The 57,671-nt window shown below is 40.6% G+C and carries 63 protein-coding genes and 1 other annotated feature (2 of these 64 cut by a window edge); of the genes, 47 read left to right on the top strand and 16 right to left on the bottom strand.

What is annotated here, in order from left to right; all coding sequences use genetic code 11:
- From E2R51_RS05585 to E2R51_RS05560, 6 genes are all read left to right on the top strand, one after another.
- Positions 1-190 carry the final stretch of a YkyA family protein gene (locus E2R51_RS05585; protein WP_165967146.1) on the top strand. The gene continues 461 nt to the left of window position 1, outside the view, so the window shows 190 of its 651 coding nt (coding positions 462-651); the start codon falls outside the window, past its left edge; its stop codon occupies positions 188-190.
- A gap of 386 nt (positions 191-576) precedes the next feature.
- Positions 577-1,689 (top strand): pyruvate dehydrogenase (acetyl-transferring) E1 component subunit alpha, encoded by a 1,113-nt coding sequence (gene pdhA / locus E2R51_RS05580; RefSeq protein ID WP_133376022.1) that lies wholly within the window; start codon positions 577-579, stop codon positions 1,687-1,689.
- 3 nt (positions 1,690-1,692) lie between these two features.
- Positions 1,693-2,670 (top strand): alpha-ketoacid dehydrogenase subunit beta, encoded by a 978-nt coding sequence (locus E2R51_RS05575; protein ID WP_133376021.1) that lies wholly within the window; start codon positions 1,693-1,695, stop codon positions 2,668-2,670.
- Positions 2,671-2,754: 84 nt separating this feature from the next.
- The gene (locus E2R51_RS05570; protein WP_133376020.1) at positions 2,755-4,107 is read left to right on the top strand and encodes a dihydrolipoamide acetyltransferase family protein; all 1,353 of its coding nucleotides are present in this window, start codon (positions 2,755-2,757) and stop codon (positions 4,105-4,107) included.
- A gap of 4 nt (positions 4,108-4,111) precedes the next feature.
- Entirely contained in the window at positions 4,112-5,521 is a 1,410-nt protein-coding gene (gene lpdA / locus E2R51_RS05565) for a dihydrolipoyl dehydrogenase (protein WP_133376019.1), read from the top strand.
- Positions 5,522-5,789: 268 nt separating this feature from the next.
- Complete coding sequence (locus tag E2R51_RS05560; RefSeq protein WP_133376018.1) at positions 5,790-6,626, top strand: polysaccharide deacetylase family protein; 837 nt, start codon at positions 5,790-5,792, stop codon at positions 6,624-6,626.
- A gap of 153 nt (positions 6,627-6,779) precedes the next feature.
- Here E2R51_RS05560 and E2R51_RS05555 read toward each other — a convergent pair whose 3' ends face one another.
- Entirely contained in the window at positions 6,780-8,297 is a 1,518-nt protein-coding gene (locus E2R51_RS05555) for an aminotransferase class I/II-fold pyridoxal phosphate-dependent enzyme (RefSeq protein WP_133376017.1), read from the bottom strand.
- Positions 8,298-8,475: 178 nt separating this feature from the next.
- On the opposite strand from E2R51_RS05555, the gene E2R51_RS05550 reads away from it, so the two are divergent.
- A complete protein-coding gene (locus E2R51_RS05550) occupies positions 8,476-8,748 on the top strand; it encodes a UPF0223 family protein (protein WP_133376016.1) in 273 nt (90 codons plus the stop codon).
- 28 nt (positions 8,749-8,776) lie between these two features.
- On the opposite strand, the gene E2R51_RS05545 is transcribed toward E2R51_RS05550, so the two are convergent.
- On the bottom strand, positions 8,777-9,412 hold the full coding sequence (locus tag E2R51_RS05545) for a YktB family protein (protein ID WP_306462112.1): 636 nt from the start codon (positions 9,410-9,412) through the stop codon (positions 8,777-8,779).
- Between the two features lie 267 nt (positions 9,413-9,679).
- On the opposite strand from E2R51_RS05545, the gene E2R51_RS05540 reads away from it, so the two are divergent.
- Positions 9,680-9,877: a hypothetical protein gene (locus E2R51_RS05540; protein ID WP_133376014.1), complete on the top strand. Its 198-nt coding sequence runs from the start codon at positions 9,680-9,682 to the stop codon at positions 9,875-9,877.
- Between the two features lie 155 nt (positions 9,878-10,032).
- A complete protein-coding gene (locus E2R51_RS05535; RefSeq protein WP_133376013.1) occupies positions 10,033-10,842 on the top strand; it encodes an inositol monophosphatase family protein in 810 nt (269 codons plus the stop codon).
- Positions 10,843-10,856: 14 nt separating this feature from the next.
- Here E2R51_RS05535 and E2R51_RS05530 read toward each other — a convergent pair whose 3' ends face one another.
- Positions 10,857-11,057, bottom strand: coding sequence for a YlaF family protein (locus E2R51_RS05530; RefSeq protein ID WP_133376012.1), 201 nt, complete (start codon positions 11,055-11,057; stop codon positions 10,857-10,859).
- Between the two features lie 110 nt (positions 11,058-11,167).
- Here E2R51_RS05530 and typA point away from each other — a divergent pair, with 110 nt between their 5' ends.
- From typA to E2R51_RS05475, 11 genes are all read left to right on the top strand, one after another.
- The gene (typA, locus tag E2R51_RS05525) at positions 11,168-13,009 is read left to right on the top strand and encodes a translational GTPase TypA (protein WP_133376011.1); all 1,842 of its coding nucleotides are present in this window, start codon (positions 11,168-11,170) and stop codon (positions 13,007-13,009) included.
- 23 nt (positions 13,010-13,032) lie between these two features.
- Entirely contained in the window at positions 13,033-13,344 is a 312-nt protein-coding gene (locus E2R51_RS05520) for a YlaH-like family protein (RefSeq protein WP_133376010.1), read from the top strand.
- A 264-nt stretch (positions 13,345-13,608) separates the two neighbouring features.
- Positions 13,609-14,508 carry a branched-chain-amino-acid transaminase gene (gene ilvE / locus E2R51_RS05515; RefSeq protein ID WP_133376009.1) on the top strand — a complete coding sequence of 300 codons (900 nt, stop codon included), beginning with the start codon at positions 13,609-13,611 and terminating at the stop codon, positions 14,506-14,508.
- A gap of 36 nt (positions 14,509-14,544) precedes the next feature.
- Positions 14,545-14,785, top strand: a binding site (T-box leader).
- A gap of 100 nt (positions 14,786-14,885) precedes the next feature.
- Positions 14,886-16,631, top strand: a complete 1,746-nt coding sequence (ilvB, locus tag E2R51_RS05510) for a biosynthetic-type acetolactate synthase large subunit (RefSeq protein ID WP_133376008.1) — start codon at positions 14,886-14,888, stop codon at positions 16,629-16,631.
- A complete protein-coding gene (ilvN, locus tag E2R51_RS05505; protein ID WP_133376007.1) occupies positions 16,628-17,140 on the top strand; it encodes an acetolactate synthase small subunit in 513 nt (170 codons plus the stop codon). The genes ilvB and ilvN overlap by 4 nt, the downstream gene beginning before the upstream one ends.
- Positions 17,141-17,170: 30 nt before the next feature.
- On the top strand, positions 17,171-18,202 hold the full coding sequence (ilvC, locus tag E2R51_RS05500) for a ketol-acid reductoisomerase (RefSeq protein WP_133376006.1): 1,032 nt from the start codon (positions 17,171-17,173) through the stop codon (positions 18,200-18,202).
- Entirely contained in the window at positions 18,189-19,730 is a 1,542-nt protein-coding gene (locus tag E2R51_RS05495; RefSeq protein WP_133376005.1) for a 2-isopropylmalate synthase, read from the top strand. The genes ilvC and E2R51_RS05495 overlap by 14 nt, the downstream gene beginning before the upstream one ends.
- Positions 19,731-19,752: 22 nt before the next feature.
- Positions 19,753-20,853, top strand: coding sequence for a 3-isopropylmalate dehydrogenase (leuB, locus tag E2R51_RS05490; protein ID WP_133376004.1), 1,101 nt, complete (start codon positions 19,753-19,755; stop codon positions 20,851-20,853).
- A 17-nt stretch (positions 20,854-20,870) separates the two neighbouring features.
- The gene (gene leuC / locus E2R51_RS05485) at positions 20,871-22,280 is read left to right on the top strand and encodes a 3-isopropylmalate dehydratase large subunit (protein WP_133376003.1); all 1,410 of its coding nucleotides are present in this window, start codon (positions 20,871-20,873) and stop codon (positions 22,278-22,280) included.
- 14 nt (positions 22,281-22,294) lie between these two features.
- Complete coding sequence (leuD, locus tag E2R51_RS05480) at positions 22,295-22,879, top strand: 3-isopropylmalate dehydratase small subunit (protein ID WP_133376002.1); 585 nt, start codon at positions 22,295-22,297, stop codon at positions 22,877-22,879.
- A gap of 86 nt (positions 22,880-22,965) precedes the next feature.
- Complete coding sequence (locus E2R51_RS05475; protein WP_133376001.1) at positions 22,966-23,916, top strand: threonine ammonia-lyase; 951 nt, start codon at positions 22,966-22,968, stop codon at positions 23,914-23,916.
- A gap of 38 nt (positions 23,917-23,954) precedes the next feature.
- On the opposite strand, the gene E2R51_RS05470 is transcribed toward E2R51_RS05475, so the two are convergent.
- Complete coding sequence (locus tag E2R51_RS05470; protein ID WP_133376000.1) at positions 23,955-24,389, bottom strand: hypothetical protein; 435 nt, start codon at positions 24,387-24,389, stop codon at positions 23,955-23,957.
- The gene (locus E2R51_RS05465; protein WP_133375999.1) at positions 24,389-24,592 is read right to left on the bottom strand and encodes a YlaI family protein; all 204 of its coding nucleotides are present in this window, start codon (positions 24,590-24,592) and stop codon (positions 24,389-24,391) included. Before E2R51_RS05465 ends, E2R51_RS05470 begins: the two co-directional genes overlap by 1 nt.
- 174 nt (positions 24,593-24,766) lie before the next feature.
- On the opposite strand from E2R51_RS05465, the gene E2R51_RS05460 reads away from it, so the two are divergent.
- Positions 24,767-25,222 (top strand): pyridoxamine 5'-phosphate oxidase family protein, encoded by a 456-nt coding sequence (locus tag E2R51_RS05460; RefSeq protein ID WP_133375998.1) that lies wholly within the window; start codon positions 24,767-24,769, stop codon positions 25,220-25,222.
- A gap of 97 nt (positions 25,223-25,319) precedes the next feature.
- Here the strand turns inward: E2R51_RS05460 and E2R51_RS05455 are convergent, their stop codons facing one another.
- Positions 25,320-25,817 (bottom strand): peptidyl-prolyl cis-trans isomerase, encoded by a 498-nt coding sequence (locus E2R51_RS05455; RefSeq protein ID WP_133375997.1) that lies wholly within the window; start codon positions 25,815-25,817, stop codon positions 25,320-25,322.
- Between the two features lie 257 nt (positions 25,818-26,074).
- On the opposite strand from E2R51_RS05455, the gene E2R51_RS05450 reads away from it, so the two are divergent.
- The 3 genes from E2R51_RS05450 (at position 26,075) to pyc (ending at position 31,213) form a co-directional block, all read left to right on the top strand.
- Complete coding sequence (locus E2R51_RS05450; RefSeq protein WP_041057226.1) at positions 26,075-26,356, top strand: Fpa/YlaN family protein; 282 nt, start codon at positions 26,075-26,077, stop codon at positions 26,354-26,356.
- A 113-nt stretch (positions 26,357-26,469) separates the two neighbouring features.
- On the top strand, positions 26,470-27,726 hold the full coding sequence (locus E2R51_RS05445; RefSeq protein WP_240732962.1) for an FtsW/RodA/SpoVE family cell cycle protein: 1,257 nt from the start codon (positions 26,470-26,472) through the stop codon (positions 27,724-27,726).
- A 46-nt stretch (positions 27,727-27,772) separates the two neighbouring features.
- Positions 27,773-31,213, top strand: a complete 3,441-nt coding sequence (pyc, locus tag E2R51_RS05440) for a pyruvate carboxylase (RefSeq protein WP_133375996.1) — start codon at positions 27,773-27,775, stop codon at positions 31,211-31,213.
- A gap of 23 nt (positions 31,214-31,236) precedes the next feature.
- Here pyc and E2R51_RS05435 read toward each other — a convergent pair whose 3' ends face one another.
- Positions 31,237-32,115: a COX15/CtaA family protein gene (locus tag E2R51_RS05435; RefSeq protein WP_133376341.1), complete on the bottom strand. Its 879-nt coding sequence runs from the start codon at positions 32,113-32,115 to the stop codon at positions 31,237-31,239.
- 470 nt (positions 32,116-32,585) lie between these two features.
- On the opposite strand from E2R51_RS05435, the gene cyoE reads away from it, so the two are divergent.
- The 7 genes from cyoE (at position 32,586) to E2R51_RS05400 (ending at position 39,317) form a co-directional block, all read left to right on the top strand.
- Positions 32,586-33,500 (top strand): heme o synthase, encoded by a 915-nt coding sequence (gene cyoE / locus E2R51_RS05430; protein WP_133375995.1) that lies wholly within the window; start codon positions 32,586-32,588, stop codon positions 33,498-33,500.
- Between the two features lie 89 nt (positions 33,501-33,589).
- Positions 33,590-34,699 carry a cytochrome c oxidase subunit II gene (gene coxB / locus E2R51_RS05425; RefSeq protein ID WP_133375994.1) on the top strand — a complete coding sequence of 370 codons (1,110 nt, stop codon included), beginning with the start codon at positions 33,590-33,592 and terminating at the stop codon, positions 34,697-34,699.
- Positions 34,700-34,729: 30 nt separating this feature from the next.
- Entirely contained in the window at positions 34,730-36,619 is a 1,890-nt protein-coding gene (gene ctaD, locus E2R51_RS05420; RefSeq protein ID WP_133375993.1) for a cytochrome c oxidase subunit I, read from the top strand.
- Complete coding sequence (locus tag E2R51_RS05415) at positions 36,619-37,248, top strand: cytochrome (ubi)quinol oxidase subunit III (protein ID WP_133375992.1); 630 nt, start codon at positions 36,619-36,621, stop codon at positions 37,246-37,248. Before ctaD ends, E2R51_RS05415 begins: the two co-directional genes overlap by 1 nt.
- Positions 37,249-37,252: 4 nt before the next feature.
- Positions 37,253-37,585, top strand: a complete 333-nt coding sequence (gene ctaF / locus E2R51_RS05410; protein WP_133375991.1) for a cytochrome c oxidase subunit IVB — start codon at positions 37,253-37,255, stop codon at positions 37,583-37,585.
- Between the two features lie 333 nt (positions 37,586-37,918).
- Positions 37,919-38,827: a cytochrome c oxidase assembly factor CtaG gene (gene ctaG, locus E2R51_RS05405; RefSeq protein WP_133375990.1), complete on the top strand. Its 909-nt coding sequence runs from the start codon at positions 37,919-37,921 to the stop codon at positions 38,825-38,827.
- 28 nt (positions 38,828-38,855) lie between these two features.
- Positions 38,856-39,317: a DUF420 domain-containing protein gene (locus E2R51_RS05400; RefSeq protein WP_133375989.1), complete on the top strand. Its 462-nt coding sequence runs from the start codon at positions 38,856-38,858 to the stop codon at positions 39,315-39,317.
- 58 nt (positions 39,318-39,375) lie between these two features.
- Here E2R51_RS05400 and ytvI read toward each other — a convergent pair whose 3' ends face one another.
- Both ytvI and E2R51_RS05390 read right to left on the bottom strand, forming a co-directional pair.
- Positions 39,376-40,434 carry a sporulation integral membrane protein YtvI gene (gene ytvI / locus E2R51_RS05395; protein ID WP_133375988.1) on the bottom strand — a complete coding sequence of 353 codons (1,059 nt, stop codon included), beginning with the start codon at positions 40,432-40,434 and terminating at the stop codon, positions 39,376-39,378.
- Positions 40,435-40,526: 92 nt separating this feature from the next.
- A complete protein-coding gene (locus E2R51_RS05390) occupies positions 40,527-40,886 on the bottom strand; it encodes a YugN family protein (protein ID WP_133375987.1) in 360 nt (119 codons plus the stop codon).
- Positions 40,887-41,093: 207 nt separating this feature from the next.
- Between E2R51_RS05390 and E2R51_RS05385 the strand changes: the two genes are divergently transcribed.
- On the top strand, positions 41,094-42,185 hold the full coding sequence (locus E2R51_RS05385) for a CAP domain-containing protein (protein WP_165967145.1): 1,092 nt from the start codon (positions 41,094-41,096) through the stop codon (positions 42,183-42,185).
- A gap of 21 nt (positions 42,186-42,206) precedes the next feature.
- Here E2R51_RS05385 and E2R51_RS05380 read toward each other — a convergent pair whose 3' ends face one another.
- Positions 42,207-42,692 carry a PaaI family thioesterase gene (locus E2R51_RS05380; protein WP_133375985.1) on the bottom strand — a complete coding sequence of 162 codons (486 nt, stop codon included), beginning with the start codon at positions 42,690-42,692 and terminating at the stop codon, positions 42,207-42,209.
- Between the two features lie 121 nt (positions 42,693-42,813).
- On the opposite strand from E2R51_RS05380, the gene ylbD reads away from it, so the two are divergent.
- A complete protein-coding gene (ylbD, locus tag E2R51_RS05375; protein WP_133375984.1) occupies positions 42,814-43,185 on the top strand; it encodes a spore coat protein YlbD in 372 nt (123 codons plus the stop codon).
- Positions 43,186-43,245: 60 nt separating this feature from the next.
- The gene (locus tag E2R51_RS05370) at positions 43,246-43,692 is read left to right on the top strand and encodes a YlbF/YmcA family competence regulator (RefSeq protein WP_133375983.1); all 447 of its coding nucleotides are present in this window, start codon (positions 43,246-43,248) and stop codon (positions 43,690-43,692) included.
- Between the two features lie 90 nt (positions 43,693-43,782).
- On the opposite strand, the gene E2R51_RS05365 is transcribed toward E2R51_RS05370, so the two are convergent.
- Both E2R51_RS05365 and E2R51_RS05360 read right to left on the bottom strand, forming a co-directional pair.
- Complete coding sequence (locus E2R51_RS05365) at positions 43,783-44,685, bottom strand: glycerophosphodiester phosphodiesterase family protein (protein WP_133376340.1); 903 nt, start codon at positions 44,683-44,685, stop codon at positions 43,783-43,785.
- 83 nt (positions 44,686-44,768) lie between these two features.
- A complete protein-coding gene (locus E2R51_RS05360) occupies positions 44,769-45,086 on the bottom strand; it encodes a hypothetical protein (RefSeq protein ID WP_133375982.1) in 318 nt (105 codons plus the stop codon).
- 88 nt (positions 45,087-45,174) lie between these two features.
- Here E2R51_RS05360 and E2R51_RS05355 point away from each other — a divergent pair, with 88 nt between their 5' ends.
- Positions 45,175-45,450: a YlbG family protein gene (locus tag E2R51_RS05355; protein WP_133375981.1), complete on the top strand. Its 276-nt coding sequence runs from the start codon at positions 45,175-45,177 to the stop codon at positions 45,448-45,450.
- Positions 45,451-45,564: 114 nt separating this feature from the next.
- On the opposite strand, the gene E2R51_RS05350 is transcribed toward E2R51_RS05355, so the two are convergent.
- Entirely contained in the window at positions 45,565-45,954 is a 390-nt protein-coding gene (locus E2R51_RS05350) for a DUF7147 family protein (RefSeq protein ID WP_133375980.1), read from the bottom strand.
- Between the two features lie 104 nt (positions 45,955-46,058).
- Here E2R51_RS05350 and E2R51_RS05345 point away from each other — a divergent pair, with 104 nt between their 5' ends.
- The 3 genes from E2R51_RS05345 (at position 46,059) to coaD (ending at position 47,600) form a co-directional block, all read left to right on the top strand.
- Positions 46,059-46,379: a hypothetical protein gene (locus E2R51_RS05345; protein ID WP_133375979.1), complete on the top strand. Its 321-nt coding sequence runs from the start codon at positions 46,059-46,061 to the stop codon at positions 46,377-46,379.
- Positions 46,380-46,541: 162 nt separating this feature from the next.
- Positions 46,542-47,111 (top strand): 16S rRNA (guanine(966)-N(2))-methyltransferase RsmD, encoded by a 570-nt coding sequence (rsmD, locus tag E2R51_RS05340; RefSeq protein ID WP_133375978.1) that lies wholly within the window; start codon positions 46,542-46,544, stop codon positions 47,109-47,111.
- 3 nt (positions 47,112-47,114) lie between these two features.
- Positions 47,115-47,600, top strand: coding sequence for a pantetheine-phosphate adenylyltransferase (gene coaD, locus E2R51_RS05335; protein ID WP_133375977.1), 486 nt, complete (start codon positions 47,115-47,117; stop codon positions 47,598-47,600).
- A 26-nt stretch (positions 47,601-47,626) separates the two neighbouring features.
- Here coaD and ylbJ read toward each other — a convergent pair whose 3' ends face one another.
- Positions 47,627-48,805: a sporulation integral membrane protein YlbJ gene (gene ylbJ, locus E2R51_RS05330; protein WP_133375976.1), complete on the bottom strand. Its 1,179-nt coding sequence runs from the start codon at positions 48,803-48,805 to the stop codon at positions 47,627-47,629.
- A gap of 149 nt (positions 48,806-48,954) precedes the next feature.
- Here ylbJ and E2R51_RS05325 point away from each other — a divergent pair, with 149 nt between their 5' ends.
- Positions 48,955-49,755 carry a patatin-like phospholipase family protein gene (locus tag E2R51_RS05325; protein WP_133375975.1) on the top strand — a complete coding sequence of 267 codons (801 nt, stop codon included), beginning with the start codon at positions 48,955-48,957 and terminating at the stop codon, positions 49,753-49,755.
- On the top strand, positions 49,745-50,794 hold the full coding sequence (locus tag E2R51_RS05320; protein ID WP_133375974.1) for a SepM family pheromone-processing serine protease: 1,050 nt from the start codon (positions 49,745-49,747) through the stop codon (positions 50,792-50,794). Before E2R51_RS05325 ends, E2R51_RS05320 begins: the two co-directional genes overlap by 11 nt.
- Before the next feature lie 73 nt (positions 50,795-50,867).
- Here E2R51_RS05320 and E2R51_RS05315 read toward each other — a convergent pair whose 3' ends face one another.
- Positions 50,868-52,076: a nucleotidyltransferase gene (locus tag E2R51_RS05315; RefSeq protein ID WP_133375973.1), complete on the bottom strand. Its 1,209-nt coding sequence runs from the start codon at positions 52,074-52,076 to the stop codon at positions 50,868-50,870.
- Positions 52,077-52,306: 230 nt separating this feature from the next.
- On the opposite strand from E2R51_RS05315, the gene E2R51_RS05310 reads away from it, so the two are divergent.
- The 4 genes from E2R51_RS05310 (at position 52,307) to E2R51_RS05295 (ending at position 54,762) form a co-directional block, all read left to right on the top strand.
- Positions 52,307-52,858, top strand: a complete 552-nt coding sequence (locus tag E2R51_RS05310) for a YceD family protein (protein ID WP_133375972.1) — start codon at positions 52,307-52,309, stop codon at positions 52,856-52,858.
- Between the two features lie 59 nt (positions 52,859-52,917).
- Complete coding sequence (rpmF, locus tag E2R51_RS05305) at positions 52,918-53,091, top strand: 50S ribosomal protein L32 (RefSeq protein ID WP_133375971.1); 174 nt, start codon at positions 52,918-52,920, stop codon at positions 53,089-53,091.
- 191 nt (positions 53,092-53,282) lie between these two features.
- A complete protein-coding gene (locus E2R51_RS05300) occupies positions 53,283-54,056 on the top strand; it encodes an enoyl-CoA hydratase/isomerase family protein (protein WP_240732961.1) in 774 nt (257 codons plus the stop codon).
- Between the two features lie 82 nt (positions 54,057-54,138).
- Entirely contained in the window at positions 54,139-54,762 is a 624-nt protein-coding gene (locus E2R51_RS05295) for an RsfA family transcriptional regulator (protein WP_133375970.1), read from the top strand.
- 48 nt (positions 54,763-54,810) lie between these two features.
- Here E2R51_RS05295 and E2R51_RS05290 read toward each other — a convergent pair whose 3' ends face one another.
- A complete protein-coding gene (locus tag E2R51_RS05290) occupies positions 54,811-55,284 on the bottom strand; it encodes an N-acetyltransferase (RefSeq protein WP_133375969.1) in 474 nt (157 codons plus the stop codon).
- A gap of 225 nt (positions 55,285-55,509) precedes the next feature.
- Here E2R51_RS05290 and E2R51_RS05285 point away from each other — a divergent pair, with 225 nt between their 5' ends.
- The 3 genes from E2R51_RS05285 to E2R51_RS05275 all read left to right on the top strand — a co-directional run.
- Entirely contained in the window at positions 55,510-56,856 is a 1,347-nt protein-coding gene (locus E2R51_RS05285) for an acetyl-CoA carboxylase biotin carboxylase subunit (RefSeq protein WP_133375968.1), read from the top strand.
- A 2-nt stretch (positions 56,857-56,858) separates the two neighbouring features.
- Complete coding sequence (locus E2R51_RS05280) at positions 56,859-57,071, top strand: biotin/lipoyl-binding carrier protein (protein ID WP_133375967.1); 213 nt, start codon at positions 56,859-56,861, stop codon at positions 57,069-57,071.
- 101 nt (positions 57,072-57,172) lie between these two features.
- On the top strand, positions 57,173-57,671 hold the start of the coding sequence (locus tag E2R51_RS05275; protein WP_133375966.1) for an acyl-CoA carboxylase subunit beta. 1,043 nt of this gene lie beyond the right edge of the window; the window shows 499 of its 1,542 coding nt (coding positions 1-499); it begins with the start codon at positions 57,173-57,175; its stop codon lies beyond the right edge, outside the window.

The following is a 57,671-nucleotide window of genomic DNA, read 5'->3' as shown; positions in this document are numbered from 1 at the left end:
CCGAGAGCTGTATACGATGCTAAAGGATAAAGAATTGAAACTTGAAGATCTGGAAGCGCAAATAGAGAAAGTAAATGCACAGTACAATTTAATAACAGAATCAAATGAAGAGTTTAATTCAATTACAGATGAATATAATTCGCTGAAAAATGAATATTACGATTTAGCGAAATTAAACGAAGAAGAGTAGGATATCCTGCTCTTTTTTTGTTTCCTGATTTTTAATGACAGATCTATAACAGCAAAATACAAAAAAATAATAATAGTACAGAAATGATTAATTTAGTAATACAGTTAGTGGAAAAATGGATAGTTTGACACTCCTCCCGATGAAAAGAAAAAAGTATAGAACGTATGTATTGACGCCATGCTTTTTTATATTGTAAACTAAGTTTCGTGAAGCGTATTGTATTAGTATTTTATTGTGAAGAACTGATACAGAAAAATAAAAAACAAATTTTTAGGTTTTTCCTCATAAATTTGTGGAAAAATAAAAAGTATGTCTAAGCATGTATATGGAGATGCGTGAAAGCATAACTCCTTTAATTTTAATAATGGAAGGATAGGTGGAATTTAATGGCTACAAAGAAAAAAGCTATGTTTGATGCGGTTAAGACGCTTGAAACGATCGAAGATCAATTTGAGATGCTTCAAATCTTAGATCAAGAAGGAAATATTGTAAATGAAGCGGCAATGCCGGAAATCAGTGACGAGGAACTGCAGGAATTAATGCGCCGTATGGTGTACACGCGAATTCTTGATCAGCGCTCTATTTCTTTAAACAGACAGGGACGCCTTGGTTTTTATGCTCCGACAGCCGGTCAGGAAGCATCACAGATCGCTACACATTTTGCATTGGAAAAAGAGGACTGGGTGATTCCGGGCTACCGTGATGTACCTCAAATTATCTGGCACGGTCTTCCTTTATCACAGGCATTCCTATTTTCGCGCGGACATTTCCTTGGCAACAAATCTCCTGAGGGCGTAAACGTACTTCCTCCTCAAATTATTATTGGAGCTCAGTATGTACAGACAGCAGGAATCGCTTTAGGACTTAAAAAACGCGGTAAAAAAGCTGTAGCCATTACATACACAGGTGATGGCGGTTCATCTCAAGGCGATTTCTATGAAGGCATCAACTTTGCAGGATCCTATGCAGCTCCTGCCATCTTTGTTGTTCAAAACAATCAGTTCGCCATCTCTACTCCAAGAGATAAGCAGACTGCAGGGAAAACCATTGCACAAAAAGCTGTTGCGGCAGGTATTCCCGGAATTCTTGTAGACGGAATGGATCCGCTGGCTGTATACGCTGCAACCAAAGACGCTCGTGAGCGTGCGGTTAATGGCGACGGTCCAACTCTAATTGAGGCACTTTGCTACCGTTATGGTCCACATACAATGGCCGGTGATGATCCAACAAGATACCGTACAGATGAAATGGACACAGAGTGGGAAAAGAAAGATCCACTAGTTCGTTTCCGTAAATTCCTGGAAGGCAAAAACCTTTGGAATGAAGAAAAGGAAAACGAAGTAATTGAAACAGCTAAAGAAGAAATTAAAGAAGCAATTAAAGTTGCTGATGATACAGCTAAACAAAAAGTGACTGATCTTATGGAAATTATGTATGAAGAAATGCCTTACAACCTGAACGAACAGTATGAAATTTACAAAGAGAAGGAGTCGAAATAAGCCATGGCGCAAATGACAATGATTCAAGCAATTACGGACGCTTTACGCACCGAAATGAAGAACGATGAAAATGTACTTGTCTTCGGTGAGGATGTCGGTTTAAACGGCGGCGTTTTCCGTGCTACAGAAGGACTTCAAAAAGAATTTGGCGAAGAGCGTGTATTCGACACTCCGCTTGCTGAATCAGGTATTGGCGGTCTTGCAATCGGTCTTGCTCTTGAAGGCTATCGTCCCGTTCCGGAAATTCAGTTTTTCGGTTTTGTATTTGAAGTAATGGACTCCGTAAGCGGTCAAATGGCTCGTATGAGATATCGCAGCGGCGGTAAATATTCTTCACCTATTACAATCCGTTCACCATTTGGCGGCGGCGTTCATACACCTGAACTTCACGCTGACAGCTTAGAAGGATTAATGGCACAACAGCCTGGCCTGAAAGTGGTAATCCCTTCGACACCTAAGGATGCGAAAGGCTTATTGATTTCCGCTATCCGTGACAATGACCCTGTTATTTTCCTTGAGCATATGAAGCTTTACCGTTCATTCCGTGAAGATGTTCCAGAAGAGGAATATACGATTGAGCTTGGAAAAGCAGATGTTAAACGAGAAGGCACTGACCTTTCTATTATTACTTACGGGGCGATGGTACATGAGTCCCTAAAAGCAGCTGAAGCACTTGAAAAAGAAGGTCATTCAGTAGAAGTAATTGATATTCGTACAATTCAGCCGCTTGATATTGAAACAATTATCGCATCTGTTGAAAAAACAAATCGTGCAATTGTTGTGCAGGAAGCTCAAAAACAAGCTGGTATTGCTGCGAGCATCGTTGCTGAAATTAATGATCGTGCTATTTTGAGCCTTGAGGCACCAGTTCTGCGTGTTGCAGCAGCTGACACTGTATTCCCTTTCTCACAGGCAGAATCAGTATGGCTTCCTAACTCAAAAGATGTCATTGCTACAGCTAAAAAAGTTCTTGAATTTTAATGAAGAAATCAATTGAAACGGAGAAAATCTTCTCCGTTTCATCCATATTCCGAACAATAATTATCCATCAGGAGGTCGAAAACATTGTCATTTGAATTTAAATTACCAGATATCGGTGAAGGTATTCATGAAGGTGAAATAGTAAAATGGTTCATCGCTAAAGGCGACAAAGTCGAAGAAGATGATGTGCTGTGTGAAGTGCAAAACGACAAAGCGGTAGTTGAAATTCCTTCTCCAGTAGCAGGTACTGTTGAAGATATCCTTGTTGAAGAAGGCGCTGTAGCTGTTGTGGGCGATACGTTGATTAAATTTGATGCGCCAGGCTATGAAAACCTTAAGTTCAAGGGTTCTGACAGCGATGACGACAAAGAAGAGGCTAAGAAAGAAGAGCCTAAGAAAGAAGAACCAAAAGAAGAAACTTCCAATGAGGAAGAGAAGCAGGCTGCAACTTCAAATGATACAGAAACAGCACCGGCTCCTAAAACGGACGTGGACCTTGACCGACGTATCATCGCGATGCCTTCTGTAAGAAAGTATGCACGTGATAAGGATGTAGATATCCGTTATGTTGCGGGTTCAGGCAAAAACGGCCGTATTACCAGTGAAGATGTAGATGCTTACCTAAGCGGCGACTCTGCTTCGGAAGAACCATCTGCACAGGAAGAAGCAAAAGAAACCTCTTCTAAACAAGAAGAAAAAGCAGCTCCTTCTAAACCGGCAGTACCTGAAGGTCAATATCCGGAAACACGTGAGAAAATGAGCGGAATGAGAAAAGCAATTGCTAAAGCAATGGTTAACTCTAAACACACAGCTCCTCACGTTACATTGATGGATGAAATTGATGTTACTGCTTTAGTGGCACACCGTAAGAGATTTAAAGAGGTTGGTCTTGAAAAAGGAATCAAACTGACATTCTTGCCATATGTAGTGAAGGCACTTGTATCTGCACTTCGTGAATTCCCGGCATTAAATACATCTTTAGATGATGAAACACAAGAGATTGTTCAAAAGCACTATTACAACATTGGAATTGCTGCTGATACTGAAAAAGGTCTTGTCGTGCCAGTTGTGAAAGATGCTGACCGTAAATCAGTCTTTACAATTTCAGATCAAATTAATAATCTTGGAGCAAAAGCCCGTGATGGCAAACTGACAGGCGATGAAATGAAAGGTGCATCTTGCACAATTTCAAATATCGGTTCTGCTGGCGGCCAATGGTTTACTCCGGTTATTAATCATCCAGAGGTTGCAATTCTTGGAATTGGTCGAATTGCGGAGAAACCTGTTGTAAAAAATGGTGAAATTGTAGCAGCACCTGTGTTAGCATTATCATTGAGCTTTGATCACCGTATGATCGATGGTGCTACAGCACAAAATGCAATGAATCATATTAAACGTTTATTGAACGACCCAGAACTTTTACTAATGGAGGCGTAAAACCATGGTAGTTGGAGATTTCCCGATTGAAACAGATACACTGGTAATTGGATCAGGTCCCGGAGGATATGTAGCAGCGATTCGTGCTGCTCAGCTAGGTCAAAAAGTGACAATTGTTGAAAAAGAATATATGGGCGGCGTTTGTTTAAATGTCGGCTGTATTCCTTCGAAAGCAATGATTACAATTGGTCACCGTTTTGAACAGGCCCAGCACTCTGATGATATGGGAATTGTAGCTGAGAACGTAAAGCTGAATTTCGATAAAGCGCAAGAGTGGAAAGCCGGAGTTGTAAAAAAACTGACAGGCGGCGTAGAAGGTCTTTTAAAAGGCAATAAAGTTGATATTGTACGCGGAGAAGCTTATTTTGTTGATGGAGAAACCATCCGAGTAATGGATGATAACTCAGCACAAACGTACAAATTTAAAAATGCAATTCTTGCAACCGGATCACGACCAATTGAAATTCCGTCATTCAAATTTTCAAAACGGGTTCTTGATTCAACTGGCGCATTAGCACTTAAAGAAGTGCCTAAGAGCATGGTTGTTATCGGCGGCGGATATATCGGCACTGAGCTGAGCACAGCTTATGCAAATATGGGTACAGAAGTAACCATTCTTGAAGGTGCAGATGATATTCTTGGCGGATTCGAAAAGCAAATGACTCAAATTGTTAAAAAAGGCCTTAAGAAAAAAGGCGTAAATGTTATTACAAAAGCAATGGCTAAAGGCGTAGAAGAAACTGAAGATGGTGTTACAGTTTCTTATGAAGCAAAAGGCGAAGAAGTGAAAGTGGAAGCGGAATATGTTCTTGTAACAGTTGGCCGCCGCCCTAACACGGATGAAATTGGCCTTGAGCAAGTAGGAATTGAAATGTCAGACCGTGGTATCGTGAAAACAGATAAGCAATGCCGTACAAGTGTTGATAACATTTTCGCGATTGGTGATATTGTAGACGGTCCTCCTTTGGCTCATAAAGCTTCCTACGAGGGTAAAATCGCTGCTGAAGTAATCAGTGGAGAAAAATCTGAAGTAGATTATATGGCAATTCCTGCTGTATGCTTCACTGATCCAGAATTGGCTACAGTCGGTTATTCAGAAGGACAAGCAAAAGAAGAAGGCATTGAAGTAACAGCTGCTAAATTCCCATTTGCTGCTAACGGACGTGCACTTGCCCTGAACGAATCTGAAGGATTTGTTAAAATTGTAACGCGTAAAGAAGACGGATTAATTATCGGTGCTCAAATTGCTGGTAATGGTGCCTCTGATATCGTTGCTGAATTAGGACTTGCTATTGAAGCAGGGATGACGGCTGAAGATGTCGCAATGACGATTCATGCTCACCCTACACTAGGTGAAATCACAATGGAAGCTGCAGAAGTAGCCCTTGGTACACCAATTCATATCGTAAAATAAAGTGACTTAACCCCTCTGATTATATCAGAGGGGTATTTATATAATTAAAGGCTTTTTTATAACAGAATTGTTAAACTTCACAGCACTGATTAAAAATGCCGGTGTGAGGTACGTCCCATTCAGTTGATCACCAGCAGCAATTAATCCTGTATTTAATACAATAATGAATTTATAGTGAATTATTTGGATTATATTTAATACCAGTCATTACATATTTAGATAACTATGATAAAATATGGCTGAATGAGTGTCGAAAGGTGAGGAGAAAATGAAGTACATAGCTACATTGGGGTTGGCCGGTTGTCTGCTTTTGTCTGCCTGTTCAGCAGATGCAGATAGCGAAAGTTCAAAGGATTCTGAAGCGGTAAGCGGGCAGGCGCAGGAATCAGAAAAGAAGCCAGAAGAAAAAGAAGTTGAAGAGAATAGCGATGTTGATAAAGAAGAACCGGCAGAACAAGAAAGAGTGGATCCTCTTTATGAAATTAATGAGGCAAATTGGTCTGTTTCTCCAATAGGAGATGCAAATTCCAAGGTAGTGCTTTTAACATTTGATGATGCGCCTGATCAACATGCTGTTGAAATGGCTCATAAATTAAAAGAACTTGATGCCAAAGCCATCTTTTTCGTTAATGGTCATTTCTTAGATACGCCGGAGGAAGAGGAAAAACTAAAAGAAATTCATGATTTAGGGTTTCCTATAGGAAATCACACTTTTTCTCATCCTAGCCTGCCGGATCTGACTGAAGAAGAACAACGTGAAGAAATTGTTTCATTAAACGATCGGGTTGAAGAAATTATAGGAGAAAAACCAGTATTTTTCCGTGCACCTTTTGGAGCGAATACAGATTACTCCAAGCAAGTTGTAAAAGATGAAGGTATGGTATTAATGAACTGGACCTATGGTTATGACTGGGAAGCTGATTATCAGAATTCAGCATCTCTGGCGGATATTATGGTTAACACCGAATATTTAACCAATGGTGCGAACCTGCTTATGCATGATCGAACGTGGACAAACGAAGCATTGCCTGCAATTGTTTCCGGATTGCGGGATAAAGGGTATGATCTAGTAGATCCTCTTACAATTAAAGGTGTCTCTGAGTAAAACTTAACATTGAATAATTAGTTCATGTAGGTTAAGATATATAAGGAAGCGCTTACAAACATATGGGGATGGGAGTAAGAGCTGCGGACCATCAGATCGACAAATAGACCGTCATGAATAAAAAAAGAGACCTCACAGGGTCTCTTTTTTTTGTTATTTTATTGCTCTGTGTTCCTTAATTACACGAAGATAGTGTAAAGATTCGTCTTCTGGACCTTGTACAGGGAGACCTGCTTCAATATTTTCATGAATATAACTGAGATTTTCTTCAGTAATGATTTCTCCTGGAATAAAAATAGGAATTCCCGGAGGGTATACCATTATAAATTCAGCGCAAACCCTTCCTGCTGTTTCATCAATAGGCAGCAATTCTGTTTCTGCGTAAAAAGCATCTCTGGGCGTAATAGCGAGCAATGGAATAGAAGGGAGCATAACAGAAGGTGGAACAAAGTCAGCTTCATGTTTAAATGCCTGTGACAGGGATTTCATTGCTGTGATTAAAATATCTGCTTCCTTTTCGGTGTCACCGGGTGTAATAATACAAAGGATATTATATAAATCGGATAATTCAACCTCAATATTAAATTTTTCTCTCAGCCATTTCTCCGCTTGATATCCGGTAATTCCTAACTCCTTGACAGAAATAATGATTTTGGTAGGGTCGTAATCAAATGTTGCTTTGGTCCCCAGTATTTCCGCTCCTATACAGGTCAGCTGCTCAATGCTTTTTAGTTCATAACGAATAAATTCTGCTAAGTCGATCGTTTGCTGAATTAGAGCTTTCCCTTCAGTAGCAAGCCTTTTTCTTGCAACATCCAATGATGCAAGCAACGGATAGGATGTAGAAGTTGTGGTAAGCATGCTTAAAATAGTCTGTACGCGTTTTGCTGATACCAGCCCTTCTTTCATATTTAAAACAGAGCTTTGGGTCATCGAACCGCCGAGCTTGTGCACACTGGTTGCAGCCATATCAGCTCCTGCCTGCATAGCAGAAGCGGGGAGGCCATCGTGAAAGTGAATGTGTACGCCATGAGCTTCATCTACTAGAACAGGAACGTTGTAGGAATGTGAAATTTCTACAATGCTCTTCAGATCCGCTGCTACTCCAAAATAAGTAGGGTTGATAACAAGGACGCCTTTCGCATCAGGGTGCTGATTAAGAGCGTTAGAAACGGAATCAGGCGTAATGCCATGGGATATTCCAAGCTTTCGGTCTACTTCGGGATGTATGAAAATAGGAACCGCTCCGCAAAATACAATTGCAGACATGACAGATTTATGAACATTTCTAGGAACGATAATTTTATCTCCAGGTCCACATACGCTCATAACCATCGTCATTATAGCTCCGCTGGTTCCCTGTACAGAAAAGAAAGTGAAATCTGCACCAAAAGCTTTCGCAGCTAAATCCTGAGCGTCTTTAATTAAAGTCTTGGGCTGATGAAGGTCATCAAGAGGAGCAATGTTAATCAAATCGATCGATAGCACATTATCTCCAATAAATTCTCTGAATTCAGGGTCCATGCCAGTCCCTTTTTTATGGCCCGGTATATGAAATTGCACAGGGTTTTTTTCGCTGTGTCTTTTTAAGCCGGAAAATAGTGGTGTATCTTTTTGTGTTAAGTTTCCATTCGGACGCTTTACATCAAGTGTTGCAGGTAGTTGCGACAATTTCTTCCACCTCTTTAAGGTTTTTCGTTTTAATGATCAATAACAGAAGAATTATAGCATTTTAATGCAGGAAAGAAAACGAAAATGTCAGTTGTGAAAGAGGAACAGGCATCAGCTGTTTCATAAATAACAGCAGTTGGGTACAATAAGATTGAATCCTTAAAAAGCAGGTGATGAGATGGAGTATCAATATCCTATTTCAATCGATTGGTCAACTTCGGAAATTATTGATGTTATGAAGTTTTTTGAACTGGTAGAGAAAGCTTATGAATCATCCATACAACGTGATGAATTCATGACGGTTTATAAACGTTATAAAGAAATCGTTCCTAGTAAGTCTGAAGAAAAGACAATTGATAAAGAATTTCAGGAGGCAAGCGGGTTTTCTACCTACCGGGTTGTAAAAAAAGCAAAAGGGTCGGAACCTGGAGAACGATTTTCAATGAAATAAATAAGGATGAGGCCTTAGGGCCTCATCCTTATTTATTTTGAGCTTCAACTGCTTCTTTGTACAGAGGCACAAGTTCTTTGTAAGTTGTCTTAATAACCTCTACAAGCTTTTCTTCATCCTGTACAGCCTCATCTGTAGGCAACAGTCTTTTTCCAACAAGAAACTCTGCTTTTTTCACATCTTGAAAACGTTCAAGTGCATGCAGAAAATCGCCTTCATTCATTTCGCTGATCTTTTTTGCTTCTTTTTTCATATGATCTAAAGAAATCCAACCGTCCTCTGGCAGTGCGTTAACTACATCATCAAAGTTTTCTATAAATGATTGAGCAATTTTTGCTTTTTGCGGAAGCTCATAAATAAATGCCAGCCATATAAATAAATGGTCATCCCATAGACCGACTTGAAAGTGAGGAAGCTTTTTATAGCCGCGTTTACTGGGAGCAATGGCCATCCAGGTATCATTTGGAGGGTTTACCGTACGTCTGGCATGACGTGCAATATGCAGATGCATTTCCTCATTTAATTCATTTTCTAAAAAAGGCACGATTTTACTGCCTAATGCTGCAAACTTAGGCTGTATTTTTGCTTGGATGGATTCCATACGCTCATCCAGCCCTTCAATTGTAAAAACCTCAAAGTCACTTTTCGCAAAACCGGTTGTCATCATATCGCTCCTTGATTAACTATTTTATAGGTCTGAAAAAAATAAAGAACATTGTAATAAAATGCTTAATTTCGTTTGAACTATTTATTTTGTGGCAATAATATCGATAAGATCTTATAAAACATTGGCCATAAAAAGTTGGTACTATTGTAGCATAATTGTTTGGTTAGAATAAACAAATCTGTTCCGCATAGAATGGGTAACAAGTAAAAACCACTAAATCTTAAACAGCCGATAACACGGTAAAGCTGAGAGGGGTGCAAGGAAATGAAGCAGGTCATCCAGGTTACTAGAAAAAGAGATCTTAAAACGGAAAGGGTTGCCGTCTTGCGTATGGAGTTAGATTATGAACTGGCAGTTTTGTTTGAAGCGATGGAAGAAAAGAATGGAAGCTCCGTTACGTCCACAAAGGAAAAACTTCAAACGATTCGTCAAGAGCTCCTTGATCTAACAGGTGGAATGTAGGAATCAGATGTTCTAAAGTTTACTGTAAGCGCAAAGCTAAGACGGATGCTCTGAATTTCAGGGCATTCGTCTTAGCTTTTTGGTCGTATTTCTTGCACTCCTTTTTTTGTTAAGCTAGTCTAAGGATAGATTATCCCATTTTAGGAGGCTTTCCTATGACAGTCAACTGGACTGAAATTGATGAATTTGCAAAACAACTGATCTACCGTGCGGGTGAAACCATCCGGGAATCATTTAAGAACCCTCTTCAAATTGATTCTAAAAGTGATGCGAATGACCTGGTGACAAATATGGATAAGGAAATTGAAAAATATTTTGTGCAGGAAGTTAAAAAGGCGTATGCTTCTCATCATATAATGGGTGAAGAAGGGTTTGGAGAACAACTGAAATCGCTGGATGGGACCGTTTGGATTGTCGATCCGATCGACGGAACAATGAATTTTGTCCATCAGCAGCGGAATTTTGCTGTTTCTGTCGGTATTTATCATAATGGCATTGGCATGCTGGGTTACATATATGATGTGGTTTTGGACGAACTTTATCATGCCCGAAAAGACCATGGCGCGTTTTTAAATCAAAAACAGCTTGCACCTCTGAAGCCGGTGGCGGTCAAGGAGTCAATTCTTGCCTTGAATGCCACCTGGGTTACACCGCATGACAAGGTGCCTTACGAAGTTTTTGGCCCCCTTGTCCACAAGGTAAGAGGCACTCGGTCCTATGGCTCTGCTGCCCTTGAAATGGCTTATATAGCTTCAGGAAGGCTTGATGGCTACCTGACGATGAGGCTTTCTCCGTGGGATATTGCGGGAGGAAAGATTATTATTGAAGAAGTTGGCGGGGTAGTAACAGACCTTTTTAATAACGACCATACCCTTTTGTCAAAAGAGTCATTTTTTGCTGGCAATCCAACTGTTCACAAAGAAATTTTTGAGCAGTATATCCAGGGGAAATTGGAAGTAAAATAAAAAACGCTGGGCAGCTACTGCTCAGCGTTTTTTATTTCACGTGCTTCCCGGTGTTTTTTCTTGGCTGTAAAACCTAAACCGAATACAACAATGACCATTGCTATGGAAAATAATGTTCCCACAACGCTTCTTTCTCCAACTGCTATTCCCACACCTGTCATCGCAATAACTGCGGCAAAGGCATATATGACAAAGATTCCGTTCCCATTCTTCATAAAAACAACCCCCTCCCAATCATTTTACATAATTCATTTTTGTATTTCTACCTTATTATGATATAATAGTACAGTTAATAAAGCTTGGAAAAGCATTCAGGAGTGAAATAATGACAAAGTTAAGACAGGATCTTCGAAATATTGCAATTATCGCTCACGTAGACCACGGAAAAACAACACTGGTGGACCAGTTGCTCAAACAATCTGGTATCTTCCGTTCAAATGAGCATGTTGATGAACGTGCGATGGATTCAAATGACCTGGAAAGAGAGCGCGGTATCACCATTTTGGCTAAAAATACTGCGATTCAATACAAGGATACAAGAATTAATATTCTGGATACACCCGGACATGCCGACTTTGGCGGTGAAGTAGAACGTATCATGAAAATGGTGGACGGCGTATTATTAGTGGTAGATGCTTATGAGGGCTGTATGCCGCAAACGCGTTTTGTATTGAAGAAAGCACTCGAGCAAAATTTAACGCCAATCGTGGTAGTTAATAAAATTGACCGTGATGCTGCACGACCAGCAGGAGTAATTGATGAAGTGCTGAATCTTTTCATTGAGTTGGATGCGAATGAAGACCAGCTGGAATTTCCGGTAGTATATGCATCAGCTATTAATGGAACAGCAAGTCTGGATCCTGAACAGCAGGATGAAACAATGGAGTCTCTTTATGAGTCAATTGTTGAAAACATCCCGGCTCCGGTGGATAACAGTGAAGACCCTCTGCAATTCCAAATCGCCCTTCTTGATTACAATGATTATGTAGGACGTATTGGAATCGGCCGTGTATTTAGAGGAACAATGGAAGTTGGCCAGCAAGTAGCACTTATGAAACTTGATGGCACGGTTAAAAATTTCCGTGTAACAAAGATTTTTGGATTCCTCGGTCTTAAGCGGGTGGAAATTCAAAAAGCACATGCGGGTGATCTTATTGCCGTATCGGGAATGGAAGATATCAACGTAGGTGAAACAGTTTGTCCAATTGATCATCAGGACGCTCTCCCGATACTGCGTATTGATGAGCCGACACTTCAAATGACGTTTCTTGTTAATAACAGCCCCTTTGCAGGACGTGAAGGTAAATTTGTGACATCACGCAAAATTGAAGAACGTCTTCGTGCGCAGCTTGAGACTGACGTAAGTTTGCGCGTAGACAATACAGCTTCTCCAGACGCTTGGGTTGTTTCAGGACGTGGAGAACTTCACCTTTCTATTCTTATCGAAAACATGAGAAGAGAAGGATTTGAGCTTCAAGTATCCAAGCCGGAAGTAATTGTTCGTGAAATCGACGGAGTCCGCAGCGAGCCGGTTGAACGCGTGCAAATTGACATTCCGGAAGAATATGTTGGATCAGTCATTGAATCAATGGGTGAACGAAAAGGCGAAATGCTTGATATGATCAACAATGGTAATGGACAGGTTCGACTTGTTTTCATGATACCTGCCCGTGGCTTAATTGGTTATACAACGGAATTCCTGACGCTTACTCGCGGATACGGAATTATTAATCACTCGTTTGACAGCTATCAGCCAATGCAAACAGGACGTGTTGGAGGACGCCGTGAGGGTGTTCTTGTATCTATGGACAAGGGGCAGGCTTCTCAATATGCCATTCTTGGTGTAGAAGACCGTGGAACGATCTTCCTGGAGCCTGGTACTGATGTTTATGAGGGAATGATTGTAGGACAGCATACGCGTGACAATGACCTGACAGTTAATGTGACGAAAATTAAAGCTGCTAACAATATTCGTTCTGCAAATAAAGAGCAGACGACAACACTCAAAAAACCGCGTATCATGACTCTTGAGGAATCACTGGAATATTTGAATGACGATGAACTTTGCGAAATTACACCTGAGTCAATTCGTCTGCGTAAAAAAATTCTGGATAAAAGTGAACGTGAACGTGCTCAGAAAAAGAAAAAAACTGCTGAAGCTAATTAATTAAAAGTGAGGAGTGATCATGCATGGTCAATGTGGAGGATCGGTTATCTTTTTTTCCAGCACTGTACCGTGTCGATATCAATCCGGAAATGGGTATGTGGCTCCTTTATATTACGATTATCGCTCTTGCGATTCTGGTGTATAAATTAGGTTTTGCTAAGAGACTGCCGCTTTTAAAATCAGCAGTAATTTATACTTTTCTGATTGCTGGCTGTACGGTTTTAACTTTTCTAGCAATATTCCTCCCAATTACTGAAGGATTGATTATTGCCGCTTTAATTTTAGTGATATACAAAATCCGTTTGCGCAGAGAACAGGCAAAAGGGACAATTTAGTGTTTAAACAGCCTTCCAATTGGGAGGCTGTTTTTTTGTTTGTTTCTAACATCATGGCGTAAAGTAAATTTTTTTTTGAAAAATTTAAAACGTTGATTTAACACATATGTAAACGCATACAATTTGATCAAATGTTCTGATTTGTCTAAAAATTATAATTTAGGCTGTTGACGCCTTTGTTTATCCGCGTTATGATTGTCAACAATTCAAGCACATCAAGCTTTTAGCAGAGGTGCAGCAAGTCAGCAGGAAGGAGTGATTAAGGTGAGCGAACAATTAATTTTTTTAAATGGCGAGTTTGTAACGAAAGCGAATGCCAAAGTATCTGTTTATGACCATGGTTTTCTATACGGCGACGGGGTGTTCGAAGGTATTCGATCCTATAACGGCAATGTTTTCCGTTTAGAAGAGCATTTAGTAAGACTATATGATTCAGCAAAATCGATTTTGCTTGAAATTCCATTTTCAAAAGAGGAAATGACTGAAATTGTACTCGAGACTTTGCGGAAAAATAATTTAGCAAATGCCTATATACGATTAGTTGTTTCTCGCGGCGTAGGCAATCTTGGGTTGGACCCTTTCACTTGTAAAAAACCCAATGTTATTGTGATTGCAGAATCCTTAGCACTATTTCCTAAAGAACTGTATGATAGCGGCATTGAGATCGTTACAGTAGCTAGCAGAAGAAATCGCTCGGATGTCTTAAGCCCGAAAGTGAAATCATTAAATTATTTGAATAATATCTTAGTTAAAATAGAAGCAGGCCTGGCTGGTGTTCCTGAAGCTTTAATGCTGAATGATCAAGGGTACGTAGCAGAAGGATCAGCCGACAATATATTTATCATCCGTGATAATAAAATTTTAACGCCGCCGGGTTATGTCGGAGCGCTCGAAGGCATCACCCGGAATGCAATTATAGATATAGCAAAAAGCAGAGGCTACTCGATGGAGGAACAGGTTTTTACCCGTCATGATGTGTATGTTGCAGATGAGGTGTTCCTGACTGGAACTGCTGCTGAAGTTATCGCAGTAGTAAAAGTAGATGGGCGAACAATTGGAGAAGGTAAACCTGGTGCAGTGACAAATGAACTGCTGCAGGCTTTCAGAGAATTGGTCGTAAAAGATGGAGTAAAGGTTCACAATTCAGAATTAAACGCTGGGTAACATAAATGCGTTAATACGTTCATAAATTAAAGTAAAGAAAAATCAATGATGAGGCAAAAGTAGTCAGTGTCTGCAATTACAGAGAGCCGGTTATGCTGGAAGCCGGTATTGCTGCTGATCACGACATCACCTCGGAGTGGAGCACTGAACGTCATCTCAATTAGGTGCATCCCGGATGTAATCATTACATCCGTTATCAATGAACAGAGGATCTGTTCGAGAGGCAGCAGCAGCTGCGAAGTAGGGTGGTACCATGAAAAGTCTTTTCATCCCTATACAAAAGGCATTCTTTTTGTATGGGCTGAAAAAGGCTTTTTTCTTTTGTTCAACGCCATTTTGTCCATACGTCATCACTAATGATAAAGGAGGCGCTAAAAATGAGCGTAAATGTAAATGTGAAACAGCAAGATGCACAAAAAATCGGGGGAGAGCTGCCTAAAGCAAAACTTCAAGGCTCTGATGTTTTCATTCAGTCATTGCAAAATGAAGGTGTTGATATGATTTTTGGCTACCCCGGCGGTGCCGTTTTGCCACTCTATGACGCCCTGTACAAAAATCCTATTCCGCATATTCTTGCAAGACATGAACAGGGCGCAATTCATGCTGCTGAAGGTTATGCAAGGGTTTCAGGTAAAACAGGAGTAGTGATTGCAACATCTGGTCCTGGTGCTACGAACCTGGTTACAGGCATTGCGGACGCGATGATGGATTCTCTTCCACTGGTTATATTTACAGGACAGGTGGCAAGTGCTGTAATTGGTACAGATGCCTTTCAGGAAGCGGATATTGTAGGAATTACACAACCGATCACAAAACATAATTACCAGGTGAAAAACGTAGAGGATCTTCCAAGAATTATACATGAAGCTTTTCATATAGCTTCAACAGGGCGGCCTGGACCAGTATTGGTAGACATTCCTAAAAATATTTCTAATGATGTGTTTCCTACAGCCGAAATTAAAGTAACTGAATTGAATCTTCCGGGTTATCAGCCTACTACATCACCAAACTTTCTGCAGATACAAAAAGTGGGCCAGGCGCTACAGCGATCACAAAAACCGCTCATTTTAGCTGGAGCTGGTGTACTGCACGGTAAAGCTTCCAAGGAACTGGTTGAGTTCATTGAAAAAACGGGGGTTCCGGTAACCAATACGCTTTTGGGTTTAGGAACTATTCCAGGTGATCATCCCCAGTTTTTAGGAATGGCGGGGATGCATGGTACTTATAGTGCAAATATGGCGATTTGCGAAGCGGATCTGCTTATCAATATCGGTGCCCGGTTTGATGATCGATTGACTGGCAATCTTGAACACTTTGCACCAAATGCAACTGTTGTTCATATCGATATTGATCCAGCTGAAATCGGAAAAAATGTCGACACTGCCATCCCGATTGTGGGGGATGCCAAGGAAGCCATTCAATCATTGCTTAAACTTGAAATTCAAAAACTTTCAATTGATTCATGGACGGCCTCTTTAGCAAAAATGAAGAGCGACTATCCTTTAAATTATTCAAATGTTTCAAAAAAGCTGCTTCCGCAGGAGGTTATCGAGCTTGTACACCGCCACACAAATGGAGATGCCATTGTTACAACGGATGTCGGACAGCACCAGATGTGGGCAGCACAATTTTATCGGTTTAACCACCCGGATAACTGGGTTACATCTGGAGGTCTTGGAACGATGGGATTTGGCTTTCCGGCAGCAATAGGAGCACAAATCGCAAAGCCAAATGAAACCGTAGTGGCATTTACGGGGGATGGCGGTTTCCAAATGACATTGCAGGAGCTTTCGCTGCTTCAGGAAAGCCAGCTGCCTGTTAAGGTTATTATTCTGAATAATCAGTGTCTGGGCATGGTACGCCAGTGGCAGCAGACATTTTACGATGAGAGATATTCTGAATCCCTTCTTCCTTCACAACCTGACTTTGTGAAACTGGCAGAAGCTTATGATATCGAGGGCTATAAAGTGGAAAATTATGAAGATGCAGATGAGCTATTTAAGAAAGTATTCGCATCAAATAAACCGGCATTAATCGACTGCCGTGTTGAGCAAATGGAAAATGTATATCCAATGGTAGCACCTGGGAAAGGGCTTCACGAAATGATAGGGGTGAAAGGATGAAACGAGTTATAACCACTACCGTTATTAATCAAAGCGGTGTGCTCAACCGCGTTACAGGCCTCTTGATGAAGCGGCAGTTCAATATTGAAAGCATTACAGTTGGCCATACAGAAAAAACAGGGATATCAAAAATGACATTTGTGGTGCATGTTGAAGACCAGCGCAAACTCGAACAGCTATTAAAACAGCTGCAAAAACAAATCGATGTGCTGAAAGTAAATGATATTACAGACAAAGCAATTGTTACGAGAGAGCTTGCGTTAATTAAAGTGCTCTCTCCTCCCGGGGTAAGGAGTGAAATTACCAGTATTATTGAACCTTTTCGGGCAACCGTTATTGATATGAGCAAGAATGTAATTACTGTTCAAGTTACCGGTGATCCTGAAAAGATTGAAGCATTTATAGACCTTTTAAGACCTTATGGCATTAAAGAACTAACTCGGACCGGAGCCACAGCATTTGTCCGTGAAAACCAAAAAGCACCGGCTCAACAACTATCTATCTTATAAAATCAGAAGAAAAATTAGGAGGAATTTACAATGGCTAAAGTTTACTACAATCAGGATATCAACGAATCATTATTAGAAGGAAAAAAGGTAGCGGTTATTGGGTACGGATCCCAGGGACATGCTCATGCACAAAATTTAAAAGATCTTGGTCATGACGTAATTGTAGGTGTTAGAAAAGGTAAATCATGGGATCAAGCGGAGCAGGATGGTTTAGAGGTTCAAACGGTAAGGGATGCATCCGAAGCTGCAGATATCATTATGGTGCTTCTGCCGGATGAACGGCAAACTGCAGTATATGAGGAAGAAATTAAACCTGGATTAAGAAGCGGAAAATCACTTGTTTTTGCCCATGGGTTTAATGTTCACTTTAATCAGATCGTACCGCCATCTGATGTGGATGTTTTCCTGGTAGCGCCAAAAGGGCCGGGACATCTGGTCAGAAGAACATTTGAATCAGGTGCTGGTGTTCCTGCACTGTTTGCAGTCTACCAGGATGTATCAGGTCAGGCGAAGGATACAGCTCTTGCTTATGCTAAAGGGATTGGAAGCGCCCGTGCAGGTGTACTTGAAACGACTTTTAGAGAAGAAACGGAAACGGATTTATTTGGTGAACAGGCGGTTCTGTGCGGCGGTTTAACATCTCTTGTAAAAGCTGGATTTGAAACATTAGTAGAAGCAGGTTATCAGCCTGAACTTGCTTATTTTGAATGTTTACACGAATTGAAACTGATTGTTGACCTTATGTATGAGGATGGCATGTCTGGCATGCGTTACTCTATTTCGGATACAGCTCAATGGGGGGATTTTGTATCAGGCCCGCGCGTCGTGGATGCAGATACAAAAGCCCGCATGAAAGACATTCTTACAGATATCCAAACAGGGAAGTTTGCTAAAGGATGGCTGCTGGAAAATCAGTTAAACCGTCCGGAATTTTCAGCAATTGTACGCCAGGAAGAAGAACATCAAATCGAAAAGGTGGGCAGAGAATTGCGCAGCATGATGCCATTTGTTAAAGCAGGAAAAAAAGACCAAAAGGAAGTGGTTTCTAGTGCGAAAAATTGATATTTTTGACACGACACTGCGTGATGGTGAACAATCTGCCGGGATAAATTTAAACACGGCTGAAAAACTGGAAATCGCAAAACAGCTTGAAAAACTTGGTGTTGACGTCATGGAGGCCGGATTTCCAGCCTCCTCACAAGGGGATTTTGAAGCGGTAAAAAAAATAGCCCAAACAGTTCAGTCTTCCATTGTTACGGGTTTAGCCCGGGCAGTCAAAAGTGATATTGATACGTCATGGGAGGCACTAAAATATGGTGCAGAGCCCCATCTGCATATCTTTCTTGCCACTTCGCCGATTCATATGACGCACAAATTAAAAAAATCACCAGACCAGGTGGTGGAAACTGCTGTAGATGCAGTGGCGCATGCAAAGAAGTTATTCCCGCTTGTGCAGTGGTCTGCTGAAGATGCTTTCCGTTCAGATCCTGATTTCTTGGTACGCATCGTTGAAAAAGTTATTCAGGCCGGTGCTACAACGATTAATCTCCCTGATACAGTTGGATACGCAACGCCTGCAGAATATGGAGCCATGTTTAAATATCTAAAAGAAAACGTAAAAAGTATTGATAAAGTAAAGCTTTCAGCACATTGCCATAATGATCTCGGTATGGCTGTCGCCAACACAATAGCAGCCGTTGAAAATGGTGCCGACCAGGTTGAAGCGACTATTAACGGTATTGGAGAGCGCGCAGGGAACGCTGCGCTTGAAGAATTGGCAGTAGCACTCCATATACGCAAGGATGTTTATAAATTTGAGACGAACACCAAATTTGATGAAATCAAACGTACAAGCCAGCTTGTAAGCCAGCTGACAGGAATGGTGATTCAAGCTAATAAAGCAGTTGTAGGTAAAAATGCATTTGCCCATGAGTCAGGCATTCACCAGGATGGAATGTTAAAAGAAAGAACAACTTATGAAATCATTACACCGGAACTAATTGGAGAAAACTCAACTCAAATTGTTCTTGGCAAGCATTCCGGACGCCATGCATTCAAAGACAAGGCAATCGCTTTGGGATTTGAACTGAGCGATGAAAAATTAAATGATGCCTTTAAGGCATTTAAAACGCTGGCGGATAAAAAGAAAGAAATATCTGAAGACGATCTGTACGTTATTCTGACAGACCAGCAAATTCAGGAAGAGGATACACCGGTTTATGAATTAAAATCAGTTCAGGTGCAGTACGGAAATGGAAGCATTCCTACAGCCTCGGTATCTGTGACCTCGCCAGAAGGAGAGTTTCTGCAGGAAGCATCTACCGGATCCGGGAGTGTTGAAGCAATTTGCAATACACTGGAACGCCTTGTAAAAGGAAAAGTTCATCTGCTTGACTATCGTGTAACCTCTATTGGAAAAGGCAGAGATGCATTGGGTGAGGCAGTTGTCAACTTAACGTATAACGGCAAATCAACAACTGGACGGGATGTTGCACAGGATGTACTGGAAGCTTCTGCGAAAGCCTACTTGAACGCGATCAATCGTCAGTTGTTTAATGAAAGAAACAGATCATTCGCCAAAACGGTTTAACAATAGCGAGGGAGGAATCATCATGGAGAAAACAGTAGCAGTATTGCAAGGAGACGGCGTTGGAAAAGAAGTTACCAAATCAGCTGCACGGGTATTAGAAGCCATTGGACGCCGTTTTGATCATTCGTTCCTCATTAAAAACGGGGTTATCGGTGGAGAAGCAATTGACCAGCATGGTAATCCTCTTCCAAAGGAAACGATCGAGCTGTGCGAGAAAAGCGATGCCATTCTGCTGGGAGCGGTCGGCGGTCCGAAATGGGATCAAAATCCTTCCCATCTGCGTCCGGAAAAAGGGCTGCTTGCCATTCGCAAACATTTTGGTCTCTTTGCTAATTTGCGACCTGTTAAAGCAGTGCCGGGTATGGTAGATGCTTCTCCATTAAAAGATCATCTGGTTAATCAGGTGGACATGATGATTGTAAGGGAACTCACGGGCGGCCTTTATTTCGGTGAACCAAAAAGAAAAACAGAAAATGGTGCAGTGGATACGCTGACTTATTCCAGAGAAGAAATCGAACGGATTGTAGAGAAAGCTTTTGAAATGGCCAGAGTCAGAAAAGGAAAAGTGACATCAGTGGATAAAGCAAATGTCCTTGAATCGAGTAAGCTTTGGCGCGAGATTGTAGAGGAAAAGAAAGCATTGTATCCCGATGTTGAGCTTGAGCATATTTTAGTTGATGCGGCTGCGATGAAGCTCATTACACAGCCTTCATCATTTGATGTCATTGTTACGGAAAATTTGTTTGGTGATATTTTAAGTGATGAGGCATCCGTTATCACAGGGTCTTTGGGAATGCTGCCGTCAGCCAGTATCAGAAGCGACGGTTTTGGTCTTTATGAACCAGTCCATGGATCGGCACCTGATATTGCAGGATTGAACCTAGCAAATCCCTCTGCTGCTATCTTGTCGGTATCTATGATGCTGAAATACTCATTTGGAATGAATACAGAAGCAGCAGCTGTAGAAGAAGCTGTTTACAGTGTATACAAGGATGGATATTGCACGACCGATGTGCAGAAAGTAGGTCATCGGGTGCTGTCAACGTCAGCATTTACTGAGAAAGTAATTGAAGAGCTTGAAAGAGAACTAGTATCTGATCATATTTTGTCCGCTTACGTGTAGCAAAGGGAGGAGTTACAATGCCAAAAACAATTATTGAAAAAGTGTGGAATGATCACATTGTGTATGAAGAACCGGGAAAACCGGACTTGCTCTATATCGATCTTCATCTTCTTCATGAGGTTACTTCACCTCAGGCATTTGAAGGGTTAAGATTGAATAACCGAAAAGTCAGACGGCCGGATTTAAGTTTTGCCACAATGGATCATAATGTACCAACTAAAAACCGCACAAATATTACAGATCCAGTTTCAAAAAAACAAATTAAAACACTTGCTCAAAATTGTCAGGAATTTGGCGTTCCACTTGCTCATATGGAGCACCCCGATCAGGGGATTGTACATGTTATCGGACCAGAGCTTGGACTGACGCAGCCTGGCAAAACAATTGTTTGCGGAGACAGCCACACCTCCACACATGGCGCTTTTGGTGCATTGGCATTTGGTATTGGGACCAGCGAGGTGGAGCATGTATTGTCCACCCAAACATTGTGGCAGTCAAAGCCGAAAACAATGGAAGTTAAGATCGTTGGTGATCTAGGATTTGGTGTTGCGGCAAAGGATGTAATTCTTGCCATCATTTCGAAATTCGGGGTTGATATTGGCACTGGCCACGTAGTGGAATATACGGGAGAAGCCATTAAGAAATTATCAATGGAAGAAAGAATGACAATCTGCAATATGTCAATAGAAGCAGGCGCAAGAGCGGGATTGATTAGTCCTGATCAAAAAACGGTAGAGTATCTTAAAGGGCGTGCCCATGTGCCTGATGGTGAGGCGTTTGATGAATTGGCAGACAAATGGCTGAGCTACGCGACTGACGAGGGAGCTCAATATGATCAAACGCTTGAAATTCACACGAGTGAAATTGAACCATTTGTAACATGGGGGACAAACCCTTCCATGGGGTCTGGGATCTCTTCTCATATTCCGTACGCAGGCGACTTTTCAAACCAATCAGAGCAGGAGGAATTGCTGCAGGCTTTGACATATATGGATTTAAAGGAAGGAACGCCGCTGTCATCCATTGAAATTCAACATGTGTTTATCGGTTCATGCACAAATTCCAGACTTAGTGATTTAAGAGAAGCGGCTCAGCTGATAAAAGGCAAATCCGTTCATCCGAATGTTACGGCCATTGTTGTACCCGGTTCCTTCTCCGTAAAGCTTCAGGCGGAAAAAGAAGGCTTGAATCGTATTTTTGAAGAAGCCGGTTTTGAATGGAGAGAATCAGGCTGCAGCATGTGTCTGGCCATGAATGATGATATTGTTCCGCCGGGTGAACGCTGTGCATCTACTTCCAACCGCAACTTTGAAGGGAGACAGGGAGCGGGATCAAGAACGCATCTTGTCAGTCCGGTAATGGCTGCCGCTGCCGCAATTGAAGGCCATTTTGTAGATGTTCGGAATATGTTAAGCGTACATGCGTAGAATGGAGGATAAGTATGGAACCGATTAATAAACACACCAGCATTGTGACCCCGCTTGATCGGGTCAATGTCGATACCGATCAAATTATTCCTAAACAATTTTTAAAAAGAATTGAACGTACGGGTTTTGGGCAATTTTTATTTTATGGGTGGAGGTTTAATGAGGATGGCTCAAAAAATGAATCATTCGTATTAAATAATCCGCTATATGAAGGTTCTTCTATTTTGCTTGCGAATGACAATTTTGGATGCGGGTCTTCCCGCGAACATGCCCCTTGGGCACTGCTGGATTACGGCTTTAAAGTTGTGATTGCCCCCAGTTTTGCAGATATCTTCTATAATAACTGTGTAAAAAACGGTATTTTGCCCATTCGGCTGGAAGAAAGGGAGATAGAACAGTTATTTAGAGCAAGTAAAGGTCATAAATATCAGATTTCAGTGGATTTAAAGGAACAGTTTATTCAGAGACAAGATGAAAAGAAAGTTGCTTTTGACATTGACCCTTATTGGAAAGAAATGCTGTTAAATGGCTGGGATGAAATTGCACTAACTTTTCAATACGAAAAACAAATAACAGAGTATGAGAAACAGCAGGCGTAACCAAATTCATAATTTGAGAGGATGATCCCCTTGGGAATTCACATGACACAGCGAGCTTATTTAAAGCAGCAGAACGTTTAAGCGAAATCGTACATCGGACACCATGCAAACAATCTTCTACATTAAATGAGCGAACCGGAAAAAATGTATGGATGAAACTGGAAAACCTTCAGCGGACGGGTTCATTTAAGCTTAGAGGCGCCTACAATAAGATCTCTCAGTTGACTGATCTGGAATGCAAACGGGGAATTATAGCAGCATCTGCCGGCAATCATGCTCAGGGTGTAGCGCTTGCAGGAAGAGAAAAGGGTGTTAAAGTAACCATTTTTATGCCTACAACAACACCATTTGCAAAGGTGGATGCCACGAGAGAATACGGGGCGAAGGTTGAACTGGTCGGGGAGACTTTTGATGAGGCATACCAGGCAGCATGTGAACACCAGAAAATGACTGGAGCCACATTTGTACACCCTTTTGATGATATGACAATTATAGAGGGACAGGCAACAGTAGCATTGGAGATGCTTCAGCAAAACCCTCAGCTGGATACCATTGTCGTACCCGCAGGTGGAGGCGGTTTGCTGGCGGGAACAGCTCTTGCTGTTAAAGCGATTAGACCGGATGTTTCAGTCATCGGCGTCCAAGCGGCAGCAGCTCCGGCCATTGCTTCAGCTTTTCACGGTCTGGACGAAAAACTCATTCCTTTTAAGGCGACCATCGCAGAAGGAATAAAAGTAAAATCGCCAGGTGAATATACTTCATCCATTATCAAAAATTATGTTGATGACATGGTTACTGTGTCGGAAGTGGAGATTGCAGAAGCCATATTATTTATGCTTGAAAGAGAAAAAATGCTTGTTGAAGGAGCGGGAGCAGCGGGCGTAGCAGCCTTGCTTAACCACCATATAACAGGCAAGGCAAATCAAGTGGGTGTAATGGTCAGCGGAGGCAACTTTGATGTGATCAAACTTGAACATTGCAGAAAAATTGTAGAAGACAATAAAAGAAAGCTTCAAAAGCAAAGAGCTATTATCTGATAACTGAACGTAAAAAAGCGCGATCACATCGCGCTTTTTTACGTTGTTCTTTTATCCAGCAGCCAGCAGACAAGCGGGATTGAAAGGGCATACCCCAGGTGGCCGATCGTCCAAAGAGTAAATGCAAATCCATTTAATGGAGCAGGCACATCCTTGATGGCTAATGCAGCAAGAGGAAAGTATAAAAAAATCGTGGGGATCGTTAAAGCAAAAGCAACAAAAAATTGATTTTTTACTGTATTGCCGATTTTATTTAAAATAACAAGAAAGATAATGCCGATTATGATCGATATAATTAAATGAAAAATAAATTCAATCCATTCAGGCCAGATATAATTGCCGACAATAGGAATAAAATCAACGTTTAATAAAAGGGTATATATTTTTACTGAGGTAACCGCCTCAAACCATTTTAGAAGAGCGCCCAGAATAATTCCTGACAAAATGCCTATTACAGAGCCTTTCATCACCATTAAAAGTCGTCCTCTATCCTTTGAGAGCTTTTATAAAATTTAAAGTTGCCTGTTGCAATGCGTTTTTTTGTTTTTTCTTCGATCCGCTGATTGCACTCCTCACATAAATAAGTGTGGATCGGTCGATTTCGCAGTTTTTTTGCTAAAGGGCTGAAATCATCTATAGATTCGATCTTATCGCATATTAAACACTTCACACGCATGTGGACACCTCCTGAAATAAAAAATCCGATAATATAAGAGTATTATACCATGACATGCAGGAGGTTGGTGATTAATGCAGATTTACCCTGGCGTTATGTTTTTCTTTTAACTTTTCAGGTGTGCTGCAGGTCATTTTATATTATAATAACTACATGAAATGGAAGGTGATGAAAATGGCAAACCGGGTAGAAGACCGGCTGGATCCAGTTTTATATGAAGAGTTTTTGAGCGAACGTTTTGTACAGCTGTCCACAATCGACTATCAGACCGGGGGACCAAATGTCAGCGCTTTGTCCTGGGTACATGCTAAAGACGAGTTGACCATTCTTTTTGCAGTGCATCATCGCTCCAGAATATTATCAAATATTTCAAAACAGCCGCTTATCGTCTTAAATATCATAGCCAACGAAACCTCATACTCAATCAGCGGCACAGCCAGGGTTAAGGGGTCAGCTTCTTCAGAAGTGCCTATTGGTCTTTCCATAATTGAATTAAGCATTAAAGAAGTCCGTGATGTGATGTTTTACGGCGCAAAAATAATTGCTGAACCGAAATTTGATAAAACCTATGATGAGGATGCAGCCAAAAAGCTGGATCAACAGGTAATGAATGAATTAAAAAAGCACTGACACTTGTTTCTTAATGTGTTCAGTGCTTTTGATTTTTTTACCAAAAAGTAGCGAGATCCCCCTCAAGTGCCATGGCTTTGTGCTCCAGTGCAGTAATTCAGGAGATATAGAAACTTTCTATGTCAGTAATTGGGTTATTGCGGTTTGAACCATCCTGGAAAAGAATATGAATCGGTCCATTTTCTTTTAAAGGCTGTCCATTTTTCGAGAAAGCGGCAACAAGGGTTTTTGCTTCTTCAATTGTGAAAGTATGATTTCCGTTTTTCGTTTTCACTGTCAGCATAGAAGCGTTTTCCTCAGGTTCTGCATTTTCAATGAATGGCTTAAGCAAAATGCCGAATGTGCCGTTTAATATTTTTTGTTTTTCAAATTTACGTTCTGTTTTAATCGTTGGAGGGTAGGTAGCCCCTTCTTGAATTTCTCTAGAAAAATGGGTTGCTACTGCTTTAGTGTATTCCTCAAGTTCATCAACTTCTTCGCGTTCCTCATCAAAATAAGTAGTTAAATCCACTTTACGATCATCGAAAATCCATACCCCCGGATCTAAAGTGATCGAGTATTTGACAAGTCCTTTTACTGGAATTGTATTATTCATAGCATTTCCTCCTAAATAAATCATTATTAAAAGTATACATTCGCCAATTACGCTTGTCACATAAAAATCATTTTCGTTTTATTTAAATCAAAAAATTTTACGTAATTATCCACATTCATCCGCTTAGCTAAGCTTGCAATTTAGACGCTAAAACGCTACACTTTATAAAAGAGTAACAGAGTTCAGCAACGGAATATTTGAAGATAACTGCCGTTGAAAATAGATGACTGTAATTTGCATGGAATGGGGGGATCAATGTGACATCTGAAATCAAAATAGATCATCGTGAAAAAGCATATTCTCTCTTGCGAAAAGACGCTGAGAAAATTGCCCAGCTGATAAAAGTCCAAATGGATAACTTGACGATGCCCCAGTGTCCATTGTACGAAGAAGTTTTAGATACGCAAATGTTTGGGTTGTCGCGTGAAATAGAATTTGCTGTTCGTCTTGGACTTGTAGATGAAATGGATGGGAAGACGCTGATGGATTCATTGGAAAAAGAGCTTTCAATCCTGCATGAGGCATTCACCAATAAGTAATTGTTTACCACTCAAACAATGTAAATCGATTGTTTGGGTTTTTTTATATCAAAAAAGCAGGATTTTTGACTTTTCAAATCGAATTATAATTTTAAAGATGGGATTGATACAAAATGTCGACCATTCTGAAACGAATGTTCAAAACGTATGACTACTCCTTGCTGATCGCCTATAGTTTGCTTGGGATATTTGGAGTTGTGATGGTGTACAGTGCCGGTATGGTGTATGCGGTAGAAGTAATGGATCAGGATCCGAATTTTTTCTACACTCTGCAGCTTAGAAATTTGATAATAGGGTTTATTGGTTTCAGTGTAATGGCGCTGATTCCGTATAAACTGTACAGAGAAAAGACGATGATGATTGTTATTTTAACGCTTATGTTTACATTGCTTTTAGCAGTACAGGTATTTGGTACAAACGTGAATAATGCTCAGAGTTGGCTTCAAATAGGTTCTTTTCAGCTTCAGCCTTCAGAGTTTGCTAAGCTGGGGATTATTGTATACCTATCGGCTATTTATGCCAAGAAATACTCCTACATAGATCAGTTTAACCGTGGGGTAATGCCGCCTTTGACCATTTTAATCGCGACTTGTTTTCTCGTTGCACTTGAGCCGGACTTTGGAACAGCAGCCATTATTTTTTTAATAGGGATGAGCGTCATTGTATCATCAGGAATGCAATTCAAAAGCATGCTAAAGCTTGCAGGTATTGGAGCGGGACTCATGGTGTTCTTCAGCGGACTCTTATTTTTATTTAAGAGGGATGGATTTTACCGGATTTTCTCAGAAGAGAGACTTGGCCGGATCGCAGCTTATACAGATCCTTTTGCTCATATCAGTGATAATGGCTGGCAGCTGGTGGGTTCTTACTATGCAATAGGCAATGGAGGCCTGTGGGGCAGCGGATTGGGGCAAAGTATTCAAAAACTTGGCTATCTGCCTGAACCGCATACTGATTTTATCATGGCCATAATCGCTGAAGAGCTTGGTATAGCTGGGGTAGGTTTCGTTTTGCTTGGCCTTGCGTATATTGTCCTTCGAGGTATATTTATTGGCATTCGGAGTAAGGATCGTTTTGGTAAAATGCTGGCAATTGGTATTTCAAGTATGATTGGGATTCAAACTTTTATTAACCTGGGCGGAATGTCGGGAGTTATCCCGATTACAGGGGTTCCTCTGCCATTTATAAGCTACGGCGGATCATCGCTGATTTTGCTGTCGCTGTCGATGGGGGTTCTGCTAAATGTTTCCATGTTTGTTAAGTACGAAGATCGATATCGTAATGAAGAAAGTGATCCGGCGCGTGCAGCAAATGTGAAAATAAAGGAAACACCACAATATCAACAACGAAAAACAAACAGGGGCTATTAGATTGATTATGCTGCCTGTTTGAACATCACGAAGGAGGCTTATTTCATTGAAGAATATAAGAAAAATCTTAGTAGCAAATCGCGGTGAGATTGCTATACGTGTGTTTCGGGCTTGTACAGAATTAGATGTGCGCACTGTTGCTGTCTATTCAAAAGAAGATAGTGGATCCTTTCACCGTTTTAAAGCGGATGAAGCATATTTGGTTGGTGAAGGAAAAAAGCCAATCGATGCTTATTTAGATATTGAAGGTATTATTGAAATTGCTAAACGTGCGAATGTGGATGCAATTCATCCGGGATACGGCTTCCTGTCAGAAAATATTAATTTTGCACGGCGATGTGAAGAAGAAGGAATCGTTTTTATCGGTCCTGATTCTGAACATTTAGATATGTTTGGAGATAAAGTTAAAGCACGTCAGCAGGCTGTTAATGCCGGCATTCCTGTTATACCAGGCAGTGACGGTCCGGTTTTAAGTGTGCGGGAAGTTGAGGAATTTGGAAAAGAACACGGGTTTCCTTTTATCATAAAGGCGTCTCTTGGAGGCGGCGGGCGGGGAATGCGAATTGTCCGATCAGCTGATGAGCTGAAGGAATCGTATGACCGTGCAAAATCGGAAGCTAAAGCTGCTTTTGGCAACGATGAAGTATATGTGGAGAAATACATTGAAAACCCTAAACACATTGAGGTACAGATTCTTGGGGATAAGGAAGGGACGATTATTCATTTATATGAACGGGACTGCTCCATTCAGCGCCGACACCAAAAGGTCGTTGAAGTAGCGCCTTCATTGTCTCTGACAGACGAATTGCGGGAAAAAATCTGTGAAGCTGCCGTAATGCTTGCCAAAAATGTCAATTATGTAAATGCCGGTACCGTGGAATTTCTCGTTTCACAGAATGAGTTTTTCTTTATCGAAGTTAATCCGCGTGTTCAGGTAGAACATACCATTACAGAGATGATTACAGGGATTGATATTGTTCAGTCGCAAATCTTAATTGCTGAAGGACATTTTTTACATAGTAAACGCATGGCCATTCCATATCAAAATGAAATTCAATTAAACGGATATGCCATTCAGTCCCGTGTCACTACGGAAGATCCATTAAATGGATTTATGCCTGATTCGGGCCGCATCATGGCCTACCGTTCGGGTGGCGGATTTGGTGTAAGACTTGATGCCGGCAATGGTTATCAAGGTGCTGAAATCTCAGCTCATTATGATTCACTGCTTGTTAAGGTCTCAACGTGGGCGCTTACCTTTGAACAGGCTGCTGCCAAAATGGTCCGTAATCTTCAGGAGTTCAGGATTCGGGGCATCAAAACCAACATCCCATTTCTTGAAAATGTAGTTAAACATAAAAGTTTTTTAACAGGAGATTATAATACATCATTCATAGATACAACACCTGAGCTTTTTCTTTTCCCACAGTCAAAAGACAGAGGAACCAAAATGTTGTCCTATATTGGGAACGTTACAATTAATGGATTCCCCGGTATAGAAAAAATAGAAAAGCCGGAGTTTCCTAGAGCCAGAATTCCTAAGGTTAATTTACTTGAGGCGCCTCCAGCAGGAACAAAACAAATTTTAGAAACTGAAGGTGCTGACGGATTAGTCAGATGGGTCAAAGATCAAAAAGACGTATTACTGACAGATACGACATTCAGGGATGCACATCAATCACTTTTGGCTACCCGTGTCCGTACAGTTGATCTTAAAAATATTGCTGACGCTTCCTCCCGGATGCAGTCTGATCTTTTCTCCTATGAAATGTGGGGAGGAGCGACATTTGATGTTGCTTACCGCTTCTTAAAAGAAGATCCCTGGATGAGGCTGTTAACACTTCGGGAAAAGATTCCTAATGTTCTGTTTCAAATGCTTTTACGGGCATCCAATGCCGTAGGGTACAAAAATTATCCTGATAATGTTATTAGGGAGTTTGTTCGAAAATCCTCCTATGCAGGCATTGATGTCTTCCGCATATTCGATAGTTTAAACTGGGTTAAAGGGATGGAAGTGGCGATCGAAGCGGTTCGGGATTCCGGGAAACTTGCAGAAGCTGCCATCTGTTACACGGGTGACATACTTGATCCAAGCCGGGCAAAATATGACCTTGATTACTACAAATCTCTAGCAAGAGAGCTTGAAGCCCAGGGTGCACATATTCTGGCCATAAAGGATATGGCAGGATTACTTAAGCCTGAAGCGGCATACCGCTTAATTTCAGAATTAAAAGCAACGGTTGACCTGCCAATTCATCTGCACACACATGATACAAGCGGAAACGGCATCTATCAATATGCAAAGGCGGTTGAGGCTGGAGTTGATATTGTCGACACAGCGCTGGGATCTATGGGCGGATTAACTTCTCAGCCAAGTTCAAGCACTTTGTATTATGCACTCGGAGGGACCGGCCGCAACATTAAGATGGACGTAAATCATGCAGAGACATTGTCGCACTACTGGGAGGATGTCCGGAAGTATTATAAAGATTTTGAGAGCGGAATGAATTCCCCGCACTCAGAAATTTATAAACATGAAATGCCAGGAGGCCAGTACAGCAATCTTCAACAGCAAGCAAAAGCCGTGGGGCTTGGTTCGCGCTGGGAAGAAGTAAAAGATATGTACGCCAGAGTAAATCAGTTGTTCGGTGATATTGTAAAGGTAACTCCTTCATCCAAGGTTGTAGGGGACATGGCTTTATTCATGGTACAAAATGATCTCGATGAAGTAAGTGTAATTGATAAAGGTAAATCAATTGATTTTCCAGATTCAGTAATTGAACTGTTCTCCGGCTATTTAGGGCAGCCGCACGGAGGATTTCCTGAAGAACTTCAAAAAGTCATTTTAAAAGGAAAAGAACCGATCACGGTGCGTCCCGGAGAGCTGCTGGAAGATGTGGATTTTGATAATCTAAAAGAAGAATTGTATAAAGAACTTGGAAGACCGATTACAAATTTTGATGCTATTGCCCATGCGCTTTATCCTAAGGTATTTAAAGAATATACAGATACTAACCAGCAGTTTGGGGATGTTTCTGTTATTGATACGCCAACGTTTTTTTATGGAATGAGGCTGGGAGAAGAAATCGATGTTGAAATAGAAACCGGCAAGACTCTGATCCTTAAATTAGTTTCGGTTGGTGAAGCAAGGCCGGATGGAACAAGGGTCCTTTACTTTGATTTAAATGGTCAGCAGCGCGAAGTAGTGATCAAGGATGAAAACATTAAAGCTACTGTTGCCGCAAAACAAAAAGCAGATCCTAAAAATGAGGAAGAGCTTGGTGCCACGATGCCAGGAACCGTTATAAAAGTAGTAGTCAGCTCAGGTGATGAAGTAAGGCAGGGAGATCATCTGATTATTACAGAAGCTATGAAAATGGAAACAACCGTTCAAGCACCATTTAATGGAACAATTCAAGACATTCTGGTTTCAGACGGGGAAACACTGAGTCCGGGAGACCTGCTTATTAAATTGAAAAAGAAATAAAAAAGAACGGGCAGCACACTGTGCTACCCGTTCTTTTTACTTCGGTTAACCCTGCTTCTGGACATGAGTAAGACAAAATAACTTAGCAGTCCGAAAAGCAAAGATATAATAAGTGCGTGGGACAAAGCCAATACTAAATTGAGGCGGGTAATTACGACGAAAGCCCCGGTAATCACCTGTCCTGAAACAAGAGCAAAAGCGATCATCCAGCCATAGTAAATGACTTTCTGATGTTTATAATTTCGGTAGGCGATTAATGCGATATAAGCAATCCAGATGAAAATCAGTGCTGCTGCCATCCTGTGGCCCATCTGAATCCATTGGGAAGGATTCAGCGGAAGCGAAGTCCACTGGTTGTTTACGCAAAATGGCCAGTCCGGACATGCGAGGCTGGCATTGGTATGACGTACAAATGCTCCTGAGTAAACAACGGCAAAAATATAAGTCATCAGCCCGTATGTGTGAAATCTCATCCGCTTATCAATCACAATTGATTCAGCATCAAATTTTCGGTCGACTTCAAAAATTAATAAGGTAAGTAGTAATACAGCAGCGAATGAGATAAGAGAAATTCCAAAATGAAGTGCCAATATCACATCAGAATGACCCCAAACCACTGCGCCGGCCCCTAATAATGCCTGGAGCATTAAAAAGAAAAATGCAAGGATTGCTAAAAAATTCGTTTCCCGCTTATGGCCGAGGGCTCTCCATGACCATACTGACAATGTAAGCACGAGCAAACCTGCCACTGCGGAGACAACCCGGTGGGATAATTCAACAATTGTTTCGAACAATAATTCGGCGGGGATGAGTTGACCATGGCATAATGGAAAAGATTGGCCGCATCCAGCCCCGGAATCTGTTTTTGTCACCAGTGCACCGCCTAATAGGACGAGAAGCATAACCAGTGTGGTGATTACAGCTAAATACTTTAATGCCTTTGATTGCAAGGGTTTCTCACCTACTTATTCTATTTTAGATGATTTAAGGTCATTCCTAGGCAGAAGTTAACCACTGTGCCTGAAAAAATCATCGGAAGCTGTTTTCGTTCATTTAAGCATCTATATTATTATGTTATAGAAAGGCGAACGATGGTACCCTTTTTTGAAATGTGACACATTTTTTTCATTGATAAGGACAAAGTTTCTTCACAACCTCATGTTTTATAAGATGAAATAAATTATACAAGAATAACTTAAACCCATGTTATACTATAAAAACGTCTCTGAGTTGTGAAGGAATTGTTACATTTCTCTAAAATGTGTTCATCCTAAGTTGTCTGAATTTCATTTTAAATATAGAAATCATGTTCGCTATCCTTTATAGTAGATGTAGTAATTTGTATTAGCAAGTATGGAGAGGAGGGGAAAATGTGTCAAATAGTCGAGTTGTGTCGGCTGTGAAAGAGGCAGATTTTTCTGAAACAACTGCTTGGAAAGATTTCCTCGCCCTAATAAAAATTGGAATTGTTAATTCTAATTTCATCACTACCTTTACGGGTTTATGGCTGGCCATGTATTTCACCAATGCGCAATTCCTGGGTTCGCTGGACATCATGCTATTGACGATGATCGGTTCATCATTAATTGTTGCTGGCTCTTGCAGCATCAATAATTACATAGACCGGGACATCGACCACTTGATGGAACGCACTAAAAATCGTCCTACAGTAACTGGACGTGTTCAGCCGTCACGTGTATTAGCTTTGGGTCTTGGACTCATTGCAATTGGGCAAATTATGTTATTCATGACCACCATTACGGCAGGTATTATCGGTTTAATCGGTGTAGTCAGCTACGTTGTTTTTTATACCATGTGGTCTAAAAGAAGATACGTAAGCAACACCATTGTAGGAAGCATATCAGGTGCAGTGCCTCCGCTTATTGGCTGGGCTGCAGTAGATGCTAATCTTGGCGCAATGCCGTTAGCATTGTTTTTAATCATGTTCGTATGGCAGCCGCCTCATTTTTATGCGATTGCCATGAGAAGAGTTGAAGAATACCGGGCTGCAGGAATTCCGATGCTGCCGGTAGTTAAAGGCTTTGCTGTTACGAAAAAGCATATGTTAATCTGGGTTATTGCTTTATTTCCATTACCATTTTTACTATCCTCACTCGGCACCGCATTTCTAGTATTAGCCACAATTTTAAATATCGGATGGTTAGCGCTTTCATTTGCAGGGTATCGAATGAAAGATGATGTAAAATGGGCAACATTAATGTTTGTGTATTCATTGAACTACTTAACGATTCTTTTTGTCGGTATGGTTCTTATCACTTTCATTTAGTTACAGGAATTCTTTCTGTTTTAAGAAATCCATATATAACTTTCTCCATTAAAAAGAATATTTGAATGAAAGAGGGGTTTAATTAAGCTATGAAAAATGGGCTAAAGAAATGGCGTCTTTTGCCGTTATTTACGGCGTTAGCGTTTATTTTGTCCGGCTGTGGAGAGCCGTTCCTATCTACGCTTCAGCCTGCAGGTGAAGTGGCTCAAAAGCAATATAACTTAATGATCTTGAGTACAATCATCATGGTTGTTGTGATTATTGTAGTAGCAATTGTATATTTTATTGCAATTACAAAATACCGCCGCTCAAAGGTAGGAGAAGACGTTATTCCAAAGCAAGTGGAAGGAAGTCACACGCTTGAAATTCTTTGGACAGTTATTCCAATTATTTTGGTTCTAGTGTTAGCGGTACCAACAGTCGCCCTTACATTTGAGCTTGGTGATCAGGCAGAGCTTGAAAAAACAGATGAAGAAGGCAACAGAACGGCGCTGGTCGTTGATGTCCGTGCTAATCTGTACTGGTGGGAATTTTCTTATCCGGACCAGGGAATTGTAACTGGACAGGAATTGGTCGTCCCGACAGATCAAAATGTATACTTTAATGTTATTGCTTCTGACGTTAAGCACTCATTCTGGATTCCTGCAGTTGGAGGAAAGATTGATACAAACGTTGATAACATGAACACATTCTATCTTAATTTTGACAGTGAAAAATCAGCTGAAGCAGGCGATCTTTTCTATGGTAAATGTGCTGAACTCTGCGGACCTTCACATGCGCTGATGGACTTTAAAGTTCAAACGCTTTCTTCCGATGATTTCGACAGCTGGGTAGCATCGATGCAGGAAGCTGCAGAAGCAGAGCAGCAGGAGCCGGACAGTGATTTAGCTGCACGAGGCGCTGAAGTATTTGAAGAGCAGTCTTGTATTCAATGTCATGCTGTTTCTCCTGGTCAGGGTGCCGGTACATCAGTAGGACCTAACCTTGCAACATTTGGAGAGCGCACGTACGTTGCGGGAATCCTTGATAACCGTGATTCTGAAGATTCTCAGGAAGAAAATATTAAGCATTGGATTCGCGATGCTGATGAATTAAAGCCTGGAAATAAAATGGGCGGATACAACGAGGATGATCTTTCTGATGAGGATCTTGATGCGTTGACAGAATATCTAATGGGATTAAAAGTTTACACTGAATAAATCGGAGATCGAACAAGGGAGGTATAACGAGTGAGTACCGTTGCACAAAAAAAAGGATTCTTGAGTGTCCTATGGGATTACCTCACAACGGTCGACCATAAGAAGATAGCAATCCTTTATTTAATTTCCGGAGGTTTCTTTTTCCTGGTCGGCGGTATAGAAGCCATGATCATTCGTGTTCAATTGGCTGTTCCTGACAATAGCTTTGTTAGTGCGGGACTATACAACGAATTATTAACCATGCATGGAACAACGATGATTTTCCTTGCAGCCATGCCGTTATTATTTGGCTTTATGAATGCAGTAGTACCGCTTCAAATTGGAGCGAGGGACGTAGCGTTCCCATTTCTGAATTCACTTGGATTCTGGTTATTCTTCTTCGGAGGAATATTTCTGAATCTTTCATGGTTTTTAGGCGGAGCGCCTGATGCCGGGTGGACTTCATATGCTTCCCTGTCACTGGCATCTGAAGGACATGGAATTGATTTTTATGTATTAGGTCTGCAAATATCGGGGGCAGGAACCCTGATCGCCGGGATTAACTTCCTGGTTACAATTATAAACATGCGTGCACCTGGTATGACTTATATGCGTATGCCGCTGTTTACCTGGTCAAGCTTTGTGGCATCAGCGCTAATTCTTTTTGCATTCCCACCACTGACAGTAGGATTATTCCTTATGTTATTTGATCGAATGTTTGGAGCAGGTTTCTTCGATGTTTCTATGGGTGGTAACACAATTATCTGGGAGCATTTATTCTGGATTTTCGGTCACCCTGAGGTTTACATTTTGATCCTTCCGGCATTTGGTATTTTCTCTGAGATTTTTGCAACTTTCTCAAGAAAAAGACTTTTCGGTTATGCAGCAATGGTTTTTGCTACAGTACTAATTGGTTTCCTTGGCTTCATGGTTTGGGCTCACCATATGTTCACTGTAGGATTAGGACCAACCGCAAATGCAATTTTCGCTGTAGCGACTATGGCAATTGCAGTCCCAACAGGTGTTAAGATCTTTAACTGGATGTTAACAATGTGGGGAGGAAGCATTAAGTTTACAACGCCTATGCTTTATGCAGTTGCATTTATTCCTTCGTTTGTAGCAGGTGGAGTTACCGGGGTTATGCTTGCTGCAGCAGCAGCTGACTATCAGTATCACGATACTTACTTTGTAGTAGCCCACTTCCATTACGTTATTATCGGTGGAGTTGTTCTTGGACTTTTAGCCGGAACACATTTCTACTGGCCGAAAATGTTTGGAACAATGCTAAATGAAACTCTTGGTAAAATTACGTTCTGGTTATTTTTAATCGGTTTTCACGGAACATTCTTTATTCAGCATTTCTTGGGACTAATGGGAATGCCTAGACGTATTTGGAAGTTCTTGCCTGGACAAGGCCTGGAATTGCCAAACCTGATCAGTACAATCGGCGCTTTCTTTATGGCTGTAGCTGTAATTGTGCTATTGATTAATATCGTTATTACTTCAGTTAAAAATGAACGTGTAGGAAATGACCCATGGGGTGACGGACGTACACTTGAATGGGCAATTTCATCTCCGCCGCCATTTTATAACTTTAAACAGCTTCCGCTTGTTCGTGGATTAGATCCATACTGGATTGAAAAAATGGAAGGCAATACTAAGATGACGCCGGCTGAACCAATTGGCGATATCCATATGCCTAACAATTCATTCATTCCATTTGTAATGTCATTGGGCTTATTTATTGCAGCTTTTGGTGCAATGTATCAAGTTGACTGGAGAGCTTCAGATGGTGAATCTTTCGTATGGGCCCTTCCGGTGTTAGTAATCGGTATGCTAATTACGCTTGGTTCAATGGCTGTTCGTTCTCTTAAAGACGATCATGGCTATCATATCCACAAAGAAGATTTAATGGAAGATGAAGAAGGGGGTAGGGATTAATGGATACTCAGCATAAGTTCACTTCAAGAACATGGCCAGAATCCCCTGAAAAAACTACCCTTGAAGGTAAAAATAAGTTTTTAGGATTTTGGTTATTCCTGGGCGGGGAAACCGTATTGTTTGCCAGCTTGTTTGCTACTTATCTTGCTCTAAAGGATAAGGTTCCAAGTGATTCGCATAAACTGGCAGCAGATATGTTTGAATTGCCGCTTGTATTTATTATGACAATGTTGCTACTGACGTCATCGCTTACCAGTGTGTACGCAATGTATCATATGAAAAATTACAACTTCCAGAAAATGAAAACCTGGCTGATTATCACAGTCGGCTTGGGATTAGCGTTTTTAGGATTTGAAATTTATGAATTTAATCATTATGTGCACGAATATGAGCATACTTTTACAAGCAGTGCTTTTGGTTCTGCATTCTACACATTGGTTGGTTTTCATGGTGGTCACGTAGTGATCGGTTTAGGCTGGTTTCTATTGTTATTAATTCGTAATTCCAAGCGTGGACTTGATCTGTACAACGCGCCAAAATTCTTTGTAGCCTCTCTTTACTGGCATTTTATCGACGTTGTATGGGTATTTATCTTCACGGTTGTATACTTAATGGGAATGGTGGGATAAACTGATGGCGACTCAGCAATCAACTTCAGCGAACCCGAAAGTCAATTATAAGTATCGACGCAATAAAGCAAGACAGGAGATGCGGACGCAGGTCACTTCTTTCGCTTTAATGATCTTCCTGACGCTTATTGCCTTTATCATGGTAATGGCTGGTTTTGATAAATACTTTGTATTACCTGTATTATTAGTACTGGCAGCAGTCCAAGTAGTTCTTCAACTTTACAACTTCATGCACATGAGTCATAAAGGACATGAAGGGGTAGCATTATTTCTTTATACTGGCGTGTTTATCGCCTTTATTACCATCCTCACATTTCTAACAATCGTCTGGTGGTAAAAAGCAGGCTGTCGAGATTACTCGGCAGCTTTTTTTGTATTGCAATATTGTGGCTGCCAATTTCAGCTGATGCTGATCGCTTTCTCAGGAATTAAGTGAGACGTCTTCCGGTGCCCTGGAGTCTCATATCTTCATCTCCAATTAAAGGAGTTTAAATCATGATAGAGAATATTACAGAATCCTTGTTTTGATAAATAATATTAGCATTAATCAGCCCTAAGTGAACATTTTGCTCATTGATTGTCAATACTTTGTCATGTAGTGTCGTTGAAGTAAGCTGTAGGCAAAGATATAATAGGAATAGAGATTGCAGAAAAGAAAGGATGGTGCCGGATGTCGATTGAAATTTTTGGTTTCCGCGCTCTATGGAGTCCGTATTTTTTACTGGCTATAGTGGTACTTACTGCTTTATTTTTTTTATTAGCTACTAAGTGGAAACACCGTTTTAAAGATAATGAATCGTTAACCAGAAAGCAGATTGTTTTGTTTTCAACCGCCATGATTCTTATTTATATCGTTAAGGGATCGCCTTTGGATTTGCTTGCCCATATATTATTTTCTGTTCACATGATTCAAATGGCAGTATTTTATTTAGTTATTCCACCGCTATTAATTGTGGCTGTGCCAAATTATATGTGGAAATCTCTAATTAACCATCGTTTCGTGCGTCCTTTATTTAAATTTTTCACTAAGCCGATTATCGCGTTAATTCTGTTTAATGGTATGTTTTCTTTCTACCATATCCCGTTGATTTTCGATGCAATCAAAACGGATGAAGTACTTCATGCTGGTTTCACAAGCGTGCTGCTGATGTTAGCCTTTTTTATGTGGTGGCCATTGGTAAACAGGGTGGAGGACGAGTACAGATTAAGCGGAGTAAAAAAAATTGGGTACATCTTTGCAGATGGGATTTTACTTACACCTGCCTGTGCGTTGATTATTTTTTCTGATACACCTATGTACGATACGTTTTACAATGGAGGAGCCTGGTTGCAGGCCATGGCGCTGTGCGTACCAGCTGGAACGCTGCAGGGGTTAACCGGCATTACAGGACCGGAGTTATTCAATAACATGCCTCCTTTAGAAGACCAGCAGCTCGGTGGAGTGGTAATGAAAATTATCCAGGAAATCGTTTACGGAATTGTTTTAGCTCAGGTTTTCTTTGAATGGTATCGACGTGACAAGGAAGAAGGAGATGCATTAAATGCCTCTTTGTATAAAGAAAAACAATTTCAAACTTAACTAACTTTAATGGAAAGAGGATTATGAAATGAATCTACCTTTATTACCTACCCTCAGCACCTTTTTTATTGTCGTAAGTGCAATATTAGTTGCTGTCGGATGGTGGCTTGTACGGAAGAGAAAAATTGAAGCACATAAAAAAACAATGTTTGCAGCGGCAATTGCAGCATTAACCTTCTTTATTATTTATGCGAGCAGAACTATCTTTATTGGGAACACAGCCTTTGGGGGTCCGGATGATCTCAAGATCTATTATACGGTGTTTTTGATCTTCCACATTACATTGGCTACAAGTGGAGCTGTTTTTGGCTTGGTTACACTATGGCTTGGCTATAAAAATAATATTAAAAAACATCGCAGAATTGGTCCGATTACCTCTGTTGTATGGTTTTTTACAGCAATAACCGGTGTAATGGTTTATTCGCTGCTTTATGTTTTATATGAAGGCGGAGAAACTACTTCTGTTATTAAAGCGATATTAGGTTCCTAATCAAAAAGCCCATATCCATTTTGGATATGGGCTTTTTGATATGAAGAACAGTCTGGTGTTAAAACTTAAAATTCACTTTAATTATGCCGGCTTCTTTTGCTGAGTTAAATATAATCAATACTAAAGGACCGATAATAAATCCAAGAATACCAAACAGCTTTAACCCTAAGAACATGGCAATAAGGGTGGCGAGCGGTGAAAGGCCGATGTGTGAGCCCATGACTTTCGGTTCAACAGTTCTTCTGATAACCAGGAGCACCACTGCTAAAACAGAAAGCTGAATGCCTTGTTCAATGTCCCCTGTGATTAACTGAAAGATGGCCCATGGTCCCAGGACTACAATGGATCCAATAATGGGAATTAAATCGATTATCCAAATGATGAGCGACATAATTAAGGCTACTTCTGGAGCAATAAATGACAGTCCGATTAAAGATCCAAATAAGATTAATAAGCTTACTAAAAATTGAGCTTTTGCAAACCCCCAAATTACTTTTGACAGTCTTGCAGTCATAAAACGCACTTTTTCAGCTGTTCTCTCTTTTAAATGGCTGTAAATGCTTGAGCGAATTCGGGGCAGATCGATCATTATAAGGAATAGAGCGATTAAATAGACAATAAAACTTACCAAATAATCAGGGATATTCGTTACAATGCTTGTAACTGTTTCAACATTAATATATCCTGTAATACCCGTTCGAAAATCAGTAAGGAATTTTTGCATTTCAGCACTAATCTCTGACAAAACTTCTGCCGGCACTTGAGCGAAAGCACTGGTCATTCTAGCTTCTACACCGGTCCACCAGTCAGAGAGTTCATTTACGTAATCGGGAAGATTCTCCACGAATTGTATTGCTTGGCCAACGAGCCTTGTAATGGAGAAATAAAGCAGAAAACTGATGGATGCGATAAATAAAATAAACACAGCTGCGACAGAAAGCTGCCGCTTAATTTTGACGCGGTTTTGAACCAGCTTGACGATCGGCTCCAGGATAAGTGCAGTAATTAGAGCCATAATTAGAGGAACTGACACGGGTAATATAAAATAAATGATTAAGATCGCTAAGACGATCATGGCTAAGATAATGCCATTACGCTTAGTAAGCACTTTGGACAATGTAGGGCTCCTTTCGAACAGTAGTCTTGTCAGTGGAAAATAGAACAACTGTACAATAAAAGAGCCATGATGAATGGCTCCTTTAATGATTCTTATTCACTAATTACAGAAAGCTCTTCGTGCAGAGCTACTAAAAGCTTTTCACAAGTTTGTACTAGATGTTCAGGAAATTCTTCACCTTCGCCATATTCCACACCATGCGGGTAATAATGCTTGCCCAGTAACGGTGTTAAAAGTTTAACGTCAGCGTCATGGCTGCCAATATCTCCATCTTCAGTATAGCCAAAGATTCGAAGATAGAATGTACCTTCACGAATTTCAAACTTCCGATCATATGTAACTCGTTCCCAGTCCCACTGACCGGCACGAATCAATCCATGTTCTTTCATGATTTCATCTAAACGATCTAGTTCGATTAGCAGTGTTTCAATGCCTGTATTTTCAAAGCGCATTTGAATAACTCCCTCCTATAATTCCAGACTTAATTTAATTATAAACGTCTCTTGATTAATAATAGTCGAAAAAAATAGAAGTTGCAATTACGTCAGCCGTTTAATTGAATTTATTTGTGGCTAAATCATGAAATAACGTCACCCTACACAGACTTTATACACATGTGTATAATTAAAAGAAAGAAAATAAAGAGAGGAGGGTCAAATATGAAAGTATTTTTAAGAATAATGGTGGTGCTTGTCACCATTTTTCTAATCGGCTTTTACAGTGGCCCTTCCATTCAGGAAAATGAAATACTTGATAATGAATTTAGTGATTTATCTCGCCAGGATTCAAAATCAAATACCCCGCCTGAAATATCGGATGGTTTAACGCGTCCAAAGTCCGGGCTCTCTATTTATATTGGTAAATCAGCGGAGTCATTTACCGGTGATTGGGGTGAACCTGACAGAATTGATCCAGGACAATTTAAACTGGATTGGATGATATATAACAGGGGACCTGAAGGGTATATGCAGGTAGCTCTAAAAAACGGGGTAGTGCGTGGTATTTTTGCTTTCGGAGAAGGCTTGGATGTTTCTCCATATTATATTGGACAGCCCATCGATGAAATATATCGCTTTTCTATGATTAACAGTGAAATAGTTGTTGAGAACAATGACAATGTTTATCAATTTGAATTAAGTGAACAAGATCTCCAAACACGATTGCTGATTCCTTTTGGTGATATTTTTGCCCAAATTTTAGTTGATGAGTTTACGGGAAAAGTTCTTGGCATCTATTATTTGGATAAGGAAACTCTAATTGAGCAAAGGCCATACGAATTAGTATACAGAGGAGAATTGCCACCGCTTGATTTAAAAGAGGATTATCAAAGGGAGATAGATGCTGCAAATGAACAGCAGATTTTTGACATGACAAATGTCTTGCGGACACAAAGAGGCTTAAATGAAATGAACTGGGAAGAAGACGTTGCAAAGGTAGCAAGAGGGCATAGCGAAAACATGTATGAAGATTCTTTTTTTGCCAATGAGTCACCCACAGAAGGAACATTAGCCGACCGGCTGACTGAAATGGGGATAAGCTTTCAAGAGGCATCTGAAAATATAGCATCCAACTATCATCACTCATTTGCTGTCATGCATGCATGGATGAATTCAAGCGTTCACCGGGAAACTTTATTAAAAGAAGAATTCACTCATTTGGGGGTAGGGGTCTATCAATTATATTTCACACAGGATTTTATAAAGAATACCAAGTCTGAATCATCCGTAAACGAAAACGCATCAGCTCAATAGCTGATGCGTTTTCACTTTATGTTAATTCTTTTCAATAAGATAAAATGACCCTGTGGCATGTGCAACGCGTTTGCCTGCCGCATTTAAGACGTAGCCTTCTACTACCATTGTATTGCGTCCCTGGTGAAGAATCTGAGCCGCAGCCGTCATATTCTCTCCATTCACAGGGTGAATATAATGTATATTAAGTTGACTGGTTACGGCTCCAAAGCCTTCAGGTGCCAAAAGGTTAGCTAATGTTCCCATTGCACTGTCAATTACCGTAGCAGTCATGCCGCCATGAACAATCCCTAAAGAATTAAACAGGGTTTTTGATATTGGAACTGTTACTGTACAAGTTGAAGCAGTACATTCTTTTTGCATGTTCAAAAGGGCTCCAACATAAGAGCTGTATTTACCTTTATTTTTATCGTTTAACCCGGTCAGAATTTGATGCAATACAGCCAAATCGTCCTCAGCGCCATGCTCAAACAATTCCTCGGTTAATGAACGTATTTCTTCTTTCATTTCACCGTGATCCTCCTTAACCAATACGTGATTATTATCATATCATAAAGCATAGGTGTGACACGAAACATTGCCTGTTAATGATGGGAAAAACATATTGGAAGTAAAGGGAGAGATTAAAATGGAGGATCGTGAACAGCGGTTACAGGAATTCAAATCGTTTTTGTTAAAAAATCCTCACATCATTCAAAAGGTGAGAAAAAAGGAAAGTACCTGGCAGGAACTTTTTGAAGAATGGTATTTGTTTGGTGAAGATGACAAGAGATGGGTCAATGATGCGAAAGATGAATCTGGGTCTTCCTCAACTCAATGGATTAAAACAATCAAAAACAAATTACAGTCTCTTGATGACGACCAGATCGAACAGTATGTTGAACAATGCAAGGATGCCCTTGAAATGGTCTCTGGCCTGCTTTCGCAATTTCAATCCACTCAGAATAAACGAAATCAGGGCACAACAAAAAACGAGTCCTACATGACTTACTGGAAATAAATAAGAATTATTTTTATCTTTAAGCCTTTCGTGATAGAATACATTCACGGAGGTGCAATTATGTTAGCTACCATAGAACGGATGGAACTGCTGGATACTGCAGATGAATTAACAGAAATGATTATGCAATCAGACATTACCATAGATTATTTAAACAAACACAACGAATTAAAATCGTCAAACGAGGCGATGGATAAAATACATCGATTTGTTAAACTAAAAGAATTATACGAAGAAGTTCAGCGTTTTGGTCGATATCATCCTGATTATTCTAGAGTCATGAAAGAGATCAGGGAAACAAAACGGGAAATGGATATGGATGTGAAGGTGGCCCAATTTAGGGTGGCTGAAAATAACCTGCAGGCACTGCTTGATGAAGTTAGTAAGCTGGTGGGGTATGCTGTTTCACAAAATGTGAAGATACCAACTGGTAATGCATTTTTCGACTCAGGCTCAGGGTGCAGCGGGGGTTGTGGATCAGGCGGCGGCTGTTCTTGCTCCGCATAAAATAAATACTTTGCAGCATATCGTTATAAAAAAATAAGGAAAAACAAACAAAGATCAGTGGGCGACCACTGATCTTTGTTTGTTTAAATTCTATTCGTGAGATAGCAGCTGAAGAGCGATGTCGGGACGATCGGTTATAATCCCGTGTGCTCCATAGCGCAAGAGCCGATCCATTGTTTCTACATCATTTACTGTCCAATATTCTACATGAATATTAAGTGATGTCAGAAATTCAATAAATGATTGAGAATCAAGAGGGATCACCCCATATTTTGTTGGAATTTGAAGAGCATCTGCCCGTGGATGGTACAAGTGCCCAAAGCCGCTTTTAAAAAGCGAGAATGCTTTGCGGGCTTCAGTTTCACCGGCTCCAATTGCAACACGGTCTTGAGCGTACAGAGAAAAACGGTCAATTTGTTCATCGAAGAAGCTTGTCACCAGAACCCGATCCTCAACACCGAGCTTTTCAATCAGCCTCCAGACTTTTGAAGGCATTAAACTTCCTTCATAGGTATCAGGATCTTCTTTCATATCAAGATTAATATAATGATCAGGAAAAGCTTCGAACAGCTCTTTCAACGTAACTATTTTTTCGCCTTTTCCTCTATACGATTGAGATCCCTGCATATCGCGGTAATGAAACCCGAGGTCAAACTCTTTTAATTCTTCAAGGGTGTAATCTGCAATACGTCCTGCACCATCTGTTGTACGGTCGATAAAACGATCATGGAATACAACGAGCTGTTCATCCTTAGTCAGGCGTACATCAACCTCAAAACCGTCAACGCCTAATTCAGCCGCATGTTTGAAAGCTGCCATTGAATTTTCCGGAGCCAGATCTGCGCCACCTCGGTGAGCAAAAATGCGAGGCTTTTCTCCTTCAAAATACTTTTTATCCGGTCGCTGTACAGGCTTCGATGCAATTTTGGAGCCAGCCCAGATGGCAGCCCCTGAAGCAGCAACGGCTAAACCAATATTCGTTTTTTTTCCCATCATAAATCCCCCGTTTCGATATGTATATTTCTATTCCTTCATGGTAGCATGATACCCTTTCTCAAACAAATGTAACCTTTTTTCTATATTCTGAACCGTATACAATCCGGACACAGGTTTCCACAGCAGAACATTTTCTCCTGAGGCACAAAAAAACGATGGCGAAAAACATAGTCGGTTTGGTTTGACCTGACAGGGACTGTTTCAGCATGCAGCCTTTTGCCACGCATAGCACGGCCGGCACATCTCTTTATTTCATCGTGCAAACGCTGCTGAGACAGGGAATCAACAGTAATATATAAGAAAGGGATGCCTGCAGCCTTCCTCCATCGGGCAGAGATGATGCCTTCTGCTGTACTTAAATACGTAATAAAGTCCTTCCATATCAGATCCATATCCATAACGCTTGCCTCCATTCATTGAATCGTTGCCGATCTATGATTTATTGTGCTACAATTTAAGATAAGAAAATCAGGTGAGGTAATGAATATGCTAATGGATCGACAGGGACTAATTGTATGGCTTCACAGCTTAAAACACGCAAAAACGTTAAGAAGATTTGGAAATGTTCATTACGTGTCAAGAAAAATGAAATATGTATTATTATACTGCAATCAAAATGAAGTTGAAAAGCTTGCAGATAAATTAACGAATTACTCTTATGTAAAAAAAGTGGATGTCTCCCAAAGACCTTTTGTCAAAACGGAATATGAAAATGCCAAACCCGATAAAGCCAAAGAGTACGATTATAAAATGGGCTTGTAAACAAATTGAGACGAGAAGATTCGTTCTCGTCCCGATTTGCAGGCCATGTACTTTATAAGACAACAGTTGATGAAACGGCCCTTTATATTATTCGTTTCTCATCATGAGGTTTTTTTATGATAGCGGCGGCAAGTATCGATTCATTCTCAATATTCCCGTCAAGTACTGGTAATAAAGTTCTTTTTCGGCAAACCGCGTAGAAGCCTGAACATCCATCTCCACAAGCGGAAGGTCGTATTGACCAGCCGCCTGAACGAACAGATCAAACCTCTTATTTGGAGTAATTCTGTGGTCGGGAATGCCCTCTCTGCAGATATATATCGCCTGGAACTTACCGGGATCTGTCATTTTCATTACCGCAGCTACAGAGGTTTTGTTTTTATCTCCATCTTTTGAATGGAGAGCGAGCAGCCGTTCCACACGCTTTTTGCTTCCCTTTATTATTTCCAACATCTCATATAAGTCTGAATAACCTTCTCCCAATTCAATAAATCTTTGTATCATGCCATCCCATCCTTTCAAACAACTAATAGTGTATCATTTTAGCTGTCATTTTTTCTAACCTATCTTCAATTCTGTTAACTTTATTGGTTAAAGGGGTGATTAAATTGGACATCGCTGGTTTAATCGTGATCATTTTATTAATTGTCCTGTATTTTGTGCCAATTAAAGATTCTCCGTTGCCTGAATCTGAGTATGATTCCTGGCTTGTATCTGCCATTATTACTGCCCTGGCAGTGAACGGAGTAATTTCGCTTGCTCAAAAAGAAGAATGGATGTCTTTATCCCTGGATGGCCTTCAAAAGGAAGTTGAGGGAGCTTTTGATGTCAATGGTAACTGGGTTGAATTTGTGATGCAGTTTGTAGAGGCAGATCCGCTTGATGGAAAAGAACTTTATGGTTTTATTTCCCATGATATCGATGGCTGACTATTTGTGGCAATGTTATTATAAACATTGCCTTTTTGTGTTTTTTGATAACTAGTTAATGGAGGCAGTTCCATTACTGCAGCATAAGGATAAGAGGAAATGGCATGTGAGGATAAAATATGGTAGGATTATGTTCGACATAAATGAATAAGTGGTGATGGAATGAGAATTATTTCAGGTGACAAAAAAGGAATTCAATTAAAAGCGGTTCCCGGCATGAATACAAGGCCGACCACGGATAAAGTGAAAGAATCGATTTTTAATATGATTGGTCCATACTTTAACGGAGGCTGGGGACTGGATTTATTTGCAGGCAGCGGCAGCCTGGGACTTGAGGCTCTCAGCAGAGGGCTCGATAAAACAGTATTCATTGATCGTGACCGTGAGGCCATACAAACGATCAAAACGAATATTACCCGCTGTCAGTACTCTGACCGTTCAGAGGTCTTCAGGAATGATGCAGAGAGAGCGTTGAAAGCGGTTTCTAAAAGAGGTATTCAATTTACCTGTATTTTTTTGGATCCTCCATATAAAAAACAAAAGCTGTTAGATTTGATCAACAGCATCCATCAATATGGACTGCTGCTTCCCGAGGGACTGATTATGTGTGAACATGATACTGAAGCCGCCATGCCTGAACATATCGGATCCTTTTCATGTGTCCGTTCAGAGACGTATGGAGGGACAGTTATTACGATTTATCAATATAGCGACAGGGACAAGGAGGAATAGTTAATGGCAAGCAGAGCAGTATGCCCCGGCAGTTTTGATCCGATTACTTATGGACATCTGGATATCATATCCAGAGGGGCGAAAGTATTTGATGAATTACATATCGTTGTGTTGAACAATTCTTCTAAAAAACCGGCTTTTTCGGTTAATGAAAGAATGGAATTAATAAAAGAGGTTACAAAAGACATTCCCAATATAAAAGTTGACTCTTACCAGGGCCTGCTCGTTAATTATGCAAGGGAAGTTAAGGCAAATGCAATTATAAGAGGACTGCGTGCTGTTTCTGATTTTGAATATGAGATGCAGATTACGTCCATGAACAGGGTTTTGTATGAAGAACTGGAAACTTTTTTTATCATGACCAATAATCAATACTCTTTCTTAAGTTCAAGCATTGTAAAAGAAGTAGCTAAATATGGCGGAGACATTTCAGAGCTTGTTCCTCCCCAGGTGGAAAAAGCACTTCAACAAAGATATATAAAGATGTAAAAAAGCATGGAGAAACCGATAATCGGTTATCTCCATGCCTTTTTATTATCATTAAGCTGTTTTATCATGATAGCCAGCGCAGTCATGATTGCTCCGATACTTATGAATGGACCGTAAGTAATAAACCACTCCAGCAGTGCTGCCGGCCACGATTGTACGGTCGATTTTGAAACTTCCAACCCTAATAGCGGAAGAGAAAACGGGAATGATTTAATTAAATAGACGAAAAGAATAAAAATAACGGGCGATACCACCATATGTAATAATCTGAAAAGGAAAAAAGGGGAATACTTAATGTCAGTTTGATGGATGCAAGCAATAATTTGTGCATGGATACAAAATCCTCCAAACGAAATGATTGCCAGTACAATGACACACTTAATCATAAAATCATTTTCATATTGAGCTACATGTGCTGTCCCATTGGAAATCTCCAGAACACCAAGCAAAAAGCCAGTGGTCCATTCATTTGATAGATGCATCCACTCACTTAATTTATTCAGAATTAAAAGCGGAAAATTAAATAATTGGAATTTCGATGCTAATGTGCTGATAACTGAAAAAAAGATAATGAGCCCGCCAATAATTAAAAGCTGTTGAACCGATGTGGCTACAGCAGTTTGAAGTACTCCGCCAAAAGAAGTCTCTTTAGATAAAGTTTTAAATGGCCGTTTAGCAGGCTTATCTTTTTTATCACTAATCATTCTACCCGCCAGCATGCCAATTAATATGTTCCCCAGATAGTGTGCCAGCAGTAAGAGCAGTCCAATGCTTGGTGTATGAAGCATACCTGCTGCAATCGCGCCCATGATAAAAATGGGACTTGCTCCGTTTGTGAAACAGACAAGCCTTTGAGCATCAGCTAAGCTTATTTTTCCGTCATTGTATAATTGAACGGATAACTTTGCGCCAACTGGAAATCCTGATGAGAAGCCTAAGAGCAATACCAGTGCGCCTTGTCCCGAAACATTAAATACCGGCCTCATTACCGGCTCAAGAATCCTGCCCAATACATAGGTCCAGTTTGAACGGGGGAGAAGATCCGCTAAAATAAAAAAAGGAAGAAGGGATGGGAAAATAATTGTCCACCACAGTTCTAATCCTTTTGAGGAAGCATCAAGTGATTCTTCCGGGTAAATAATAAGTCCTATCAAACAAAAAAATATTCCGGCGGAAAATAGATGAGGGGCAATACGTTGTGTCATATTTGTTACGATCCTCTCGTATAACCACTATGAGTGATGGGAATTCATTTCTATCCCATAAATACAATGGTAAAATAAATGCAATTATTCATTTTCTATACCATATGATAGTTATTAGATAATAGAACGTTTGGGTCTGGGAGGGTAAAATAATGGAACCAAAGATCGGTCTTGCATTGGGTTCAGGCGGAGCCAGAGGATTTGCCCATCTAGGGGTATTAAAGGTTCTGCAGGATGAACAAATACCTGTCGATATGATTGCAGGCAGCAGCATGGGATCCCTGGTAGGAGCTATGTTTTGTGCCGGACATGATCTGGAGGATTTATACCGCCTGGCCAACACGTTCCGAAGTAAATTTTTTGTTGATCTCACTGTACCCAGGATGGGGTTTATATCAGGCGAAAAAATCAAACAATTTATTAAGTTGTTTACTCATCAAAAATTACTGGAGGATCTTAAAATCCCGCTATCCATTGTCGCGACCGATATTGTAAAAGCGGAGCGGGTTGTGTTCAAATCAGGCCCTATTGATGTAGCGGTGAGAGCCAGTATTTCTGTGCCGGGCATTTTTGTGCCTGAAAAAGTAGATGGCCGCCTATTGGTTGACGGAGGAGTTATTGATCGGGTTCCCTCAACAGTAGTCCGTGAAATGGGCGCCGATATCGTGATTGGGGTAGATGTTTCACAGGTTAAAAGGAATGCCGAAATAACGACCATTTATGATGTCATAATGCAGAGTATTGATATTTTGCAGTCGGAGGTATTGCGCTATAAATCATCAACAGCTGATGTTCTTATGAGCCCGAAAGTAGAACAGTTTGGCGGGAAAACATTTCAGCAGGCCGCTGACATCATTCGGCTTGGCGAGGACGAAGCTAAAAAAGCGTTACCGGCAATATTGGAGTCGATTAGAAAGTGGAAGGAGCATCAACTGATCAATGAAAAATAAAGTTTGGCTAGCAATTTTTCTTGCTTTTACTTTACTATTTTTATCTGCAAGTTTTTATACGCTACCTTTTTATGTTCAAAAGCCCGGAAGTGCCTTTGCGCTGGATGATATTGTAGAGGTAGATAACAGCACCGAAAGCGAAGGGGATTTTTCACTAATGACGGTTTCACAGGTTCAGGCAAATATTTTTGCTTATATCTGGGCTAAATTTGATGATTATCAAGTCATTTATCCGATAGAGCAGGTCCGCAACCCACACGAAAGCGATAAGGAGTATTCTGTGAGACAGCTGCATTTAATGGAGAGTTCAGCTACGCAGGCAATTGAAGTTGCGTTTAAAAAAGCAGATGCAGATTATTCTTATACTTATCGGGGCATTTATGTACTTAATGTTTATCCGGATATGCCCGCAGAAAAGCTGCTGGAAGCAGGTGACAGGATTACAGGGATAGACGACCTGGAGTTTAAATCATCTGAAGAATTTATTGAATATGTATCTAAAAAGAAAAAAGGCGACACTGTCAGCATAACAGTTGACAGGGAAGGGGAAATTATTGAGGAAGAGCTGACATTAAAAGCATTTCCAGAGATGCCTGAACAAATTGGGCTTGGAATCTCCCTTGTGGACGACAAGTCAGTAGAGACTGATCCTGTGGTTAAAATAGATGCAGATGAAATAGGGGGTCCTTCAGCGGGGCTGATGTATTCTCTTGAAATTTATGATCAGTTAATCGAGGAGGATTTAACGAAAGGATATAATATTGCTGGTACAGGAACCATTTCCTCTGAGGGTGAAGTCGGCAGAATCGGCGGTATTGACCAAAAAATTGTTGCTGCCGACAGTCAGGGAATTGATATATTCTTTGCTCCGGATGATACGATACCTGAGGATATACTTAAAAAAGATCCCAATATTTTAACAAATTATGAATCTGCTGCAAAAACAGCAGAAGATATTGGGTCATCAATGAAAATTGTCCCGGTTAAAACGTTTGATGATGCTCTTGAATACCTTGAATCATTAGAGAGACAAAGTTAAAAATGCCCTGTCGAACAAAATATGTTCGGCAGGGCATTTTTTGGTACGGAATTATTTACAATTGGTTTTTTAACTAATCTAACATAACCGGAGGATGATTAAAATCTGCAAGGAGCATCTTTTTTCTGGCCATTGGGTTTTGAAGTCCCATAGCATATATTCTGTTTGCTCTAAGATCCAGGGACAGCATTTCTTCATCCTCCCGGCCAACCCTGCTGATCATAGGAAGAGAAAAGTCCTTTTTATGTTTGTTTAAATAGGCCCTTCCATTTTTATTCATTCCGAGAAGTCTTATATACGAAGGATTTAAATCAATCATTTCTTCTTTTTTTGTATGAGTCAGCAAGTGGGTGAGCATCCTTTGAATACGGGTCCAAGTATATCTTTTCGTTTTAACGCTTTTCATGAAGTCTGAAAATGATGTGCTGATTTTTGCAGCATCGGTGAGCCTGTACTCAATTCCTTCTTCGATTTCATAAATGTCCCGCAGTTCTTCATGAGTATGGGACAGCAATTTGAACTGCAGCAATGGCCAGTAATTTTCCCAGTGATGATATTGTCCGAATTGCCTATAGTATTGATCTAGTATCTGATACGTTGTTTCCGGAAGGTGGTCATTGATTTCTGGAAGCGAAGATTCAAAAATTGCTTTACGGATACTAGTGGCGCTGGATATTTTTTCAGTATGTAATTCAGACTCATGGTAACCTGATTTCTGGCGTTTAATTGTATACGGTTTGATTGTCTGTGCATATTGATTAATTGCCTCTACATACTGCAGGCCCAGCATATTATTGGGCAGTGATAAATCCAGGGACAGGGGGTTTTGCTCATTTAGCACTTCATAACTTTTAGCAACAGCTGCAGGATAGCTTAAACCTTCAGTATTAAAGAATTTAATCTTTTCATCTAAAAGTGAAAGATTCTCTTTCCGCCAGTTCATTCGTTCAATAAAAGGCTCAACAGTGCCGTCCTCGCTGCCAAAGCATAAAGAATCACACCCTATGGCATCTAATAAGCGGACGGCACCGGAAGCAAAATGGGTCGCATGCTGGGCAGCAAAAGCGTAAGGCAGCTCAATTACAATGTCGACTCCTGCTTTTAGCGCCATTTCCGCTCTGGCCCACTTTGAAACAAGTGAAGGCTCTCCTCTTTGCAGAAATGGTCCGCTCATGACTGCTACTAAGATTTCATTGTTTGTGATCTTGCGGGACTCTGTAGCATGGAGTAAATGACCGTTATGAAATGGATTATATTCAACTACGATACCGGTTGCTTTCACGTGCAGTCCGCCTTTCTTTTATGTAAAATATTTTTCGCTTTATAGCAGGGTTCTTTTACGTTATAATAGCATTTGGGCTCGATGGTTGGAAGCATCGATCTTTTCACATGGTTATTGAAACAGTTTATTAAAAGATTTGCTGATTTTTACACATTATGTTGTAAAGAAAAAATCTTGACATTCCCTATGCAAGGGAATATAATCAACTTTGTGCCTTGAGGTGATCAGACTTGAAATGGTCAATCATTCAATTACAAAAATTTCGTAACGAAGCGTTCCCAATAGACGAAACGATCGAATTGCAAGAATTGCCTAAGCGCAATTCGGAGATAAGAAATGTAAGTCCCGTTCAAGTAACCGGACGAGCAGATATTAGCTCGGCTAAGATTACGTTTCACTTACACATTGAAGCCACATTGACACTTCCTTGTGCAAGAACGCTTGTGGATGTTCCTTATCCAGTATCACTAGATACAACAGAAACCTTTCTACTCAATCCTTCCTATGCGGAAGAGGGCTACGAAGAGGAAACGCATCTTTTAGAAGGTGACGTTATAAATCTGAAGCCAATTATTGAGGAAATTCTTATTCTGCAAATCCCCTTACAGGTCTTTAGCGATAAAGCAATGGAAGAGGAAGGCATGCTAAACGGCAATGGCTGGGAAGTACTGTCTGAAGAAGAACTTGAACTTGAAAGAGAAAAGGAACAATCAGAACAGCCTAAAACGGATCCACGTTTAGCTGATCTTGCGAAGTTTTTCAACGACAACAAAAATACGTAAAACATGAACCTTCATCGATCGTTCATTTTACAATCACTCTCTATAAGGAGGTGGGAAACATGGCGGTACCATTTAGAAGAACATCAAAAACTGCAAAGAGAAAGCGTCGTACGCATTTCAAATTGTCAGTGCCAGGTATGGTTGAATGCTCTAACTGCGGAGAAATGAAGCTTTCTCACCGCGTGTGTAAAGCGTGCGGACAATATAAGGGCAAGGAAGTTGTAAGCAAATAATTGAACTGTATCTGACAGTTCGCATAAAAAACCTGCTGAAGAGGCCATGGCTCTCCAGCAGGTTTTTTAATGTGCAAATTGGCAGCCACCCCGCCCTCATAAAAATAATTTTTTCGAACTTTTGATGGGTTAAATTGTCTGAAAAGGAGTGGTACAATCAAACTGAACAAGGAGCGATAGGGGGAGAAGTTTTGTGCTATCAGATTGAGACAATGGAGCATGTACTGCTATTTAAAATTAATCGCCCAGAAAAAAGAAATGCAATTAATTATGACGTTATGGACGGTTTAAAAAAAGCAATTGATATGACGAAGGAACAGGATCAAATAAAAGCATTGGTTCTTACAGGAACCGGTTCTGCATTTTGTTCCGGAGGGGATATTGAAGCGTTTCATTCTCTCAGAACGCAGCAGGAAGCACATTTTATGCTATCAAAGATGGGAGCAATTATATACGAATTGGCTACTCTCCCAAAGGTCACGATCGCATTAATTAACGGAACAGCAATAGGCGGAGGATGTGAACTAGCGGCTGCATGTGATTTCAGAATTGCACATTCGTGTGCAAAAATGGGATTTATTCAGGCGAATCTTGCTATTACAACAGGGTGGGGAGGCGGAACCCTGCTTTATGAAAGATTAGTTCCAAGCCAGGCTCTTCACATGCTTACTACAGCTGGCGTTTATCAGGCGAAAGACTTGCATGAAAATGGTTTTATTGACTACTTGGTGGAAGATCAGTCTTTTAACCATGTTTTAGAATTATTAAATCCTATCTTATTAAAAAATGTACATGTATTAGTTGCTTATAAACAAATGCTGATCAAAAAATGGAAAAGAGAAGACTTGCAGGATCAAATATCTTCAGAAATTATGGAATGCTCCAGGTTATGGGAAAAGCAGGAACACCATGACGCTGTGGAACAATTCTTAAACTCTTCCTCTCTTAAAAACACGAAATCTTAAATTTTCGTGTTTTTTTGTGTCTATTTCCTATTGTATTTGCATAGACTAAAAGTAGATTCAATATTACTAGGGGGTCATAGAGATGATGAAGGTTAGACAGGACGGCTGGACAAGAGAAGAAGATCAATGGCTGGAAGATGCTGTGCTTTCACATATTCGCAATGGAAGTACTCAGCTGCGGGCTTTTGAGGAAATTGCCCAAAAGGTAAACCGAACACCTGCAGCATGCGGGTTTAGATGGAACTCTTGTATACGTAAAGAATGTCAAAAGCAAATCGATCAGGCAAAAAAAGAACGATATGCTAGTAGAAAGACTTCATCGAATCAAAATCAAATAAAACCACTTCCCAATTCTCCTTTGGAGTGGTCTGCTGAAGAGATGACCAGACAGCTGGCAAAATGGATGGAACGTATTGCCTCTCACGATCAAACAGCTGATTGGGAGGAAAAGTACCATACTGCTCAAAAGTCACTTGAGCAAGTGAATAAAGAAAAAGAAAAATTAGAAATGAAAGTTCAGGGACTTGAGGAAGATTACAGGGCTTTACTCTATCTGATTGAGAAAGCGCGCAAATTAGGTGTAGCTGAAGGGAAAGAAGAGTCTTACACTGAAGCCCCGGTTTTTAAAATGGAGCCAAACGGCAACTTGTTTCGATTAAACCGGAGCACATCCAGAGCTGAGCAGGGAGAGGCTGTGGATTTATAAATCCGAAGATAGAAAAAGAGGAAGGCATCTGCCATCCTCTTTTTTTTGCTATTGTTGTTGTTCTGTAACTCCGGGTGGATACCAAACCAATGGATTTTGGCCAAGGTCACGATTCATATTATAGGTTACTTTCTCGAATCCCATTTTTTCCCAAAAATCATGAGATTGAACTCTAGGGTTCGTTTTAATTGGCAGTCCAAAGCTTTTAGCAAATTCGACCATTTGGGCTCCGTATCCCTTTTTTTGATAGTCAGGAAGAACTTCCAGTTTCCACAGTTCCAAATAATCCTGAGCAGGTTCAAAGTAAAGATCAAAACGAGCATCGCGTCGGTATAGATTCATACGGGCAATCAGTTTATTTCCGAGGTAAATCCCGTAAAATGGAGACTCGCTCTCATTTTCAACCATATTTGTTTCCAACTCTTCTTTCATCGATAACTCTTGTAAGCCAATTTCTCTGAACTTATTAAAATCCTCAAGTGTCTTATAGTTGATGCGAAGATTTTCTACTTTAAATGCCATTCCCTAACACCCCTTATAGCTATTCACTGCATATGCCTGAAAGGTAATGTACCGGTAATGTACCTTTTTCACCCTCCTGGGCAATAATAGACAGTATTTATTATTATTATATAACAACCAGACAAAAAATTCTGCACATTTCAATAGAAAGCGTTTACAATAGAGAAAGGGGATAATGATTTACTTGATTCAAAGCATAATAGTTAAATTGAAAGGGGTAGTCTGGTGAAAAAACTTTTAATAGCAAATCGGGGAGAAATTGCACTCCGAATTATCCAAACCTGTAAAAAAATGAATATTGAAACAGTTGCTATTTATTCAGAAGCGGATGAAGAGCTTCCATTTGTCAAGGAAGCGGATCAGTCTTATTTAATTGGACCGGCACCAGTGGCGCAATCCTATTTAAAAATGGAAACGATAATCGAAATTGCAAAAAAGGAAAATGTAGACGCAATCCACCCTGGATACGGTCTTTTATCTGAAAATGCTGCATTTGCCAAAAGTGTAGAAGAGGCAGGTATTCATTTTGTCGGGCCTGATTCTTCTATTATCCAACGGATGGGAGACAAAATTGAAGCCAGAAAAACAATGATAGAGGCAGGCGTTCCGGTTGTTCCTGGTCAGGAAAGCGAATCTGCTGACCTGGAGGCAGCCCGTGCTTTTGCTGAAGATGCTGGATATCCAGTTATGTTAAAAGCAAGCAGCGGAGGCGGCGGAGTAGGAATGATTCGCTGCGACAATGAGCAAGCGCTCAATCAGCACTTCGAGTCTACCAAAAAAAGATCCCAGGCTTACTTTGGATCAGGCACTCTTTTCATCGAAAAATACATAGCGAACGCCAAACATATTGAGGTTCAGATTTTTGGAGATCATCTGGGCAATATTTTTCATTTGTTTGAACGCAATTGTTCCATGCAGAGAAGAAATCAAAAAGTGGTGGAAGAATCCCCTTCACCAGGCTTATCTGAAGAAGCACGCCAGAATATATTTGATATCGCGATTCGTGCTGCAAAAGCTGTTGGTTACAAAAATGCAGGAACAATTGAAATGATTGTAGACGAAAATGAAAAGGCGTATTTTCTTGAAATGAATACACGGCTGCAGGTCGAACATCCTGTCACGGAAATGATTACTGGGACCGATCTGGTTGAATGGCAGCTGCTTACAGTTCAAAATAAGCCCTTGCCTGTAACCGAACAAAAGCAGATTAAAGAACTCGGTCATGCGGTCGAGTATCGCATCTATGCAGAGGATCCGGTTACCTTTTTCCCGTCTCCGGGTGATTTGACAGCCATTACTTATCCGACCGGTCTCGGCATCAGAGTTGATCATGGGTATGCAGAAGGCAACAAAGTAACCCCTTATTATGATCCTATGATTTCAAAAGTAATTATTCATGCTGAAACAAGGGATGAATGTCTGGAAAAATCCAGAAGGGCTTTTCAGCAGATGAAAATTGAAGGACTAAAAACAAATATACCTTTGTTTTTAACGCTTCTTCAATCTAGTACCTTTAATCAGGGAAATTACCATACTCAGTCATTATTACAAATTGTAAAAGGAGAGATTTAATTATGAAGGAAATTCAATCATCAATGGCAGGTACTGTATTTCAGGTCTTAGTAGGAGCAGGTGATAATGTAGCTGCAGGACAAACTGTACTGGTGCTGGAATCAATGAAAATGGAGATACCTGTTGATGCACAAACAGACGGCACAGTTGGTGAAATAAAAGTAGCGGTTGGGGATTTTGTAAATGAAGGCGATATTTTAGTCGTTTTATCATAAAGAATTTGTTAAATGGGTCTGTTGTTTGTCAATCGGTGATGTACAAATAATAACAGTCGTGTTTAACGGAGCGATCATTATAAGCAGAAGGAGGAATAAAGATGAGTCAGCGTATAACGAATCAGGATCGGCTGGAGGAAACTATTTTTAAGGTAAAACAAGGCGGACAGGCTAAATACCATGAGAAGTCTGCAGAACAAGGGAAATTATTTGTTAGAAAAAGGCTTGAATTGCTTATAGATAAAGATACATTCCAGGAGGATGGACTATTTGCAAATCAAAGCGCAGGAGATTTGCCTGCTGACGGTGTCGTAACCGGTACCGGTAAAATTGACGGAAGACCAGTTTGCATAATGGCAAATGATTCAACAGTAAAAGCGGGTTCATGGGGAGCAAGAACGGTTGAAAAAATCATCCGCATCCAGGAAACAGCAGAAAAACTGCGCATACCCCTGCTGTATCTTGTGGATTCAGCTGGAGCCAGAATTACCGATCAGCTTGATATGTTTCCAAACCGCCGGGGTGCGGGGAAGATTTTTCATAATCAGGTTCGCTTGTCAGGTACAATTCCGCAAATTTGTTTGTTATTTGGACCTTCTG

The organism is Jeotgalibacillus sp. S-D1 (assembly GCF_004358665.1).
GTDB lineage: Bacteria > Bacillota > Bacilli > Bacillales > Jeotgalibacillaceae > Jeotgalibacillus.
The sequence above is the reverse complement of the archived record's forward strand: the minus strand, read 5'-3'. Positions and strand labels throughout refer to the sequence as shown.

Excerpts from the sequence above, each read along its gene's own strand:
- pdhA (WP_133376022.1), top strand. The coding sequence starts at position 577 with ATGGCTACAAAGAAAAAAGCTATGTTTGATGCGGTTAAGACGCTTGAA.
- E2R51_RS05575 (WP_133376021.1), top strand. The coding sequence starts at position 1,693 with ATGGCGCAAATGACAATGATTCAAGCAATTACGGACGCTTTACGCACC.
- lpdA (WP_133376019.1), top strand. The coding sequence starts at position 4,112 with ATGGTAGTTGGAGATTTCCCGATTGAAACAGATACACTGGTAATTGGA.
- E2R51_RS05560 (WP_133376018.1), top strand. The coding sequence starts at position 5,790 with ATGAAGTACATAGCTACATTGGGGTTGGCCGGTTGTCTGCTTTTGTCT.
- E2R51_RS05550 (WP_133376016.1), top strand. The coding sequence starts at position 8,476 with ATGGAGTATCAATATCCTATTTCAATCGATTGGTCAACTTCGGAAATT.
- E2R51_RS05545 (WP_306462112.1), bottom strand. The coding sequence starts at position 9,412 with ATGACAACCGGTTTTGCGAAAAGTGACTTTGAGGTTTTTACAATTGAA.
- E2R51_RS05540 (WP_133376014.1), top strand. The coding sequence starts at position 9,680 with ATGAAGCAGGTCATCCAGGTTACTAGAAAAAGAGATCTTAAAACGGAA.
- E2R51_RS05535 (WP_133376013.1), top strand. The coding sequence starts at position 10,033 with ATGACAGTCAACTGGACTGAAATTGATGAATTTGCAAAACAACTGATC.
- E2R51_RS05530 (WP_133376012.1), bottom strand. The coding sequence starts at position 11,057 with ATGAAGAATGGGAACGGAATCTTTGTCATATATGCCTTTGCCGCAGTT.
- typA (WP_133376011.1), top strand. The coding sequence starts at position 11,168 with ATGACAAAGTTAAGACAGGATCTTCGAAATATTGCAATTATCGCTCAC.
- E2R51_RS05520 (WP_133376010.1), top strand. The coding sequence starts at position 13,033 with ATGGTCAATGTGGAGGATCGGTTATCTTTTTTTCCAGCACTGTACCGT.
- ilvB (WP_133376008.1), top strand. The coding sequence starts at position 14,886 with ATGAGCGTAAATGTAAATGTGAAACAGCAAGATGCACAAAAAATCGGG.
- ilvN (WP_133376007.1), top strand. The coding sequence starts at position 16,628 with ATGAAACGAGTTATAACCACTACCGTTATTAATCAAAGCGGTGTGCTC.
- ilvC (WP_133376006.1), top strand. The coding sequence starts at position 17,171 with ATGGCTAAAGTTTACTACAATCAGGATATCAACGAATCATTATTAGAA.
- leuB (WP_133376004.1), top strand. The coding sequence starts at position 19,753 with ATGGAGAAAACAGTAGCAGTATTGCAAGGAGACGGCGTTGGAAAAGAA.
- leuC (WP_133376003.1), top strand. The coding sequence starts at position 20,871 with ATGCCAAAAACAATTATTGAAAAAGTGTGGAATGATCACATTGTGTAT.
- leuD (WP_133376002.1), top strand. The coding sequence starts at position 22,295 with ATGGAACCGATTAATAAACACACCAGCATTGTGACCCCGCTTGATCGG.
- E2R51_RS05470 (WP_133376000.1), bottom strand. The coding sequence starts at position 24,389 with ATGGTGATGAAAGGCTCTGTAATAGGCATTTTGTCAGGAATTATTCTG.
- E2R51_RS05465 (WP_133375999.1), bottom strand. The coding sequence starts at position 24,592 with ATGCGTGTGAAGTGTTTAATATGCGATAAGATCGAATCTATAGATGAT.
- E2R51_RS05460 (WP_133375998.1), top strand. The coding sequence starts at position 24,767 with ATGGCAAACCGGGTAGAAGACCGGCTGGATCCAGTTTTATATGAAGAG.
- E2R51_RS05455 (WP_133375997.1), bottom strand. The coding sequence starts at position 25,817 with ATGAATAATACAATTCCAGTAAAAGGACTTGTCAAATACTCGATCACT.
- E2R51_RS05445 (WP_240732962.1), top strand. The coding sequence starts at position 26,470 with ATGTCGACCATTCTGAAACGAATGTTCAAAACGTATGACTACTCCTTG.
- E2R51_RS05435 (WP_133376341.1), bottom strand. The coding sequence starts at position 32,115 with ATGCTTCTCGTCCTATTAGGCGGTGCACTGGTGACAAAAACAGATTCC.
- coxB (WP_133375994.1), top strand. The coding sequence starts at position 33,590 with ATGAAAAATGGGCTAAAGAAATGGCGTCTTTTGCCGTTATTTACGGCG.
- E2R51_RS05415 (WP_133375992.1), top strand. The coding sequence starts at position 36,619 with ATGGATACTCAGCATAAGTTCACTTCAAGAACATGGCCAGAATCCCCT.
- ctaF (WP_133375991.1), top strand. The coding sequence starts at position 37,253 with ATGGCGACTCAGCAATCAACTTCAGCGAACCCGAAAGTCAATTATAAG.
- ctaG (WP_133375990.1), top strand. The coding sequence starts at position 37,919 with ATGTCGATTGAAATTTTTGGTTTCCGCGCTCTATGGAGTCCGTATTTT.
- E2R51_RS05400 (WP_133375989.1), top strand. The coding sequence starts at position 38,856 with ATGAATCTACCTTTATTACCTACCCTCAGCACCTTTTTTATTGTCGTA.
- E2R51_RS05390 (WP_133375987.1), bottom strand. The coding sequence starts at position 40,886 with ATGCGCTTTGAAAATACAGGCATTGAAACACTGCTAATCGAACTAGAT.
- E2R51_RS05385 (WP_165967145.1), top strand. The coding sequence starts at position 41,094 with ATGAAAGTATTTTTAAGAATAATGGTGGTGCTTGTCACCATTTTTCTA.
- E2R51_RS05380 (WP_133375985.1), bottom strand. The coding sequence starts at position 42,692 with ATGAAAGAAGAAATACGTTCATTAACCGAGGAATTGTTTGAGCATGGC.
- ylbD (WP_133375984.1), top strand. The coding sequence starts at position 42,814 with ATGGAGGATCGTGAACAGCGGTTACAGGAATTCAAATCGTTTTTGTTA.
- E2R51_RS05370 (WP_133375983.1), top strand. The coding sequence starts at position 43,246 with ATGTTAGCTACCATAGAACGGATGGAACTGCTGGATACTGCAGATGAA.
- E2R51_RS05365 (WP_133376340.1), bottom strand. The coding sequence starts at position 44,685 with ATGGGAAAAAAAACGAATATTGGTTTAGCCGTTGCTGCTTCAGGGGCT.
- E2R51_RS05360 (WP_133375982.1), bottom strand. The coding sequence starts at position 45,086 with ATGGATATGGATCTGATATGGAAGGACTTTATTACGTATTTAAGTACA.
- E2R51_RS05355 (WP_133375981.1), top strand. The coding sequence starts at position 45,175 with ATGCTAATGGATCGACAGGGACTAATTGTATGGCTTCACAGCTTAAAA.
- E2R51_RS05350 (WP_133375980.1), bottom strand. The coding sequence starts at position 45,954 with ATGATACAAAGATTTATTGAATTGGGAGAAGGTTATTCAGACTTATAT.
- rsmD (WP_133375978.1), top strand. The coding sequence starts at position 46,542 with ATGAGAATTATTTCAGGTGACAAAAAAGGAATTCAATTAAAAGCGGTT.
- coaD (WP_133375977.1), top strand. The coding sequence starts at position 47,115 with ATGGCAAGCAGAGCAGTATGCCCCGGCAGTTTTGATCCGATTACTTAT.
- ylbJ (WP_133375976.1), bottom strand. The coding sequence starts at position 48,805 with ATGACACAACGTATTGCCCCTCATCTATTTTCCGCCGGAATATTTTTT.
- E2R51_RS05320 (WP_133375974.1), top strand. The coding sequence starts at position 49,745 with ATGAAAAATAAAGTTTGGCTAGCAATTTTTCTTGCTTTTACTTTACTA.
- rpmF (WP_133375971.1), top strand. The coding sequence starts at position 52,918 with ATGGCGGTACCATTTAGAAGAACATCAAAAACTGCAAAGAGAAAGCGT.
- E2R51_RS05295 (WP_133375970.1), top strand. The coding sequence starts at position 54,139 with ATGATGAAGGTTAGACAGGACGGCTGGACAAGAGAAGAAGATCAATGG.
- E2R51_RS05290 (WP_133375969.1), bottom strand. The coding sequence starts at position 55,284 with ATGGCATTTAAAGTAGAAAATCTTCGCATCAACTATAAGACACTTGAG.
- E2R51_RS05280 (WP_133375967.1), top strand. The coding sequence starts at position 56,859 with ATGAAGGAAATTCAATCATCAATGGCAGGTACTGTATTTCAGGTCTTA.